The organism is Rhodococcus sp. 7Tela_A2, from assembly GCF_049311045.1.
Lineage (GTDB): Bacteria > Actinomycetota > Actinomycetes > Mycobacteriales > Mycobacteriaceae > Rhodococcus.
Window position 1 is genome coordinate 1 of sequence record NZ_JAXION010000011.1, and the last position, 57,430, is coordinate 57,430.

Below are 57,430 nucleotides of genomic sequence, written 5' to 3' on the forward strand. Positions count from 1 at the left end.
GCGCGCGGGGGGGGCCGGGGCGGGGGGGGGCGCGGGGCCCCGCCCCGCCCGGCCGGCCCGTTTCGCGTGGGACAACCTCAGGACGCGCCCTCGGTGTCGTCGAAGAAGTGCCAGGTTCCGTCTTCGTCGTTCTGGGCCTCCATCCGCCAGCCGAGTTCGCTGTTGTCGGCACGCTTGTCGACGAACCACGCGTGCGCGTCATCGGCACTGGCGATTTCCTTGGTCTCGACGATGTCGCCCTTGGGATCGATCACTCTGTAATTAGCCATGCCCGAGTACTTCCCGGCGGAGCCCCGGCCCTAAACCTCCTTTTCCTCCCCGCTCGCGCCGCCCCGCTCCCGCCGTGTCGCACAGCGGGACCGCGACCCAGGGGTGTAGGGTGGAGAAATCGCACGGCTCGCAGCCTCCGAGCTATCTTCTTCGGACGGGCCTCGATGATCTTCTTCGATCTGCACCCGAGTACCCGCGCATACACCGCGCGACCTCGCTGTTTGCACCTCGTCGCTCCCCTTCGGCCGGAGTTGTCCGCGCCGAACCCGAAAGGACCACCATGAGTAGCTACACCGAAGCCAACAATCCCTTGTTCCTGCAGCCGGTCAACCCGAACGAGCCGGAGCAGGCCGAGCCTGTCGCGCCTGCCGCGCAGGTCGGCCCCTACGACTACAGCTCGATCTTCTCCGGTCGCCCCTGACGGCCTACGGTGTCGCGCACTCCACGAGAGCGCGCGACACCGGTTCGCCGTGCCCGTCGTTCTGATCGGCTGCCGCGGTGAGAACGTCGATGTGGTTGTACCCGGGAAGGGTGATCGCCACAGCGTTCGGATGGTTCGACGCCGGGAGCGTGATTCCACCGCTCCCGCGCAACGTGAGGACCGGGTTCCTCGTCACCCCGTCGCGGTACAGATGATGCGCCGCAAACGACGGGGCCGTACTCTGCGCGAGATCCGACGGTAAGCGCATCGGGAAGTACCACTCGGTGAAATCCAACGGCGGCTCGGACAGGTTGCGCGCCAACTCGTTTATCGATGTCACCTCACCGGCCCGAGAGGTGTACCGGCTTTCCTCCGGCAACGACGCTTCGGTACCCACCTCGTCGTAATCGAGCCACCGGTAGATCAGCTCGGGGTCGCCGTATACCGCCGGCGACGCCTTCGGGGCGTCCCCGAAGGATCCCGATTCGAGTATCTCCGGAGTGGACGGCACCGGGAACACCTTGTCCTGCACCGGCCCTCCGGTCATGAACCCGACACTCGCCTGCAAGAACCCCAGCGGCTGTGAGTTGTCGTCCAGGAGGGCGCCGAGCACCGCTTCATTGGTGGCGTTGAGCGTCCGCACATCGGGTACACCCGTCGCGAACATCTCCGGATCCTTCGCCAGCAACGTACGCAGCGTCCAGTTCACGTTCGCGTTGTCGGGCATCCGCGACACGATGTCGTTGACCCCGTCGGGGTCCAACCGTGCCGCAAGCCCTGCCAGCGCAAGGGTATTCGTGGTTTCGGGGTTGATGACCGCGGGAAGTTGCAGGACCGGACTCGCCGTGGAGGCCGCTCCGAGGAAGATCTCGAGCGGTGCGGCCAATGCTTCGGGTACGTCGGGTTGCTGCCCGGAACTCGGGAACGGCGCGCCCGCACGAATAACGGTATCGAGCGCGAAATAGCCCGAGCACTGGTTGTAGCCGGCGTCGTCGGTGGTGGCAGGGTCGGCGTCGAAATCCCATTCCGCGAAGTAGCCGGTGATGAAACCGCCCATCGAGTGCCCACCGCAGAGCACCTTCTCCTTGCGGACCTTCTGGTCCGGAAACTCGTGTCGCAGAAGGTCGTACTGGTCGCGCAGGGTCTGCTCGAGACCCACATGTGCGAGCCACGCGACATCCGACCCTGTCGCATGTCCTTCGAAGCGTGCGCCGTCGATCTCGGCGTCGCGGAAGTAGTAGTCGGTGGCCGTATCCAGATCGCCCGTCTCGAGCGCGGCGCGCATCCCGACGTGGTCCTCGAGACAGTTGGAGCGCCGGTCGAGGGCCCAGAACTCGACGTGCAGGCCGCGCTCTGAGGCCGCCACCACCGTATTGCGAGCCACACTCTCGAATGCCCCTGCGCCCTCGAAGATTCCGGGCTGTGCGACGAAGATGCGATCGGCATCCCCGGACTCGACGGGGCCGTCGACCGACCGCCACCGCAGATACGACAGTCGGTCGCACTCCGGTGGGTGCGGCCCCACCTCCGGCGGTAACGGCACGGCGATGGACACGACCGACCCCGCAACCTTCTCGGCGAGCGGCGCTGTGGACAGGTACGGAACCTCGGTCCGGTCTCCGGCCTGCGCGTGGGCCACCCCTGGGAGGACCACCATGCCGGCACCGGCAGTCGCCGCGAGCAGCACCGACATCGACGCCCGCGCGACCGCATCCACGATCTTCATGTGTCCCCCCACCGAGTCCCTCGGATCGAACCGCACCGGGTGGCGTATGGCAACCCCGCCGTCCGGAATCTGTCGATTCCACCACGGTGGGTGCGACGGTGACGTGGAATACCGCATTCGGCGGCAGCGATCCGCAGGTTCGGTCAGGCGCGGCGCTCCGGGACGGTCCCGGCCCCCGGCCGGGTGGCTCGTCGGCCGATCCGGACCCCGGCCGGGGTCGAACGATCCCGGAGCGCGCGTCGTGTTACCCGTTCACCTTCGCCGAAGGTCCCTATCGGTAAGGCCGTTCGTCCTCAATCCTGACGACCTTCGGCTCGAATACGTATTGCCGGCCCAGATTTCCCCGCAGGGTGACGGAGGCGGCCGGCTGGGGATATGAGATTCCGGCGTCACTTGCCCGTGTTCGAACGGCCGTGATCACTCGACCCGCGGTTGCGCCGCCTGCGGAGGAAGTTCGACACCGCCAACAACGATTTCGACGTCTTCGTCGGGTGCCCTTTTCGGCGCTGCAGAACACCGGCAACGAGAGACAAACCCCCGGCGACCAGCGGAACTGCCAGCGAGAGCAGCACCCATCGACGGACCGGCTTACTGAGCAGAGCCCACATGTGAAGTCCTTTCACCCATACGCCGCCTCGTCGATCGAGGCGACGGTCGTGCCATCCATGGACGGCCGACGTCTTTCCCTCTTATCTATGCCCAGAGTGCCCTCCACCTATTCCCTCCTGCGGCGATGAAGATCATCCGGCACAACGCAATCGGATTCGGCGTCGCGGCAGGCGAAAGCCCCCTCGAGGGCCCGGCACGGAAAGATCGGCGCCATTTCCGCTCGGGTACGATTCCCCGGGGTTAAAGAGAAGCCCTTGATCGTCAATCGTGTCCGCGGTGTCGAGTGCGAGTTTTCGAACCGGCGGGATCGGGTCTGTTTCAGGAGAAACCCTTCAATGAGAGTTGTTCCCGCGTCGAATGCTCGGCCGGTCTCCCCTCCCCGCGGTCCAGGGGGAATCGGGGCTTCGGATCGCTGTGCGTCGCGTCACCGGTGGTGCCCGCCGAGCACTGTCGGCCGACACCCGTGTTCGTCTGAGCCGGTAGAGATCTCGAGTGCTTCCGAGTGCATGCACCGAGATTCCGGTCGCCCGGTGGTCACCGCATGACGGACCACGACGGGAACGGATCCTCGACCGTCACCCCGGCGTCGAACAACGCCGATCCCGCAACTGTGTTCACTGCCCTGGCCGAGATCCTGTACGGCGGCGCCGACGCTTCCGAGGTGTACTCGGCGATCTGCGTGGCCGCAACCCTGCTCGTGCCCGGCTGTGACCACGCGAGCGTGATGCTGCGCCGCAACGGAGAGTTCGTCCTCGTCGCCGCCAGCGACGATGTCGCTGCGGCCATCGATTCCCACGAGCGGCACCTCGGTGAGGGACCCTGCCTGGACGCGATCGAGGAAGAGGTTCCGCAGATCGAGGCAGATCTGCGGAACGGCTCGTCGTGGCCCGCACTCGCCCGGGCGGTGGTCGAGTCCACGCCCGTGCGCGGAGCAATGGGTTTCCGGTTGCTGATCGACGAACGCAAGGTCGGAGCACTGAATCTGTTCTCGGATACTGCCGGCGCGTTCACTTCCGCGGCCGCGGCCGACCATGCCAGCATGCTGGCGGCGTTCGCCTCGGTCACTGCCACCGCAATCGGGCGCGGCGAAGACATCGACTCGCTGCGTAGCGGTTTGGTGAGCAACCGGGAGATCGGCAAAGCAGTCGGCCTCGTGATGGCGGCCCAGGACCTCACAGCCGACGAGGCGTTCGACCTTCTGCGGCGCACGTCGCAGCAAGTCAATCTCAAGGTTGCCGATCTGGCCCGCACCGTCGTCGAGAATCATTCCGTCGGCAAGGACCGCTGAGCCCCGACGGCGGCGTGAGCTACTGCTCTGAACTCACGCCGCCTGGGTCCGCCACCCGCCCGGGCAGATGTCAAACCTCTCTCTCCGGTACCCCGCCCTCACTGCACGGAAACCCGTCGGATCGACAGCACCGCCATGTCCCCCGGCGGCGCCGGAACCGCGCTAGGAGCGCGCCGCGCCGGGCAGGTCCGCGGGGTGAACGGCTCCCGATGGTCCCAGCTCGGTCTGGGTTTTCGCGCCGACGAGTGTGAAGCACACGCGGGCTCCCTCCGTCCACGTGGTGTCGATCCAGATGTTGCCCCCGTGGTAGTCGACGATCTTTCTGCATACGGCCAGACCGATACCGGTCCCGGTGTAGACGTCCCGGGCATGCAAGCGCTGGAAGATGACGAAGACTTTTTCCGCGAATTCGGCGGGGATACCGATGCCGTTGTCGCTGACGGAGAACTCCCAGCCGGCCGCGTCGTCCTCCGCGTCCACCCTCTCGCACGTGATCCGGACGACGGGAGTCCGGTCGGGATGCCGGAACTTGATCGCATTGGCCAGCAGGTTCTGCCAGAGCATCGTCAGCAGGGTGGGGTCACCGGTCAGCTCGGGCATCTTCTCGGGCCGCTCGATGCGCGCCTGCGCCTCGTCGATCATGATCGCGAGATTGGACTGCGCCTTGTCCAAGGTCTTGTCCAGGTCCACGCGCAGACGCGCGTCGTTGACCCGGCCCACGCGGGAGAACGCCAGCAGGTCGTTGATGAGGACCTGCATACGTTTCGCCCCGTCGACCGCGAAGGCGATGTACTGGGCACCCCGGTCGTCGAGTTTGTCTCCGTAGCGCTTCTCGAGCAACTGGCAGAAGGAGGCAACCTTGCGCAGCGGTTCCTGCAGGTCGTGCGACGCAACGTAGGCGAACTGCTCCAGTTCGGTGTTGGAGCGTCGAAGCTCGTCGGCCTGGGCATCGAGATCGGCGGTCTGACGAGCAAGCTTGTCCTGCTGCCGGCGTGCATCGGTCAATGCCTGGGCGATGTGCCCGCGCATCGCCTCCACGTCCGTCGCAAGGTCCCGGATGTCCTTCGGGCCCTGCGGGTAGATGTGCTGATCGAAGTTCCCGTCACCGGCAACCCGCCGCGTCGCCGCCCGGAGCCGGAGAAGTGGCGTGGCGACCAGGTTGTGCACGAGCACGACCATGAGTGCGCCGGTGAACAGGAAACCGACCACCATCGCCACGAGGACAGAGTTGCGTACGGTGCGGGCTTGCACGAGCCCCTCGTAACCGTCCGCCTGAGCCTGGACGAGGATCGTGTTCTGGTCCTCGAATTGGGAGCGCAGCACGTCGAAGGCGGCACGTCCGCGTTCGATCTCCGCGATATCGGTTCGCTCGGTTCCGCTCGGCGGTGCATCCACGAGCGGCTCTGCGTACTCGGCACGCCATGCCGCCGCATTCGAGGTGATGGTGTCGAGGTTGGCGAGCGCATCGTCGTGGCCGGCCATCAGGGTGCGCAGCCGCTCCACGGAGTTCTGCTCGGCCTCGAGCCCGGTGAGGTACGGCTCGAGAAAGCCCGGGTCTCCGGTGAGGGCATAACCACGCGCCCCGGTCTCCTGGTTGAGCAGAGCAGACTGGAACCGGTACGCCTCGACCTGTGCCGGCTGGATGTCCACGACCAACTGGTCGGTGATCCGGGCGGTCCGGTCGATGAAGTAGGTACCGATAACCGTGCCCACCAGAAGGAACACCGCCAGGGCTGCGAACGCAACCTGGAACCAGCCCTGGACAGTCATCCGGGAACGGATCTGTTCGCTCTTGGGTTCGGGTAACGAAGGATCTCTCATGCTCGCTTAGGTCCTGTTCTTTCCACTTCGCGCCGCACACCGGTCCGATGTCCGCGTGCGTTTCCGATCCGAGCGAGACGGGACGACCCTGCACGCGGCAGGGGTACCGACATCGAGAACACCGCCGTAGCGTACTGGGAGGAATCGGACACGGGTAATCGCACGGCATCGATGGTCTTTTCCTGCCCGTCCGAACGAATTGCAGCCGGACACGCTCGGGTCCCGGGCGGCTCGGGACCGACCCGGCGGGCGTCCGGGCATGAGCGGACGAGCCACAACGGGATCGCGACGAGCGGAGCGTCACCGTGCCCGAATTGCCGCCATCATCATCGAACCGAGGACGCGAGCACGACCACGTGGCATCGTTGAAGAGCGGGTACCTGCATGTTCACCGAGCACCACACCGTAGGCCTGGAGGCCACCATGCTCATTCTCCTCGGACTCGTTCTCCTGCTCGCCGCCGTTGTCGTCGGGGTTGTCGGCGTATTGACCAACGGCGGCGAGGAACACACGATCACCGACGGGTTCTCCGTCTTCGGCTACGAGGTCACCGGCTCCACCGGGACACTGTTCCTCTACGGCATCGTCGTGGGCGCTGTCGGCCTGCTCGGGCTGGCTCTGCTCATGTCCGGGGCGCGGCGATCGTCCCGGCGTACCAGAACTGCCCGCCGCGAGGCGAAGGACGCCCGCAAAGAAGCAGCGAAAGCACAAAAGGACCGGGACCGCATCGCGGAACAGAACAGCACGCTCGTCTCGGATGCGAATACCGCCCGCACCACACCTGCCACCGACACCGCACCCGCTACCGGCACCGCACCTACCACCAGGACACCCACCAGCGGAACGACACCCGGCGGAACGACACCCAGCGGAACGACATCATCTACCGACACGACGTCGCACGGCGCCCATCAACGCGGCGCGCGACACACGGGAGAAGGCCGGCCCTGAACGCGGCTGCGTGGCGAGGGCAACTGCGTCGATCCTGCTGACGTCGTCGGAAGTGCCCCCAGTGGGACTCGAACCCACACTTGGCGGATTTTAAGTCCGCTGCCTCTGCCAATTGGGCTATAGGGGCGTCCGGAACACCCTAGCGCGTGACGGACTGGGCGATCCCGTCCAGGATGTCGTGCTCGCTCACAACGAGTTCGGTGATGCCGGCGCGGCGTCGGAGTTCGTCGGCGAGGACGGTGGTGACGATTGCGCCGCCGCCGATGACGTCCACCCGGCCGGGGTGCATCGGCCCGAGAGCAGCACGTTTCTCGCGGGTCGCGGCGAGCAGGCCGTCGCACACCTGCCGGAGGCGGTCGAACCCGACGGTCGACAGATGCACCCGGTCGGGATCGTAGGTGTCGAGGTCGTTGCCGAGCGCGGCAAGAGTGGTCATGGTGCCCGCGACTCCGACCCAGGTACGGGCGCGCTCGACCGGAACGTGCGCGAGCGCCTCTGCGATCTTTTCCGCGGCGACCTCCCGCGCCTCCGAGACCTGCTCGGCGGTGGGCGGATCGTCGTGCAGACACCTCTCCGTGAGGCGCACGCACCCGATGTCGGTGGAATACGCTGCGTGAACACCGTTCTCGTCGCCCAGCACCACCTCGGTGGAGCCGCCACCCAGATCGACGACGACGAAAGGTCCCCTGGCGGCATCGAGTTCACCGACGGCACCGGCGAAGGACAAACGCGCCTCTTCGTCACCGGTGATGACTTCGGCTTCGGCGCCGGGAATCACGGCTCCGAGCACCTCGCGGGTCATGGAGAAGAAGTCTTCCCGATTCTGCGCGTCGCGTGTCGCCGATGTCGCGACCATCCGCACCCCGGTCGCACCGGTGTCGCGAATGATGCCGGCGTACTCGGTGAGCGCCACGCGGGTTCGCTCGATCGCCTCGGGAGCGAGACGGCCCGTCGCATCGACGCCCTGCCCCAACCGGACGACGCGCATCAGCCGGGTGACATCGGTGAGGGTGCCGTCGTCGGCGATGTCCGCGACGAGCAGGCGAATGGAGTTGGTCCCGCAGTCGATGCCCGCTACGCGAGACACGCTCACTGCGCTTCCCCACGGAGTTCGGCGTAGGTGGGCCAGTCGGCAGGAACAGCGGTGCCGCGCAATCCGGCGTCTGCGGCGAGGGCGACGGATTCGTCGCCGAGCCGGTTGAGACCCGGGCCCTTCGCGAGCGAATGTGCGATCAGAACGTGCAGGCACTTGACCCGATCGGGCATGCCTCCGCCGGTGAAATCGGTACCCAGCGACTCGATGGCGTTACGTTCGGCGAGGTACGACTCGTGGGCACGCCGGTACGAGGACGCGAGTTCGGGATCGGTGCCGAGCCGTTCGGTCATTTCCCGCATCACACCTGCGGACTCCTGCCGGCTCGCTTCCGCGGTGAGGCGGGGATCGGTCAGGTAGTACAGCGTCGGGAACGGTGTGCCGTCCGGCAGCTTCGGCGCGGTTTTGACCACGCCGGGCACGCCGTCGGGGCAACGGTAGGCGATGGCCAGGACGCCGCGGGGTTCGCGCCCGAGCTGTGCTGCGACGGCGTCGAGGTCTTCCTGCGTCACTGAATCGGTCACCCGGGGATATCTCCTGGTTCTGGGGGTGCCACAGGCATCGGCTGCGGCAGTGGTTCGGTTTCGGGTTCGGGAGGCGGTTCGGCCACCGAACGCCACAGGTCGCTGTACCAGGCTCCGGTGGTCGGCGACTCCGGTTCTTCTTCTTCGAGTTCGGGCGGCACGTCGCCGGGCAACTGCACCATGTACGGAATGTCGCCGGGCATCACGAAGCGCAACCGCTCACGTGCCTGCGCCCGGATCCACGCCGGGTCTTCGATGTGCGCCTTCATCTCTTCGAGCGCGGCGATCTCCGTCTCGAGCTGCTCCCGTTCGCGAGCGAGCTGCTCGGCTTCGGAGCGCTGGCTCACGTACGTGCGCAACGGCACCGCGAGCGTCAATGCGAGCGCACACACGACCAGCGCGAGGATGGCCGCGCGCCCCGTGGACAGACCGAGAAAGGTGCGTTCCCGGTGGTCCCGGCGCGCGGCGTGGGGGGGGCCGCACCGCCCGGGGGGGGCCGGGCGCGACCGGAGGCGCCGGAACGCCCGCGGCCGGGCGACGAATGGACGGGGTCCTCGCGTCCGGCCGGACGGGCTCCGGCGCTCTCGGTACCGCTGTCGACCGGAGCGGTAGATCCCGTGGGGCGTGCCCGGCTGGGCCGCCGCGCACTTGCCGCACCTTCGGTGCGGGCTCGACGGGCGCCGGGCCGGGATCTACCGCGCTGGTTCATACCGGATTTCAGCCCTCGAGGTTGAACCGCGGGAAGGCGACTTCGCCCGCGTAACGGGCAGCGTCCCCGAGGGACTCCTCGATGCGCAGCAGCTGGTTGTACTTCGCCACGCGCTCGGACCGTGCCGGTGCACCGGTCTTGATCTGGCCGCTGCCGACCGCAACTGCGAGGTCGGCGATGGTGGTGTCCTCGGTCTCGCCGGAACGGTGGCTCATCATCGTCTTGTACCCGTTGCGGTGCGCGAGATCCACGGCATCGAGAGTCTCGGTGAGAGTGCCGATCTGGTTCACCTTCACGAGCAGCGCGTTGGCGGCACCCTTGACGATGCCTTCTTCGAGCCGCTCGGGGTTGGTGACGAAGAGGTCGTCGCCGACGAGCTGCAGCTTGCCGCCGAGCTTGTCGGTGAGCGCGACCCAGCCGTCCCAGTCGTCCTCGCTGAGCGGATCCTCGACGGAGACGAGCGGGTACGCGGCGAGCAGTTCGGCGTAGAAATCAGCCATCTCGTCGGCGGTGCGGTTCTTGCCCTCGAACGCGTAGCCGGTGCCCTCGGTGTAGAACTCGGTGGCGGCGACGTCCAGTGCCAGAGCGACATCGGTGCCGAGCTTGAGACCGGTCTTCGCGACGGCCTCGCTGATCAGGTCGAGCGCTTCCTTGGTGCCTGCGACGTCCGGCGCGAAACCGCCCTCGTCGCCGAGCCCGGTGGCCAGCCCCCTGCTCTTGAGCACGGACTTGAGCGAGTGGTACACCTCCGCACCCCAGCGCAGCGATTCCTTGAACGTGGGCGCGCCGATCGGAGCGACCATGAACTCCTGGACGTCGACTCCGGTGTCGGCGTGTGCGCCACCGTTGAGGATGTTCATCATCGGCACGGGCAGGATGTGCGCGTTCGGGCCGCCGAGGTAACGGAACAGCTCGAGGCCCGCAGATTCGGCACCGGCCTTGGCAACGGCGAGCGACGCTCCGAGAAGTGCGTTGGCGCCGAGACGACCCTTGTCGGGCGTGCCGTCGGCATCGAGAAGCGCCTGGTCGACGGTGCGCTGTTCGGTTGCGTCGAGTCCGATGATCGCCGGAGCGATCTCTTCGAGGACCGATTCGACGGCCTTCTCGACACCCTTGCCTCCGTAACGGTCGCCACCGTCACGCAGTTCGACGGCTTCGTGCTCACCTGTGGAGGCCCCGGAGGGTACCGCAGCGCGGGCGAAACTTCCGTCCTCGAGCAGCACCTCGACCTCGACCGTCGGGTTGCCCCGGGAGTCGAGGATTTCGCGGGCTCCTACCTGCTCAATGATGGCCACTGGCTGATTCTCCTTCGATGGACTTCACGCTGCGGTGTCTGCACGCTGGGGACAGCCTAACCGGCGCGACCAGGGTGTGAGGCACAGGCGCGCGTCTGGGACGCGGCCGCGACCCGCCTGGACCGTGCTCGACGGTCTGCTACGGACGTACGCCCACACCGTACGCAGCCGCGCGGTCGCGTACGAGCGTCATGTACTCCCCCGAAAGGTTGTAGGCCATCAGAGCCCGCGTCCACCCTTCCGCACTGTCGAGATCGCCGCCGCGCTCGCACAGGTAGCGTCCCGCGCTGAGAGCGGCGTCGTCGATGTTGTCCGGGTCCGCCACGCCGTCCCCGTTGGCGTCCACACCCCACCGCTCCCATGTCTCGGGGATGAACTGCATCGGGCCCATGGCCCGGTCCAGCAGTGGGTCGCCGTCGAGCCTGCCGCCGTCGGTGTCGCGGATTTCGGCGAGGCCGGGGCTTCCGTCGAGCGGCACACCGCGGATCTCGGGTGTCGCGGTGCCGTCGGGGGCGAGGGACGCGCCGCCGTGCCGCCCGTGCCGGCTCTCGACGCTGCCGATCCCGGCGAGGGTCGTCCAGGCCAGGCCGCACTCGGGCCGCGTCGCGGCCAGCACCGCTGCGGCGTGTCCGTACGCTTCGAGCGCCACCACCGGGATGTCGAGCGCGTCGGCCTGCGGTTGCGCCCACTCTCTCAGCAGTCCCGCGGTGCGCCCGGGACCTGCGAAGTCGATGGGCGGAACTTCCGTACCACGCGCGGGCGGCACTCCGTCCGGGACGGCGATCCGGGGCTCCTGCGGCACGGTGAGGCTGACACCCACGGCAAGGAGGACGACCACCCCGAAGATGCCGAAGAGAGCGAACGGCCAGGGGGAACGACGTCGGCGCGGGGCTTGGTACACACCTCCATCCTCCACACGTCGGATCGGACGGCGCGCGATCGGCGCCGTCAGCAGGCGCCGTCCCTGCGCAGGACTGCGCCGACGGTACGACGGAGGATCGACATCCATGGTGAAACTCCGGATCTCCACGTACCGGAGGTCGGCGCGGACGGACTCCTCCCGGGAGAGGTCACTGCGTGATGCGCGGATCGTCGTGCGCCTTGAACAGCACGCCGGCTCCCGCATCGAGTTCGAGAACATCGTGCAGTCGCTGTTCCGCGCCCGGCACCATGCTCCGGAACGTGTACATCGTGAACCGCGCTCCGCGGGTCTGCCGATACAGCACCCGTTCCCGAACGGGTCTGCTCGTCTCGATCCGGTCCCGTGCCGGCTTCCTGTGACGCGCTTTCCTTCGGTGGGCCACTTCGGCCGTAGTCGCCTCGGCCCCGTCGGTGCCCGTCGGAACAACGCGCAACAACAAACCATTTGTTTCCCAGGTCACCGGGCCCGGAACCCACCGCTCCCCCGCCCCGTCGCCCAGGGCAGGTCGATGTACCCGACCCTCACCATGCCCTCCACCACCTCGGACGGCTTCGGAGCGCTGAGCAGAAAGCCTTGTCCCCGTCTGCATCCCAGCTCCAGGAGATAGGGCACCGCCCCCTCCGCCTCGATACCTTCGGCCACGAGGTCCAGACCGAACGACGTCGCGAGCCCGGCGATGGAATTGACGATGACCCGGTCACCTTCGCTGCGATGAAGATTCTGGACGAAGCCCTTGTCGATCTTGAGCGTGTCCACCGGCAGCGACTTGAGGTGACCGAGCGAGCTGTATCCGGTGCCGAAGTCGTCGATCGCGATCCGGACTCCCAGCCGTTCGAGCCGCGAGAGGGTCGCCCTGGTTCGCCGCAGGTCGCCGACCACGACATTCTCGGTGATTTCGAGACAGACCTCGGCACCCCTCAGTCCGTGACGCCGCAGCATCGACGCGACCGACTCGTCGAACCCCACGGTCACCAGCTGGACCGGTGAGACGTTGATGCCCATCACCAGATGGAGACCGGGGATCTTCTTCTTCCACGACGCGAGCTGGGCACACGCCGTATCCATCACCCACCTGCCCAGTTCTGCTGCAAGATTGGTCGATTCGGCGACATCGATGAATTCGGCGGGCGCAAGCGTGCCGAGAACCGGATGGTTCCAGCGCACAAGTGCCTCCACCCCGAGGATCGCTCCCGACCGCAGATCCACCTCCGGTTGATACTCGAGGATCAAATGGTCGTCGTCGATCGAGGCCCGCAGATCGAGTTCGATGCGGGTCCGTCGCTCGCCTTCGTGGTTCATGTCCTCCGTGAAGAAGCCGACGCTGTTGCCGCCCTGCACCTTCACCGCCATCATCGCCTGGTCGGCGCGACCGAGCAGCGCCACCGAGGAGATCTCCCCCGGCTCACCGAGCGCGATGCCGAGACTGACTCCTCGTCCCACCAATTGGCCGTCGAGAGAAACCGATTCACCCACCACCCGCTGGATCTGCGCTGCTCGCTCCCACGCGTCGGCCGGTGTGGCCGGACCTGCCAGGACGACGACGAACTCGTCGCCACCGAGCCGGGCCACCACGTCGACCGGGCGGTTGACCTGCATCAGCCGCTCTCCGATCCTGCACAGGTATGTGTCGGCGGCACGATGCCCGAGGAAATCGTTGAGCGCTTTGAGGCGGTCGAGGTCCAGAAACAGCACCGCCACCGGTCCCGGGTTCCCGGGTCGCAGCCGTTCGTCGAGGTATTCGAGCAACGCCCGTCGACTGGCCAGACCCGTCAACGAGTCGTGATATGCGGCGTAGCGTAGTTCTCCCTCGGCCCGAACACGTGCTTGCACCTGCGCGAACAAGGCCGCGATGAGGCGAAGCGACTCCATCTCGTCTTCGGTCCAGGCGCGGTCCCGCTCCCCCACCAGACCAAGGGTTCCGGTGGTGATGTCTCCCCAGAGCAGTGGCACCGCGGCAATCGATTGTCCCGGCGCCGCCAACACCCGGGGATCCTTCGAGTTTTCGGAGTCGGCCATGATCGGACCCGCATCGCGGAAATGCAGGACCGCGGAAGAGTCCGGACCGGGGCTGTGCGCTTGCGGGGGCCATTCGGCGACGAGCACGGTGGCCGCGAGGTCGTGATCGTTGTACCTGAGGTAGCAGGCGTCGACCTCGAAGTGGTCGGCGAGGAGCTCGAGAACCCGGTCGAACACTTCGCGGTGCGTGGCCACGTCGGCCGGCATGAGAAGTGCCGCCACCCGGGTGACCAGGCTTTCGAGAGTCGAGGACGAGCGGACCACGCCTTCTCCCTTCGATCGCACTCACGCATGAGCTCACAGTGCCGTATCGACAAGCGGGCGAAGGCCCTTCATTCCAGGGAGATATACAGTTCCATTTCGCCGGCCGCGGGAAGATATGCGACCTCCTCGCGGAATGCCCGTGCGATGTCGCCCTCCTTTTCGGCGATATCCACCTGGGTCCACACGTCTTCCCACGGATCCGTGCTCGACCCGTCCGGCGTGAAGCGTGCGGCGTACTTGTCGGTCACGCGGATCAGCGAGTCACCCACCGCAAGACTGCCGATGTCGTCGCAGCGATATCCGGCCACCACCGTCCATCCGACCTCCGGGTGGGAGACGTAGACGACGGTGACGTCGCGTAGACCTCGTTCGCGGAGCCGCTCCAGGGTGAAGGCCAGCAGATCGTCGCCGGGACGACCGGACCCCGGCTCGATCCCGGGCACCACCAGACCACCGACCGCGTATCCGGGCACCTTGACGATGGTGAAGGTCATTGCTGCGCAACCGATGTGGAATCCTCGATCGATATGTACAGCTCGATGCGATAGGAGTGTGGGTAGCACTCGAAATCGCCTGTGAACGCTCGCACGATGTCGCCGCGCCCCTCAGCCCTCCAGATCTGCCGCCACAGTTCACTGAACACGTCGGGAAAGTGACTCCCCACCGCGGAGAACTTCGCATACAGACCGGACGGGAGCCTGGACACGACATGCCCGGGCCGGACCTCCTCGAGTGTCCGGCAGCAGTACCCCACCGTTTGGGTGTAGTACGAACCGATGTCTTCCGCGTGATCGGTATAGGTCGACGCCAGGGGCCCGCCGGCGTCCTGCTTCAACACTGCGGACCAGGCGCGCTCGAGGTGTGGGTCTCTCAGTTTTCCCAACGCGCGGCGCGGACTCCGCACCGGCAAGCCTGCTACCAAAGTTTCTTCACGCTCGACAATGCAGAACGCCATCGGGCAATCCCCCTCCAAGCCACTTACGTAGGCACCCACTCCGCGCTTGCCCGACCCGCACGCGTAATGGGAATTGCTTCGAGACTAAAGGCAACACCCACACCTTTCAAACGATAGCCATAAACAAACCTATGGTATGTTTTAGCTAGGTTTTCAATCTTCCGGTCATTAATTCATCGCCACATACGTTATGCAGGTCGGCGCTGACGCAAAACGAGGAGGACGAAGTCCCATGGAAGAACCCCCGGCGCCCGCCCGGAGCAGGCATGCCCCGGTGCCGTCGGGCGCCGACCCCCGCTGGGCCGGACTCGCGCGGTGACGGGGTGCCGCGCATGCGGTCATCCGGATCTCGATCCCGCCCTCGGCCTCGGCCGCGTGCCACTGCCCGGCCGATTCCCCGTTCGGGAGACTCCCGTTCGCTCCGACGAAGTGCGCAGCCGCCTGGCGATGCTGCTCTGCCGCGCGTGCGGGCTTGCCCAACTGGGCTGTGACGCCGGTCCGGACACACACCGCACTGAGGTCGGACCCGAATACCGCAACGTCGACCACGCTGTCCGGATCATCCGCAAGGCGGGCCTGCTCTCCGGGGGGACCATCTCCGAATTCGGATCACCGAAAGGCGAGCGATGGCTTCCACGCTTGCAGCCCTTCGGTTTTCGATCTCCCCGACACGGTGAGTCCGCGTCGGTCGTGGTGGACTCCTTCGCCCTCGAGCGAGAACTCGATCAGCGCCGCGCACTCCGGGAGCGGGCGGCTGCGCTGACTCCCGACGGCACACTTCTCCTGGAATTCCGTTCGCTGTCCGCGGTCATCGCCCAACGGCGCTGGGATGCCCTGCAGTACGGACGTTTCGTGTACTACACGGTGACGACACTGCGTCGCGCCCTCGAGGATGCAGGACTGCTTCTCTGGAACGCGTGGCCGATCGGACCCACCGCGGACGTGATACTCGCGGCAGCGGTCTGCGAGGGCACCCTGTACCCGGAACCGTTCGTCCGCCGGCGACTCGCCGCCGAACGCGAGGAGGGCATCACCACCGTTCGTACGGTTCGAGTGCTCCAAGCCGCCGCCGACCGTGACGCTGCCGCACTCCACAGCTGGCTCCGGCAGATGGCCCTCCGGCATCGAACCGTAACAGCCTATGGAGCAACGGCTTCGACCGTCACTTTGTTCGCGCGCGCCCACGTGAGCAGGACCCTCGTCTCCGCCGTCGCCGACGGCACACCGGGCCACCACGGCCGCCGGATGCCCGGCACCGACGTACCCATCGTGGCGCCCAATCTGATGGTGTCTGCGGCACCCGACCACATACTGGTGACGGCGCCGCGGGAGCTGGCCGAATTGCGCTCGCGCTACCCGGAACTCGGCGACCGGTGGACGTTGCCGCCCCGCGGGACGGACGAGTTACGCCGGGACCGTTGAGAACTCGCCGGGACGCCGGTCAACCTCTCCAGTGACGCTTCCATGTTTCGGCGTCGTGCGGCCCGGCTCCCGCCGACCGCTCAGCCGTCCGGATCGCATCGGCGAACCGCAGCACGACGCCTCGCAACGCCGCCTCGGTGTCACCCGAATCGTCGATCCGGACCGTTCTCAGCTCGTCGGGTATCAGCTCGTCGGGGAATCCGGCGCGTCGCGCGCGTTCGAGCACCTTGTCGACCAGCGCCAGGCTCGGCTGTGCCATGGCGATCCCGTCGAGGCACGACTCGCGGGCCTTCTCAGCTCTCTTCGCGACCTCCCACGCGGCTTCCTGCTCCGCGACATCCAGCGGCCCGGTATGGCCGTTGGACAAGTGAGGGCTGCGCGCCGCGAGCTTGGCGACGAGCGTCGCGGCGACGTCGTCGACTGTGAAAGCTCCGGACTCCTCGGCGATCCGTGAATGGAAGAGCACCTGCAGCAGCAGGTCGCCGAGTTCCTCCCGTAGGGAATCCGGGTCACCGGACTCGATCGCGTCGAGCACCTCGTAGGTTTCTTCGACGAGATACCGGCGCAGCGACTCGTGGGTCTGGGTGACCTCCCATCCCCCGAACGCCCACAGCCGGTCCATCACCTCCGCTGCTTCGCGCAGCATGTCACCCGGCCCGGTCATCTCCGTACTCACACGCCCACCGATACCGGGGCGCTGATGTCCACCGAGCCCTGGGGCTTTCCGTCCATCGCGAGGAGGAAGTCCGCGATGAACTGGAGCAGTTCGACGTCGCGGACACGATCCGAACCGATACCGCCCGTGCGCGGGATCGGCAACTGCACGGTGCCGCTCGTCGGCCGGTACTGCGCGGACGGGTACAGCCGCTTGAGCCGCATCTGCTTCGAGTCCGGCAATTCGAGCGAACCGATCTTGAGTTGCGAGCCGACCACGGTGACCTCGTCGAGGCCGTACTCCCGGCACAGCAGGCGCAGCTTCGCGACCGACACGAGCCTCCGGACCTCCTCCGGCATCGGGCCGTACCGATCGACGAGTTCGTCGATGACCGTGTCGATGGCGTTGTCGTCGTTCGCGGCAGCGAGTTTCCGGTATGCCTCGAGACGGAGCCGGTCGGAGGTGACGTAATCGGACGGGATGTGCGCGTCGACGGGCAGGTCGATGCGTACCTCCTTGGGCGCTTCGTCCGTCGAGATCGGGCGGCCGTCGGCAGCAGCGCGGAATGCCTCGACAGCCTCACCCACCAGCCGCACGTAGAGATCGAATCCGACCCCCGCGACATGGCCCGATTGTTCGGCGCCGAGCACATTGCCCGCGCCGCGGATTTCGAGGTCCTTCATCGCCACGGCCATGCCCGCACCGAGATCGGAGTTCTGGGAGATCGTCGCGAGCCGGTCGTACGCAGTCTCCGTGAGCGGCTTCTCCTGCGGATAGAGGAAATACGCGTACCCACGTTCGCGCGACCGCCCGACACGACCGCGCAACTGGTGCAGCTGCGACAGCCCGAGCGAATCCGCTCGCTCGACGATGAGTGTGTTGGCGTTCGGGATGTCCAGGCCCGTCTCGACGATCGTCGTGCACACGAGTACGTCGAAGTCACGTTCCCAGAAGCCCTGCACGGTCTTTTCCAGAGTGTCCTCGTTCATCTGCCCGTGCGCGACCGCCACGCGCGCCTCGGGGACGAGATCGCGGATCTTCTTGGCGGCCTTGTCGATCGAGCTGACGCGGTTGTGGACGTAGAACACCTGGCCGTCGCGCAGCAGTTCGCGCCGGATCGCAGCGGCCACCTGCTTGTCGTTGTAGCCGCCCACGTAGGTCAGAATCGGGTGCCGTTCCTCCGGCGGAGTGAGGATCGTCGACATCTCGCGGATGCCGGCCATGCTCATCTCGAGCGTGCGCGGAATCGGCGTGGCGGACATGGTCAGGACGTCGACGTGGGTGCGCAGCGCCTTGATGTGCTCCTTGTGCTCGACGCCGAACCGCTGTTCCTCGTCGACCACGACGAGGCCGAGGTCCTTCCAGCGGATACCCGTCTGCAGCAAGCGATGTGTGCCGACGACGATGTCGACGGTGCCGTCCTCCATGCCCGCGAGGGTCTCGCGGGATTCGGCGGCGTCGGTGAAGCGGCTCAGTCCCTTCACCACGACCGGGAACGCCGCCATCCGCTCGGTGAAGGTCTGCAGATGCTGCTGGGCAAGCAGGGTCGTCGGCACGAGCACCGCGACCTGCTTGCCGTCCTGGACGGCCTTGAACGCAGCCCGGACCGCGATTTCGGTCTTGCCGTACCCCACATCGCCGATGACCACCCGGTCCATCGGTACGGGCTTCTCCATGTCGCTTTTGACCTCGGAGATCACCGTGAGCTGATCCTGGGTCTCGGTGAAGGGGAACGCGTCCTCCATCTCCTTCTGCCAGGGAGTGTCCGGGCCGAAGGCGTGCCCGGGCGAGGCCTGCCGCGCCGCGTACAACCGCACCAGCTCACCCGCGATCTCACGGACAGCCTTGCGCGCCTTACGTTTCGTGTTCGCCCAGTCCGAGCCACCGAGCTTGCTGATCGACGGGAGTTCCCCGCCCACATAGCGCGAGAGCTGATCGAGCGATTCCATCGGCACGAAAAGGCGGTCGCCCGGCTGGCCACGCTTGCTCGGCGCGTACTCGATCACCAGGTACTCGCGACGGGCTCCGCCGATGGTGCGTTCGACCATCTCGACGAACCGGCCGATGCCGTGCTGGTCGTGGACCACGTAGTCGCCCGCGGTCAGCGCCAGAGGATCGACCTGGTTGCGGCGCTTGACCGGCGTCTTACGCGCCTCCGTCACCACCCGGTTGCCGGTGAGGTCGGCCTCGGTCACGAGGACCAGTCCCGGCACCACGTTGTCGCCGTTGCCGGTGAGGACGAGACCCTCGTGCAGCGCACCGCGGAGGACGCCGACCTGTCCCCGCACCGGTTCCGCGCCGGGTTCGAGTTCGGCCGCGGGGACCTCGTTCTCCTTCAGCCGCTCGAGCACGCGTTGACCCGTGCCGGTGCCGGCCACCACGATCGCGGCACGTCCGCCGGTGGTGACGTGGGCGCGCAGGTTCGCGAACAGCATCGACAGCAGTTCCTCGGAACCGCGGATCTCGGGTGCCGACTGCACCGCGAGGACGGTCTCGGTATCCGCACCCGACTCGAGCTGGCTCAGCGACCACCACGGTGTGCCCTGGGCCTGCGCAGCTTCGCGCACCTGTCGCAGGGACCTGTATGCCGACGCCGCGAGGTCGAGTGTGTTCCCGTCGACCCCGTTGATGTTCGACGTGTCCAGCGGCGCGGCCCCGCCGATCGACGCAGCGGTCCACGACGCCTCGAGGAATTCCTGGCCGGTGCGCACCAGGTCGGTTGCGCGGGTGCGCACCTTCTCCGGATCGCACAGCAGGACGTGGGTGCCGCGCGGGACGACGTCGGTGAGCAGCTGGAGTTCTCCCGGCTGCAGCACGGGCAGCAGCGCTTCCATGCCCTCGACCGGGATTCCGCCGGCCATCTTCTCGAACATCTCGGCGAGCGCGGCGTCGGCCGGGTTTTCCGCGGCGAGTTTCGCGGCGCGCTCCTTGACCGCGTCGGTGAGCAGAAGCTCCCGGCACGGCGGTGCGATGAGGGTCGTGATCTCCAGTTCGGGGATGGAACGCTGGTCGGCAACCGAGAACGGCCGCAGTTCCGTGACCTCGTCGCCCCAGAATTCGATGCGCACGGGATGGTCCGCTGTGGGCGGGAACACATCGAGGATGCCACCGCGCACCGCGAATTCTCCGCGCTTGCCCACCATGTCGACGCGTGTGTACGCGAGTTCGGCGAGCCGCGCGACGAGCTCGTCGAAGTCGTGCTCGGAACCGAGACGCAGCGTGATGGGCTCGATTTCTCCGAGTCCGGGCGCCATGGGCTGCACCAGGGAACGCACGGTGGCGACGACGATCCGCAGCTCCGGGCCGAGATCCCGATCGTCCGGGCGCGCGAGCCGACGCAGCACCTCGAGTCGCCGGCCCACCGTGTCGGCGCTCGGCGACAGACGCTCGTGCGGCAGGGTCTCCCAGGACGGGAACTGCGCGACGCTGTCCCCGACCATCTGAGCGAGTTCGGCCGTCAGGTCGTCGGCCTCGCGGCCGGTCGCGGTGACCACGAGTACCGGGGTCTTCTCCGCGAGGGCTGCGGCAACGAAGGGGCGAACCGCGGACGGCGCGACCAGCGACTGCTCGGCAGTGCCGACCAGTTCACCGATCCTCTGGAACTGGGAGTCCGACAGCGCGATCCGCGCCAATCCGGACAAGGGGGTGGCGACCGGGGGCACAGCAGACAAGGAAAGCGCTCCTGAGTTTGAGACGAGAACCTTATCGAGTCTATGCCTCGCGCGGGATCTGCGTCAGGACCGAGCGGGCAACAGGGATCACCCTCGGCACGCTCACGTCGCTGCCGCGTAGCCGCGGAGCAGATCGGCACTGTTGTCGCCCAGCGCCGAACGTGCCCACACTGCGAGCCGCACCAGCAGATCCGCGTCGCTCGGATTCGCCTCGGTTCCCGGCTCGAGCCACCGCCGGCGCACCATCCGCAGCAGCGACCGCTGTGCCCGCGCGGGGTCGGCGTCGAGCGCGAATGTGACGAACGCGTCGCGGGTCCACGCTTCGACGCCGGATCGTTCGAGTGCCCGCGCGGTCACAGCGTCGGCAGTGACCACGGCGTCCGCATGACAGAGCAGCGCCACGGAGGTGACGTGCGTTTCTCTCGGGTCGATCACGTACGGCACTTCACGCAGGACCGGGGTGGGCCAGGTCACCCGCGCGTCCGGGAACGCGCGGTCGAGTTCGGCGAACAGATAGTCGCGGGTAGGTCGGGCGAGGTGTTCCGGCAGCCGGTGATCGGCCTCCGCGATGATGCCGTCGCTCCAATACGGCTGGTACAAACCGTCTTCCGCGAAAGCGAGTGCGACATCCCGGACCCGCGCGTTCGCCAGGACCGTCGCGTCGAGGACGACTCGGATCGGCACCGCTCTCCCTTCGTCGGGCGTCAGAACTTCTCGTACATGCCTTCGCGGCGGGTGAGATCGGCGAGGTTGTCGAGCACCTCGGTGCGGATCCTGGTGTGGCGTTCGCCGAGCGCGAGGACCTCGGTCCGGGGCACCCGGCGATGCAGGCCGTGGAATTCCGCGGGTAGCGCGCCGGTGTCCACCAAACGGGCGGCGTAGCGCCGCGAGCATCCGAGGACGTCGGCGACCTGCGCGATGGTCAGTAATGCGGGCACCAGCCCGATCATGACGGCAGTGTCCGGGCCGAGCTCGTCGAGCAGACGTGCCAGTTCTCCCGGCGCCTGGCGCGCATCGAACGGTCCGAACGTCACGGCGGCGATGCTGTCAGCACGACGGAGGGAATGCAACGACCATCCGGGCCGGCCGGAGCCGTGGACGCACTGCGGCCATCGCGTTCAGGACTGCAACCGCAGTCTGCGGGCCGCGAACTGGCGGAAGTACTCGAGTTTGCTCGGCGGAACCACCGACGGCAGCAGCAGGCTCCACATCGCCTCGATCCGCTCGGTCAGATGCTTGGTGCCGCTCATCGCCGCTCCCACGGTGCGCGCACCGATACCGGCTTCCATCAGCAGCAACGCGAACGCGTCGGTGTCGACGTGCTCGGCCAGGTCGCCTTCGTCGCCTGCGCGCCTGGTGAGTTCCTTCAACTCTTCGAGCCAGACGTCGAAGGGGCGTTCTTCCGCACCGCGGTAGTCGCCGATTTCGACGAGCAGGCGGAACATCGCGCGGACCACCGGATCGGTTTCGGCGAGGTCGACGTTCAGCACCGACAGTTCGATGGCTGCTTCCAGCGCCGGCGCGCGCCGGTCGGTCTTCCCGGCAGTTTCCGCGGCCATCCGGGCGTACCCGGCGTCGATCACGCCGCGTGCGAGTTCTTCCTTGGAACCGAAGTGGAAGTACAGGGCGCCTTTGGTGACACCCGCCTCTTCGATGATCTCGTTCAGGCTCGCGTTGGCGTAGCCTTCCCGCACGAATACCTCGGCGGCTCCTCGTAGTACCGCCTCGCGCGTCACTTCAGCGCGTACCTGCCGTCCCACAGAGACCCCGATTCTTCGTTCGCCACTGGGCGTCGGTCGTGCACTCCTGTGAAGACCACCGTAACACCGATTATCCTGTTCCCGATGCGTTGCACCGCCTCGAAACAGAACGACTACGTGCCGAGATGCTTGTTTCCGAGCGCCGGGTCTGCTTCGAGCCGGGTCAGCCCGTTCCAGCACAGGTTGACGAGGTGCGCTGCGACAACTTCCTTCGACGGCGTCCGTTCGTCCAGCCACCAGGTCGCCGTCGTGGCGACCATCCCGACCAGTGCCTGCGCGTACAGAGGCGCGAGTTCCGGATTGAGTCCTCTCCGGGAGAAGTCGCCGGCGAGCAACTGGCCGACCTGGCGCATCGCCTCGTTGAGGAGACTCGAGTAGGTGCCTTCCTCCGCGGCGACCGGCGAGTCACGCACGAGGATGCGGAACCCGTCGGTGCGCTCCTCGATATAGGTGAGGAGCGCGAGGGCAGCACGCTCGACCCGCACTCGTGAGCGGTTCCGGGTCAGGCTCTCGGTCACCATCGACATCAGCACCGTCATCTCGCGGTCCACCACCACCGCGTAGAGCCCTTCCTTACCTCCGAAGTGCTCGTACACGACAGGCTTGGACACCTGGGCCCGCTGCGCGATCTCTTCGATCGACGCGCCGTCGTAACCACGCTCGGCGAACAAAGCGCGTCCGATCTCGATGAGTTGCTCGCGCCGCTGCGTTCCGGTCATCCGGATCCGGGGCGCGCGCTCGGTGCTTTTCCGACTGGCCTGCTCCGTACGGTCCTGCGACGATCGTGACACGGTTCGTCCTTTCCGACGCACCACGTCGGGGCATCACTCGGGGTCGGTCGCCGCCCAGACTATCGACAACGAGCAGATCACCCCCCACGTTCGACGCCGCGCGCCTCCCGTGCGAGGATCAGGGACGCATGCCCGGAGTGCGCCGCGCGCCGGGGGTGTGGCAGTCCGCCGTGGTGTAATCGGCAGCACCTCTGATTTTGGTTCAGATAGTTCAGGTTCGAGTCCTGGCGGCGGAGCGGGGACCGTTTTCGGGGAGCCGTCGCGCTCCCGTGCGCACGCGGCAATTCCGTGCGTATGCAGACCTTGTCGAGGGAGCTACATGCAGGTGCAGACCGCGATCATTGTCCTGGCAGCCGGAGCAGGAACCCGGATGCGGTCGAAGACCCCGAAGGTTCTGCACAGTCTCGGCGGGCGCTCGATGCTCGCTCATTCCCTTCGGGCGGCGAGCGCACTGGAGCCCGGACACCTCGTCACCGTGATCGGGCACGAACGCGACCGGGTCGGCGCCGCGGTGGCCGAGTTCGCCGAGGACACGGGTCACGAGGTGCGCATCGCGGTGCAGGAAGAGCAGCGCGGAACCGGCCATGCCGTCGCATGCGGACTCGCCGAACTGCCCTCCGACTTCGCCGGAACAGTGCTGGTCACCGCCGCCGACGTACCTCTGCTCTCGCCCGAGACGCTGCGCGAGTTGCTCGAGACGCACACGGAACCGGATTCCGCCGCGGTCACGGTCCTCACGACTACGGTGCCCGACCCCACCGGCTACGGACGCATCGTGCGGACCACCGACGGTGACGTCGCGGCGATCGTCGAAGAGAAAGACGCCACCCTCCGCCAGCGGGCCATCGTCGAGGTGAACACCGGCGTGTACGCGTTCGACGCGGCCCGTCTGCGGTCGGCGCTCGGCAGTCTCGACACCGACAACGCCCAGGGCGAGCTGTACCTCACCGACGTCGTCGAGATCGCACACCGCGAGGGTCTCGCGGTCCGCGGACTGCACACCGAGGACTCGGTCCAGGTCGCCGGAGTGAACGACCGGGTCCAGCTCGCAGCGCTGACCGCCGAGCTGAACCGCCGGGTGCTGACGCAGTGGATGCGCGACGGCGTGACCGTCGTCGATCCGGCGTCCACCTGGGTCGACATCGACGTCGTACTCGGCACGGATGTCACCCTCCATCCCGGTGTCCAGCTGCACGGCCGCACCGTGGTCGCCGAGGACGCGGTCATCGGACCGGACACGACACTGACCGACGTGCAGGTAGGTGCCGGCGCGTCTGTCATCCGTACCCACGGGACCGGCTCGGTGATCGGCGCCGGGGCGACCGTGGGACCGTTCACCTACCTGCGTCCGGGCACCGAACTGGGCGCGAACGGCAAGCTCGGCGCATTCGTCGAGACGAAGAACGCCCAGATCGGTTCCCATTCCAAGGTGCCGCACCTGACGTACGTCGGGGATGCGGAGATCGGCGAGCACTCCAACATCGGCGCGTCGAGTGTGTTCGTCAACTACGACGGCGTCGAGAAGTACCGCACCGTGGTCGGATCCCATGTACGGACCGGCTCGGACACTATGTTCGTGGCCCCGGTGACGGTGGGTGACGGTGCCTACACCGGTGCCGGAACGGTGCTCCGCCGCGACGTCCCACCGGGGGCGCTGGCGGTGTCGGGCGCGCCACAGCGCAATATTGACGGGTGGGTCCAGCGAAACCGCGCCGGAACCGCCGCTGCCGAGGCAGCATCGAGAGCACAGCAGCAGCACGACCACGATCGGCAAAAGGACGGCCAGGACCAGTGACCAATTGGATCGACAACCAGAAGAACTTGATGCTCTTCGCCGGCCGGGCGCATCCCGAGTTGGCCGAGCAGGTCGCCAAGGAACTGGGTGTACCTCTCACCCCGCAGACGGCACGTGACTTCGCCAACGGCGAGATCTTCGTCCGGTTCGACGAGTCGGTGCGAGGCTCGGACGCGTTCGTGCTCCAGAGCCACCCGTTCCCGCTCAATCAGTGGGTCATGGAACAGCTCATCATGATCGACGCCCTCAAGCGCGGTTCCGCCAAGCGCATCACCGCGATCCTGCCCTTCTACCCGTATGCGCGGCAGGACAAGAAGCACCGCGGACGTGAGCCCATCTCGGCTCGCCTGATCGCGGATCTGCTCAAGACCGCGGGTGCGGACCGCATCATCACCGTCGACCTGCACACCGACCAGATCCAGGGCTTCTTCGACGGCCCCGTCGATCACATGCATGCGCAGGGCCAGCTGGCGGAGTACATCCGCGGCAAGTACGGCGTCGACAACATCGCGGTCGTCTCCCCCGACTCCGGTCGCGTCCGGGTCGCCGAGAAGTGGGCCGACACCCTCGGCGGCGCACCGCTCGCGTTCATCCACAAGACCCGCGACCCGCTCGTCCCGAACCAGGTCAAGTCGAACCGTGTGGTCGGTGACGTGGAGGGTCGTACCTGCATCCTGATCGACGACATGATCGACACCGGTGGCACCATCGCCGGAGCGGTTCGCGTCCTCAAGGAGGCCGGTGCCGGCGACGTCATCATCGCCGCGACCCACGGTGTGCTCTCCGACCCGGCCGCCGAGCGCCTCGCGGCGTGCGGTGCCAAGGAAGTCATCGTCACCAACACGCTGCCCATCCCGCCGGAGAAGCAGTTCGACTCGCTGACCGTGCTGACGATCGCGCCGCTGCTGGCACAGACCATCCGCGAGGTGTTCGAGAACGGTTCGGTGACTTCGCTGTTCAACGGCGTCGCCTAGAAACTGCACCACGAGGTGGTGACTCCCGGGCCGCACGGACCGAAAGGCGCTCCTCGATGTTCACCGGTTTCCCGACCGCGGCTCTCGACTTCTACGAGGATCTCGAGGCCGACAACAGCAAACCGTTCTGGGCCGCGCACAAGGCCGTCTACGACGACTGCGTGCGCGGCCCGATGCTTGCTCTGCTCGCCGATCTCGAGCAGGAATTCGGGCCGGGCAAGGTGTTCCGGCCGTACCGGGACGTCCGGTTCAGCAACGACAAGACCCCGTACAAGACCCATCAGGGTGGCTTCGTCGCGACCGGTCCGAGTGTCGGCTACTACGTCCAGATCGACGCGGCGGGCCTGACGGTGGCCGGTGGGTTCTATTCGGGGACGCCCGCACAGGTCGCGGCGTACCGCGCAGCCGTCGACGACGAACGACGTGGAACCGAACTCGGCAAGATTCTCCGGCGACTGCGGCGCGGCGGGTACGAGATCGGTGGTTCGACGTTGACGACGCGACCGCGCGGTGTCGACCCCGACCATCCGCGTCTCGACCTGCTGCGGCACCGGTCACTGAACGCCGGTCGCAGCGACGTCTCTCCTCCGTGGATCGACAGCACGCGCACCCTCGACGAGGTCCGCAACTCCTGGCGCGCGTTCCGGCCGTTGGTGGAGTGGCTGACCTCGGCGACCGCTTCGTGACCTGCAGACCACCCGGTATGGAATTGCAGTGTGCCGCAATGGTTTGCCTCTAAACCTGGAGCGTGATGATCTTCGTCACTTCCGGTCGGCTCCGTCGCAGGTCACGCCGGACCGGGGTGCCGCACCGGTGGGGCCCTGACCTAAAGTTGCTCCTCGTGATCGACGCGCAGACTCTCGAGGCCCCCACCGAAAACGCGACAATCCGAACCTCGCGACGGTGGTCTCCCGGGGCGTGCGTCTGGTGTGGCGGCACCGATTCGGTCGAGGAATACCGCAACGAACCCCGATGCGCGACTTGCCGACACCACGAAGCGGTGATCGAGGAAGCCCGTCGTTTCATGGGCATGTACGGTCTGCGTCCTATCGGAGGAACGCTCCAGTCGGATGACGACGAGGAATACGAGCATCGCGTCGGTGCCCGCGATTCCCGTCGCGTACTCAACGAGATCCGGCTCGAACACCAGCCCGATCCCGAGCTTGTCAGGAAGGCGCTGCGCCCACGTGCGGCCGCCGTCGTCGCCGAGGGCAAGCCTGCCACCAAGCGCGCCTCCGCTTCCTCGTCGTCCTCTTCCACCGCCGGCAGCGCCCGTCCCTCGTCGTCGTCGGCGAAGGCCCCGGCACCGGTGAAAAGCGGTGCGGTCGATATCGACGAGATTCAGACTCGCGCTCTCGCGTTGCTCGACCAGCTCACGTCGATCGACGCGCAACTCGCGCGCGTCGCCGAGCAGAGCGGTCTCGCCGCCCGAGCACGTCGCAGTGATCTCGAGAAGCAGAAAGCCACCGTCCTGCGCACTCTCGCCGCGCTGGAGAAGGCTCGCCTGAGCGCGACGTCGAAGTAACCCGAGTGCAGACAGGAAGCCATCCGCCCGTCTGCGCGTTACCCTTCGACCGATGAATTCTGTCCTCGGTCTCGTCACCGGCCTGGTCGTTCTCGTGGTCGGGGCCGAGGTGCTGGTGCGCGGTGGTTCGCGACTCGCAGCCCGGCTCGGCATCACTCCGATCGTGATCGGGGTGACTGTCGTGGCCCTCGGCACGAGCGCACCCGAACTCGCGGTGGGAATCGAATCCGCCGCAACGGGAAACGCGGGTCTCGCGCTCGGCACCATCGTCGGCACCAACATCGTCAACCTGCTGCTGATCTTGGGACTCAGTGCGCTCGTCCGCACGATCCACCTGGGCACACAGACGCTCCGCATCGACCTTCCTGCCATCACCGCGGCCGCGCTCCTGTTGTGGGCGACGTCCGCGGACGGCCTGATCTCACCGCTCGAAGGTGCCGGTCTCATCGCGTTCGGACTGCTGTATACCGTTCTCGTTATCCGCGCCGGCCGAGCCGAAGCCGCCGCCGTCCGTCTGGAATACGCCGACGAGTTCTCCCCCGACCCCGTCCCCTGGCGACTCGGCGCGACCCTCACCGAGGTGGCGATGCTGCTCGGCGGGATCGCTATCGTCGTACTCGGTGCGGACATCCTCGTCGACGCCGCGGTCGCGTCCGCGCAGGCCCTCGGCGTCTCGGACACGGTGATCGGGTTGACCGTCGTCGCGATCGGTACGTCCGCACCGGAACTGGTGACCACGATCGTGTCCACGATTCGCAACGAGCGCGACATCGCGATCGGCAACCTTCTCGGTTCCAGCGTCTACAACATCGTGTTCATCCTGGGCGCGACCGTGCTGGCGACCCCCGGGGGGGTGACGGTGCCCGACGAGATCGTCCGAGTCGACCTGCCGCTGATGGCTGCGGTCGCATTTCTGTGCATCCCTGCGTTTCTCACGGGCCGGCGGCTGTCGCGCGCCGAGGGTGCGCTGTTCATCGCGACCTACGGCGTCTATCTCACGTTCCTGCTCACGACCCGCACGTGACCGGTCACGTCAGCGCGAGGTCGGCGAGTTCCGCTACCAACGGCGCCAGACGACTGCAGTCGGTGCCGGCACTGGACACGGCGACCGTCGGTACGGTGCGCCCGCCCGTGCGCGCGGCCACCCGGTCGGTGTCGACGGCGTCCTCCACCGGTGTGGCTGCCGTGCACAGGTCGCCGTCGCGCCGGAGGACGATGCTGCGGCCCGCCACGGATGTCCCCTCGCGGTCCGGGCCCGCAACCGGTGCCCCCTCGGGTTCGAGCCCGAACCGCACGCTCCAGGTCTGGGCACCACCGCCGGGCAACAGCACCGAGTAGTCGCAGCGGTACGGGTCGGCGTCCACCGACCACTGGATGAGATTCTCGGGTGCGAACAATCCGACGACCTCGCACGGGTCGGCAGCGGCGAGACGGATCCTTCCCGGACCTCTCGTGGGGCGGGCCGGGAGTGCCCGGAGTCCGTCGACGGCAACATCGTGTGTCTCGTCGGCCGCCTCGCACGCGGTGCCGGTCTCCGGAACGACACCGGGCCGGAAGTGCTCGACCACGTGCACCGCCGCGGTCCGCACCGGCGGATCACCGTCGACGAAGGCGGTGACGGGCAGGTCGAGCGCGAACCACCGGGTGCACTCGGCGGTGGAGTCACCGACAACTCGAAGACGCTCGATCTCGGCGCCGCCGAATCGGACGGCCCGATCCTCCTCACCACGGGGCGGCGCCGACAGATCCAGGGTGATCGACAGATCGCGTTGCCGGTCCCCCGGCCGGCGCACGACGGCGGTGCACGTATCGAAACCTTTCTCCGGCCCGAACCTGCGTAGTTCGCCGTATTTCCCGACAACGGCTTCGGGCATCAGCGCACACGGGTCCAGGCGACGGAGGCGCTCGGCGAGTTCGAGCGCCACCTTGTCCGCGGCGGAGACCGGCTGGCTGTAGGTGTTGGGTTCGATGCGATCCGGCTCGCGGGGAGGTGGCACCGGAGAGGTACCGGCAACCACGGTCGCGCACGCCGCGAGCACGAAACACAGCACGGACGCGACGGTGACGGCAACCGCCGTCGTCGCTCTCCGACGATGCACCTCACCCTGCACACCGGCCCCCGAACCCCGCACGAATGGTCCGCGGATCATCCCACGACATCTCCTATCGGCGCCCCGCAACGGCGACCTGCACGAGACGGGGCATGGGAGACGTGCCCGCGCGCTGGGTGTCTCACGCCGTTTCCCGGCCTGCCGCTCGGGTACTCGGTGAGTCCTCCGATCCGTTCCTACGAGGAGTGCGCATGAAGTTCGGGTACAAACTCGCCGCCGAAGCCTTCGGTCCCGCCGAACTGGTACGGCAAGCAGTCTCCGCGGAAGCCGCGGGCTTCGATTTCGTCGAGATCAGCGACCACTACCATCCGTGGCTCGACGTGCAGGGGCATTCGCCGTTCGCCTGGTCGGTGCTCGGCGCGATCGCAGCACGCACCGACACCGTCGGGCTCGCCACCGGCGTGACGTGCCCGACCATCCGGTACCACCCGGCGATCATCGCGCAGGCCGCCGCGACGGTCTCCCTGTTGTCCGACGGCCGGTTCAGTCTCGGCGTGGGTTCGGGTGAACGTCTCAACGAGCATGTCGTGGGCCTGGAGTACCCGTCCATCCGGCATCGTCAGGTGATGTTCCGGGAGTCGCTGGAGATCATCCGGCTGCTGTGGTCGGGCGGCTATCACAGCTACGACGGTGAGTACCTCCAGCTCGACGAGGCACGCGTCTTCGACCTCCCGGAGGTGTTGCCCGACATCGTCGTCGCCGCGGGCGGACCCGACGCTGCACGCCTGGCCGCCGAGCACGGGGACGGGCTCTTCACGACCGAACCGTCGTCCGAGCTGGTCGAGACGTATCGGAGCGCCGGCGGAACCGGGCCACGATACGCGGAGATGTCGGTGGCGTGGGCACCGAATGCGGACGACGCCGCGGATGCGGCGCTGCGCACCAACCGGTGGGGTGTCACAGGATGGAAGGTGATGAGCGAACTTCCCAATCCGGTGAACTTCGCCGCGGCGACCGAGACGGTGCGGCGCGAAGACATGCTCGAGAACTTCGTGTGCGGCAGTGAGCCCGAGGCCTTCCTCGACCTCGCACGCACTCATGCCGACGCCGGCTACGACCATCTCGTGTTCATGAATGCCGGACCCGACCCCGACGGCTTCCTCTCGTTTTTCCGCACCGAACTCCTCGAATCGCTGCGCGCCCTCCCGGCATCCGGCTGATCGTCACGATTCACCGGGTCTTCACCACATCCGACCAGGTAGTCTTTTACCGATCAGGCCTGTCGGGGGTCTCGTTCGCAGCCTCGGCATCCAGCTGGGCAATCGTCGAAGGAGCTTGCGTGAGTATCCCCGCCGCCGGTCGCGTCGGCGTACCACAGTGGCGTGGTCTCACCTGTGCTCTCGCACGACCCCGGTTGTTCGCCGCACTGGACCGCGGTTCACCTCTGACGGTGCTCGATGCGCCTCCCGGTTTCGGCAAGCGCACCCTCGTCGCATCCTGGCTGCACGGTGGCGGCGCCGAGGGCCGGACGGTGGTGTGGGTCCCTCCCGACCACGCGAACCCTGGGCACCACGCGACATGGACGGCTGTCCTCGAGACTCTGCGGGCACACGGCGACGATGCGTTCCCGCACGCCTCCGGTCCGGACGAGCCGGGAGCCGACCCGTTCACCAGGGTCGTGCACGCGTTCCGGTCGTGTGAGGGGCCGGCTCTCCTGGTCCTTGCCGGCGTCTTCGATCCCGCGACCACGCTGCCCTGCGTCTACGAACTGCTGAACCGGTGTCCCTCCCTCGACGTCATCGTGTGTTCGCCGGGGACCACGGACACCGACCTCTCCGGCGCCACCGAGCAGGGGATCGACTGCACCTACATTCCCACCGAGCAGATGGCGTTCACGCCGGCCGAGACGGCGACGTTGTTCCACACGGCGGGTGTGCCGCGGACCGACGCCGAGTGCCATGCCCTCAACCGCGCGTTGGGCGGCGTCCCCGCACATCTCGCCGCGTCCGTCACCCTCGTCCGCTCCGCACCCGGGCGACTGGTCGACCCCGACGGCTCACCGGACCCGCGTCTTGCCCACATGGTGAAGCGCTACGCCGCGGCGCGTCTCTCCGAATTGGACGACGAGTCACGCGCTTTCGCGCTGACGATCGCGGCAGCGCGCAGCACCGACGCGACGACCGCCGTCGAACTCACCCGGCATCCGGATCCCACGACGGTGCTGAACCTCATGACGATGCGGGGACTGCTCGTCGCGTCCCGGCCCAGAGGTGTCTGGCGGTGGACCGAGGCGGTCCGCTCCGCAGTCCTCGAGATTTCTCGCGCTTCACGACCGGGACACGTCGACGCACTGCTGGTGGAGTTGGCCAGGCGGCATCGAGGCGACGAGAATCCGGTCGAGGCTGCTGTCTACGCCGTCGAAGCCGAGGACTGGGAGATCGCGAAGGAGATCGTCTTCTCGTCATGGGTCACCATGGTGGACAAGCACTTCGGTTCGCTCGTGAGAATCCTGCGCCGCCTTCCGGTGAAGACACTCGACGAATACCCGTCGATTCTCGCGGGACGGGCGCTGTTCAGTCAGATGCTCGACGAGCACGCCATCCTGCACACCTCGCTACCCTCCGCCCCCGCCGATCTCCGTGAACTCGGCAGGACGAAGGACGCTCCCCATGCGTTGTTCGTCGCGACGGTGCAGACGCTGGCGCTGCGTGTCGGTGGCCGGGTCGAGGATGCAGCGACGCGGACACTGAACCTCGAGCCGCTGGTGGCGTCCATCCTCGAGCATCAGCCCGACTCCATCGCACAGCACCTTCCGGTACTTCGCCTGCAGTGGGCCATCACGCTTCAGCTCGCGGGAATGCTGGACCGGTCGACCACCGCATTCCGCCGCGCCTACCGAGGCGCGCACGCGTCGGGAATCACCTTTGCGGTCCAGAACGCGGCGGGCAGTTCGGCATTGAACTGGGCAGTGACGGGCGATAACCCGCGTGCTCGCGAATGGCTCGATATCGAGCAGCGCGCCGAACCCACCGAGGGGCACTGGGGGCCGGTAGTCCGCATGGGCGGCCGGGCGGCGACGGCATTGCTCCATCTCGACTCGCTGGATCTGGAGGCCGCGACCCACGCGCTCGATGTGCTCGGGACCCCCGGTGAGTCCGAAGAACTGTGGGCTTTCGTCGCGTACTGCCGGGCGTACCACTCTCTCGCCGGGGGCAATCCGTACGACGGACTGACCGGTGTGCACCAGCTGATCACGTCGCATCGCGACCGCCACAGGTCCGGCTCATTCTCCCGGGTGCTCCTCGGCGCGGCGGAAGTGGATCTGCAACTGGCTCTGGGTAACGGCAACCTCGCCCTCGCGCGCGCCGGAGAGGACTCCGCGGGCCACCCCGTGCTGATCGTCCCGTGCGCGCGGGCGGAACTTCTGACCGGCCATCCCGATGCAGCGCTGACGAAACTCCGCCACGTGCCGTGGCCGGAATGCGGTTTTCCTCGCGCACATCTCGAAGCACTGCTCATCGCAGCGGCGTGCCACCTCCACCTGGAGGATCATGCGGGCGCCGTGCGCGACTGGCAGCGCGCCTGCACTCTTGCACCGACTCTCGGGAACCGGCGCGCGTTCACTACGGTGCCGGCGCGCACCGTGGCCCGGTTGGAGGAGCTGAGCGGCATCGCGGTACCCGGAGGGCCGGTCGACGCGGTGTTTGCGGAAACGGTGCCGCGCGCGGAATTGTCGCCGCGCGAAACCGACGTCCTGGTCCTCCTCGCGCGGGGCTCGACGCACGCCGAGATCGCCAGGGAGTTGTTCGTCTCCGCCAATACGGTCAAGACCCAGCTGCGCACCGCCTACCGCAAGCTCGGGGCACACTCGCGCACCGAAGCTATCGGGCGCGCCCGCGAACTCCGGTTGCTGCCCCTCGACCGGGAGTCGTGACCGCGGAATCGGCTCCGGTCCGGTTTCCGTTCCCGGCGACCCGCATGTCGACTATCCACACCGCGGCGGTACACAGCGACAGGCCGACACCGAGCAGGAACACCGCCGTCCACCCGCCGAACGACCAGGCTGCGGCCCCCAGCGCCGATCCCGACGCCGCGCCGACGAAGTAGGTCGTCATGTACACCGAGTTGAGCCGCGAGCGCGCATCGGGATCGAGCGCGTAGACGATGTTCTGGTTGGTGATGTGCACCATGCTCACGGCAAGATCGATCGTGACCATTCCGACCACGAACCACACCAGCGATACCGCGCCCGCCGCAAGTGCCGCCCACGACATGACGAGGACCGCAATCCCGGCCGCGGTCGTCAGAGCGCCGAGGCCCCGGTCGACGAGCCGCCCGACCACGGAGGCTGCGACAGCGCCGACCACCCCGGCAAGTCCGACGAGACCGATCTCGAGTTCTCCGAGCCCGTGCTCCGGACCGGACAACAGGAACGCCATCGTCGAGAACATCGCGCTGATGGACGCGAAGCTGAGCCCACCCATCAGGGCACGGGTGCGCAGCCGTGGGTGCTCGAACACCAGCGTGCCGAGCGACCGCAGTGTCGCACCGTAGCCCTGGCGTGCCGTCGGCGTCGTCGCCGGCAGGACGCGCCACAGAGCGAGCGCGACGACCGCGGTGAGGACTGCGCCGATGCGGTACACGGTGGACCAGCCGCCGACTTCGGCGAGCATCCCTGCGACACTCCGCGCGAGCAGGATGCCCACCAGCAGGCCGCTCATCACGGTGCCCACCGCAGCGCCGCGCTTCTCGGGGGTCGCGAGGGTGGCCGCGAACGGCACGAGCACCTGCGCGGCGACGGAGAACAGCCCCGCCATGGCGGTCCCCACCATGAGCACACCGATGCCGGGTGCGAAACCGCTGATCCCCTGGCCGGCCGCGGCCGCGAGCATGAGCGTCACGGCGAGCCGCCGCTGGGGAAACACGTCCCCGAGAGGTACCAGGAAGATCAGCCCCAGTGCGTAGGCGACCTGCGCGACGGTGACCGTCGCGGCCGCCGCCGAGTGCGACGTGCCCAGCGCGGTCGCAATCGACTCGAGCAGAGGCTGGTTGAAGTAGTTGCCGCCTACGCACAACCCCGTCGCCACCGCCATGAGCAACAGCACGGGGGTGGTCAGCACGGGACGGGACTCCGAGGGCATACCCACCACAATCCCTCTCGCCGCGCGTGGCTGTCCAACCGATCAGCGGCGGGCGGCGCCCAGCACGACGAACCGGCCGTCACGGTCGATCCATTCGCGGTGCACCACGAAGCCGGCGCGGTCGAGTTCCGCCCCGAGCCCGTCCAGCCGGAACTTCGCGGAGATCTCGGTGCGGATCTGCTCACCCTTGTCCAGCGACACCTCGAGATCGAGTCCCGGCACCGACACCGTCATCGGCTCCGTCGCCTCGAGCCGCATCTCGATCCATTCGTTGTCCGGGTCCCACACGGCACGATGGACGAAGCGATCCGGGTCGAAATCGGCGCCCAGACGGTTGTTGAGCACTCGCAGTACGTTCCGGTCGAACTCCGCGGTGACTCCGGCAGCATCGTCGTAGGCCGGGATGAGCACCTCGGGATCCACCACGAGCCCCGCTCCGAGCAGAAGCCACTCGTCGCGGTCGAGGATCGACGCGAGTCCGGAGAGGAACGCGGCCCGTTCCTCGGGCACCAGGTTGCCGATCGTGCCCCCGAGGAAAGCCACCATCCGGCGTCCTCCCGAGGGAAGATGCTCGAGCGATTCGGTGAAGTCACCCACCACGCCGTGTACCGACAGCCGTGGGTACTCCACCGACAGCTGTGCCACCGCGGTGCGCAGAGCCGGCTCGGAGACGTCCTGCGGTACGTAGGTGTGGAGGTACGGTTCGAGCGCATCGAGCAGCACACGGGTCTTCTCCGAAGAGCCCGACCCCAGTTCGACGAGCATCTCCGGCCGCGCCGAGTCGGCGATCTCCCCCGCGAATTGCCGCAGCAAACCGAATTCGGTGCGGGTCGGGTAGTACTCGGGCAGCCGCGTGATCTCTTCGAAGAGTGTGCTGCCGCGCGCGTCGTACAGCCACGTGGGCGAGAGATATTTCGGGGTCGACGTCAACCCTCGGTAGGCATCGGCGCGGAGCTTCTCGTCGAATTGTTCGGGTTCGAGATAGACGTCGACTGTCATGGAGCCTTGACCTCCAGCGGGGAGACGATAAGTTTTCCGGGTATCGCATGGACGAGATGCCGGTCGGGCACCGGCTGCCAGCGCAGGTCGTCGTCGTACGGTTCCGAGGCGACGATGGCGACGTCTTCGTCCACAAGGGTCCACAACGAGTGGTACCACGCCGTCGCCCACATCTCGGACCCGTTGCACAACAACAGGTTCAGCCGGGATTCGGGAGCGGCACCGATGATGTCGCGCACCAGGGACATCAGAGCGACATCGGGTGTCCCCGACCGAAGCCGGTGGCGCAACAACATCCACAGGGCCGCGGAGTCGGTCGGCGCGTCGAGTTGCAGCAAGTCTTCGACGGGCAGCGTGGACGCGAGAGAGGCGAGGGATCCGGGCCATCCTCGGACCACCCCGTTGAGGCTGAACCCCCAGCGCGCTTCACCGAACGGCGCCGCCGCGGAACGTTCCACCGGCATACCTTCGGTGGCCGATCGCAGCGCGACCATCAGGGCTCCGCCGCGTATTCCCGACAGCCCCTCTCCCACAAAGGGATCCGACCAGATCGGTGAGGCCGACCGGTACCGGCCGAAAGTTCCGTCGTCACGCCACCAGCCCACTCCGAAACCGTCGGCGTTGATGGTGCCGCCCCCACGCATGTCGCGGGGCGCGAACGACTGGCGAATCAAGGAGTGCGGGCCGCGATGGACCAGCTCGGCAGCTCCCGTGGCCGGTCCGAGATAGCCCAGGTGCCTACACATCCGGCTCCCCGGCACCGGCCGGGTCGTATGCGAGGCGGAAACCCGCGAAGATCTGGCGGCGGACCGGAAGATCCCAGTTGCGGAAGGTTCCCCGGCACGCGACCGAGTCGGTTCCGAACGAACCGCCGCGCAGTACCCGATAGTCGTTCCCGAAGAACACTTCCGAGTACTCCCGGTACGGGAACGCCCGGAAGCCCGGGTACGGCTCGAACGGTGAGGAGGTCCACTCCCACACGTCCCCGATGAGCTGGTGGACGCCGAGCGGTGACGCCCCCGCCGGATATGCCCCCACCACGGCCGGGCCGAGGTGACACTGTCCGAGGTTCGCATGCTGGGGGCCGGGCTCCTCGTCGCCCCACGGGTACGCGCGGCTGCGACCCGTGGCGGGATCCCACCGCGCTGCCTTCTCCCACTCGAACTCGGTCGGCAGGCGGCCACCCGCCCAGCGGCCGAACGCCTCGGCTTCGTAGAAGCACACGTGCACCACCGGTTCGTCCGGGTGCAGTTCCACGATCCGTCCGAACGACCGCCGTGCACGCCGGCCCGCAGGATCGTGGGTCCAGAACCGGGGCGCCTCGAGCTCGGCGTCACAGCGGTGTCTCCATCCCGGCTCGGACCAGAATTCGGGTCGCCGGTACCCGCCGTCCTCGACGAATTCGAGGTAACGCCGGTTCGACACCGGCACGGTGTCGATCGAGAACGCGGGCACGTGGACGCGCTGCGCGGGCTGTTCGTTGTCCAGCGCCCACGGATCGCTCGACGTCCCGATCTCGACCTCGCCGGCGGGCACGAGCACCCGGCTCTGCTCCGGCGGCGTTCCCCGCCGAGGCGCCTCCGGGGCGTCGAGCAGCGGTGGCCCCTCGCGTAACTGATGCGTGGCGAGCATCGTCTCGCCGTGTTGCTGCTCGTGCTGCGCGACCATGGCGAAAACGAACCCGTCACGCGTGAGTTCGGAATCGAAACTCCCCTGGTCCAGGGCATCCCAGCTGGCGGCACGGACCTCGTCGACGTAACGACGCGCCTCGTCCGGGCCGAGCAGCGGCAACTCGGGCCGTGTCGCGCGGGGATGCAGGAACGCGTCGTACAGGTCGTCGATGCCGCTTCGTAGCGGCGGCCGGCCCCCGACCTTCCGCACGAGCCACTGCTCTTCCTGGTTGGCGATGTGCACGAGATCCCAGACCAGCGGGCTCATCAACGGCGAGTGCTGCGCGGTGAGCTCGGAGTCGGGGAGATCGGTCAGCGATCTCGTCCGAGCGCGCGCACGCTCCAGGTGCTGACGGAGCCGGGTACGCGCGGCCGTCACCGCCCGGTCACCTCCGGCGCACGTCCCCGCAGACATCGGGCAGCGGCGGCGTCGAGAGCGCTGGTGAAACGCATGTCGCGCGAGGATTCCGCGGCGAGCGAGAGCAATCCTGCTGCGGCGGCGCGCAATTCGACCGCCCCGAGCCCGACTCGTGCCGCCTCGCTCCACATCTCCCGAACAGGAGCTGCGACCGCAGTGGCTTCCTGCGTCACCGCCGGTGTACTGAGCAGCGCCTCGATGGCGGCCACCGGTACCTGCCACAGGTCACCGGGCTGGGCATCGATGTATCGCACCTCGAGGTGTCCGCGTGGCCGCACCGGAGGGAACAGCGTCGTCATGTGGTAATCGAGATCGCCGACGGTGGGGCGGCGGCCGATCTCGGCGTCGAGACTCCCGTCGAGCCAGTCGGCGAACGTTGCGCCCGGTGGAGCATGCCACTCCGGTTCGCCGGAACGCACGCACGTCAACGGCGCATCGATCACCCACGCCGGATAGCCGGCCGGGTCGGGCACATCGGTGAGTTCGGGGTCGAGTGCCAGCCACGCACGCATCCGTTGCGACACCCACTCACCGTCCGGAGCGCCCCGCATGCTCGGCGAGCACGCGAAGGCGGCGATCATCGCCGGGCCCATGGCATGCAGCAGCTTCCAGCGGCGGTCGATCTCGTCGTCGTTCTCGCCGGCATCGACACTGACCTGCACAGCGGCGGTGTTGTTCATCATGAGCCGGCCCATAGGCCCGATCCGGTCGTAGCGCATTTCCATCGCCCCGTACCGGGGAGTGTGGAGCAGCCGCTGAGGGGGCCGGATCGCGTCGGAGGCGCCGTCGAGCATCGTCACCGAACGACGCGCGAGCAGCGCGCGGAGCATCCTCGCGTCGGCGCTGAGCCGATCGCATACCTGACGCGCGGAGGTGCAGGGCGCACTCGACAGTTCCACCTGACCACCGGGCTCGAGGCTCACCACACTGCCCGACGGCAGCGGTCTCTCCGACGACGGCGGCAGGACCGTCCGGGGCGCATGTGAGCCGAGCGCATCGACGAGGGAGGACAGTTGCGGGCGCGCGGCCGTGATGTCGGCACGCGCCGTGAGCCACTCGAGTTCGACGCCGATCAGGCGTGGTGGACCGGCACGGAAGCTCACGTCCCGGACGTGCTTTTCGGCAGCTCCGCGTGTCCCGAGTCCCGCCCGAGCGTGCGATACCGGAAAATTGATCGACATCACCACTCGATTCACCCCCCACGGCTGCCTGACAAGGTCTGCGAACGAGACTAACGCGCGTGGGCACGCAACGCGGGGAGATCGCCTCCGCGCGGCAGGCAACCCGGTGGGATTCCGGTGCGGCGGGATACTGTCCGAGACGACCACGCCGACGTGCGGGAGGGGATGTGCCGATGCTGGATCTCGAGCAGGCGCGCCGGGACACACCCGGATGCTTCGAACGCGTGTTCCTCGACAGCGCCGGTTCGTCGCTTCCACCCACCCCGGTGGTCGACACTGTGGTGTCGCACCTGCGGCGGGAAGCCGAGGTGGGCGGATACGTCGCGGCGAACGAGCGGCGCGGCGATCTCGACGCGGTGAAGACCTCGCTCGGCCGTCTGCTCGGCGCGCCGGCGGAATCCATCGCACTGTCGGACAGCGCGTCGCGTGCGTGGACATCGTTCTTCTACGCGGTGCCGTTGCGGCCCGGCGACAGAATCCTCCTCTCCCGGGCCGAATACGCCGCGAATGCGGTTGCGGCACTGCAGCGTGCACGAACGACCGGGGCTCACGTGGAGGTGGTTCCGTCCGATCCGTCCGGACGCATCGACCTCGATGCGCTGACCGGGATGCTCGACGAGCGTGTCCGGCTGGTGTCCGTCGTACACGCTCCCACCAACGGAGGGCTGGTCAATCCCGTGCGGGAGGTGGCCGATGCCGCCCACGCGGTGGGCGCACTCGTACTGCTCGACGCGTGCCAATCCGTCGGCCACTTGCGGGTCGACATTCCCGAACTCGACGTCGACGCGCTCTCCGGAACCGGCCGCAAGTGGCTACGGGGGCCTCGCGGCACGGGCTTCCTCTATGTCCGGCCGCGCCTGGTCACCCAACTCGAACCCGCGATGATCGATCTGCACAGTGCGGTGTGGACGGCGCCGGATCGCTTCGACTACGCGCCGGACGCCACCCGGTTCGAGATGTGGGAAGCCGACGTCGCCGCACGACTGGGGCTGGGCGCGGCCGTCGATTATCTGCTCGGTCTCGGGGTCGACGAGGTGGTCGACGCGCTCGGTTATCGCGCCCAGCACCTGCGCGACGGTCTCGATCGAATCCCCGGCGCGACCGTGCGAGATCTCGGTGACCGGCGCAGCGGAATCGTCTCGTTCACGCTGGACGGCTGGGAACCGGACGCGGTGCGGGACGCTCTGGCGCAACGGTCGGTGACGGTGACGGTGAGCCACCGCAGTTCGACGCTGCTCGACATGTCGGCCCGCCGTCTCGAGGCAGTCGTGCGGGCCTCCCCGCACTACTTCGTCTCTCCGGCAGACGTGGACCGGTTCCTGTCGGCCGTCCGCGACCTCGCGGCGCGCTAAACGGTCTCCACCTGCGCGGGTTCGCGTCCGAGGTGCCGATCCGGTAGAGTGGATCGAGTTGTCTCGGCGAGGGTGGACCGCATCTGTCGGATCACCGTGATCGACGCGGCCGCGGCTTTGATGAGCACCTGCTCCTGTCGCGCGTGCCGGCCCACTTGCCGAGAACACCCGACCACGAAGTGCCATCAGCGTAGGAGCCGTTACATCATGTCCGACGAGAACAATCTCGTAGCCAGCGTCCGCACCGAGTTCGGCAAGGGCGCCGCGCGCCGTGCCCGCCGCGACGGTCAGGTCCCCGCCGTGCTGTACGGCCACAACACCGACCCGCAGCACCTCGCGCTCCCCTCGCGTGAGTTCGCCGCCGTCCTGCGTGCCCACGGCACCAACGCCATCCTGACCCTGGACATCGACGGCACCGAGCAGCTCGCGCTGACGAAGTCCGTCGTCGTCCACCCGATCCGCCGCTACATCGAGCACGCCGACCTCCTCGTCGTGAAGCGCGGCGAGAAGGTCACCGTCGAGGTGCCCGTCGTGCTCGAGGGCGAGCCCGCCAGCGGCACGCTGGTCGTCAACGAGGTCAGCACCATCAAGATCGAAGCCGACGCGATGAAGCTCCCCGAGGAGATCAAGGTCTCCATCGAGGGCGTCGAGGCCGGTACCCAGATCCTCGCCGGCGGCATCGAGCTGCCGTCGGGCTCGAGCCTGCAGGACGATGCCGATCTGCTGATCGTGAACATCGTCGAGGCTCCGTCCGCCGATGAGCTCGAGGGCGAAGAGGGTGCCGACGAGGCTCCCGCCGCCGAAGAAGCAGCAGAAGAAGAGGCCTGAGTCTTCACCGGCTCCCTGTGAAGTCACTCGTGGGGGGGGGGGGGCGGCGGGGGGGGGGGGCGCCCCGGGGTGGTAGATGCACGGAAGGAACTGCACGTGAGCGAGGACACCGCGCTCGTCGTCGGGCTGGGAAATCCCGGGCCGAAGTACGAAAACACCCGGCACAACATCGGTTTCATGGTGGCCGACGTGCTGGCAGGCCGGGTCGGTGGCAAGTTCGGTGCTCACAAGCGCAGCAATTCCGACATCGTGCAGGCACGGCTCGACGGTCGTCAGGTGATCATCGCCAAGCCCCGCACGTACATGAACCTCTCCGGGGGCCCGGTCGCGAGCCTCGCCAAGTTCTTCTCGGTCGACCCGTCGAACATCGTGGTGATCCACGACGAACTCGATCTGGACTTCGAGACGATCCGTCTCAAGCAGGGCGGCGGTGAGAACGGGCACAACGGCCTCCGGTCGACGTCCTCGGCACTGGGCACCAAGGAGTACGTGCGCGTCCGGATGGGCATCGGGCGCCCTCCCGGCCGGCAGGACCCCGCCGACTACGTGCTCAAGCCGTTCTCCACCACGGAACGCAAAGAGCTCCCGGTGTGGTGTGAAGAAGGCGCCGACGCCGTGGAACTCGTGCTGCGACTGGGGCTCGAAGGCGCCCAGAACCGCGTGCACTGATACAGAACCGTCGGACGGGCGCAGTCGAATCCGCCCGAAACGACCCTACGAGTTGCCGAGTAACATGGACGAGTTGCCGGCGACAGCCGCACCAGTCCCGCTTCGAGAGGTTTCCGCGTTGAGCACCCCGCACGCTTCGGCCGTCAGCGAATCCACCGGAGTCCCGAAGCCCGGATCCGGTAAGGAAGTACGGGCCGAGGCCCAGCGCCGCCGTACCTTCGCCGTCATCTCCCACCCCGACGCCGGTAAGTCCACGCTCACCGAGGCCCTCGCTCTGCACGCGAAGGTGATCTCCGAGGCGGGCGCCGTGCACGGAAAGGCCGGCCGCAAATCGACCGTCTCCGACTGGATGGAGATGGAGAAGGCGCGCGGCATCTCCGTCAGCTCGACGGCACTGCAGTTCAACTACACCTCCTCCGAGTCGGCTCGCGGCGACGACGGAAGCGAGACGGTCAACGTCATCAACCTCGTCGATACGCCCGGTCACTCCGACTTCTCGGAGGACACCTATCGCGTGCTCACGGCTGTCGACGCGGCCGTGATGCTCATCGACGCCGCGAAGGGCCTCGAGCCGCAGACCCTCAAACTGTTCCAGGTGTGCCGTCACCGCGGCATCCCGGTGATCACCGTCATCAACAAGTGGGACCGGCCCGGTCGCGCACCGCTCGAACTGCTCGACGAGATCGACGAGCGCATCGGCCTGACCCCCACTCCCCTGTTCTGGCCGGTCGGGATCGCCGGTGATTTCCGCGGCCTGCTGCGTCGCGGCGAGGACGGCACCGCAACCGAGTACATCAAGTTCACCCGCACCGCGGGTGGCGCGAAGATCGCACCCGAAGAGCACCTGTCGGTGGACCAGGCGTCCGACCGCGAGGGCGATATCTGGACCGAAGCCGCCGAGGAGTCCGAACTTCTCTCGGCAAGCGGTCAGGACCACGACCAGGAGATGTTCCTCGCCGGACAGACTTCCCCGGTGATCTTCGCGTCGGCCATGCTCAACTTCGGTGTCCGGCAGATTCTCGACACGCTGGTGTCGCTGGCACCGCCGCCGCGCGCCCGGATCGACATCGAGGGCAACCCGCGCAACGTCGACGATCCGTTCAGCGCGGTGGTGTTCAAGGTTCAGGCCGGTATGGACACCGCACACCGCGACCGGCTCGCCTTCATGCGGATCGTCTCCGGTGTCTTCGAACGCGGCATGGTGGTCACGCACGCCCAGACCGGGAAGCCGTTCGCCACGAAGTACGCGCTCACCGTCTTCGGGCGTGAACGGACCACGGTGGAGAACGCCTACCCCGGGGACGTGGTGGGTCTGGTCAACGCGACCGCACTCGCACCGGGCCACACGCTGTACGTGGACAAGAAGGTGGAGTTCCCGCCGATTCCGTCGTTCGCCCCCGAGCACTTCGCGATCCTGCGCGCCGAGAGCGCGTCGAAGTACAAGCAGTTCCGCAAGGCGGTCGATCAACTCGACTCCGAAGGTGTCGTGCAGATTCTGCGCAACGACATCCGCGGTGACGCCTCGCCGGTCATGGCGGCAGTCGGTCCGATGCAGTTCGAGGTCGTCGCGGCGCGGATGAAGGCCGAATACAACGTGGACCCGAAGATCGAGCCGCTGGGATACGCGCTCGCGCGACGGACCGACACCGCATCGGAAGACGAGCTCAACCGTCAGCGCGGGGTCGAGGTGTTCACACGGTCCGACGGTGTGCTGCTCGCACTCGTGAGCGACAAGTGGCGTCTGCAGTACATCGAGAAGGAACACCCGGACCTCACGCTCGAACCGCTCGTCGCCGCTACCGACTGACGGAATCCCGGCGGACGCACCCGGTGGGTGCAACCTGCGGACTTTACTGATACTTTCCCTTCCGTCGATCCGACGTATCGGGTGGAATCAGGAGCAACGATGAGCGACGACGCACCGGCCTCGGCTGGGGACGGACTGCCGTCCGGTAGGCCGGGGGACGCAACCGCACGGTCCGGAGGACCGAAACGGTCGGGAACCTTCGTCTACCCGTTGCCGAGCACCCCTCTGCCCAGCAGCACTCCGCTCACCGGCACGGTCCGGCCGGACTCGGCCGGGAAGTCCGCTCCGGGTGTGTCCGGAGCGAACACCGAGAGCGAGCGCGCGATCGACCGCGACCCGGCCGGCGGGGTGGACGCCGGCATCTTCGACGAAGGGACGACCCTGGTGAGCAGCACCAGCACGAACGGCACGGTCAACGGTGCGGGAACCGCAACCGACGGTGCCCGCACCACCACCGCGACGTCCTCCGTCACCGCGCCGACTCCGTCCCGGCGGAACTCGATGGGTGTGGCCTCGGTCCGGATCGCAGCCCGGCTCGCCCAGAACGAACTGGGAACCTCCGGTGGCCAGGGCGACCCGATCTCGGACAACGACGAACTGCTCACCCTGCTCGGCGAGTACCTCGTCGCCGGCGGACTCGAGAAGCCCGAACTCCACGTGACCCTCGGCGGTCAGACCATCGTGGTGGACCTGCAGACTCCGCAACGTCACGCCCGCTGACCGGATCCCCGGCGGCGCGGCACGACGCGCGCGCTGCCGGAACGCCGGTCAGTTGTCCAGCAACGCTACGATCGACGCCTGATCGACGTCCCCGAGCGTGGCAGGCGACCACTGCGGATTGCGATCCTTGTCGACGAGCACGGAGCGAACTCCCTCGGCGAAGTCGGGTGTGAGGGCGATCCGCACCGCGACCCCGAGTTCACGGGTGAAGCACTCCTCCAAGGTGCTTTCGGCACCTCGCCGTAACAGTTCCGCGGTGACCCAGACGCTCGTCGGCGACAGCGCCGTCAGCGCGTCGCGTGTCTTCTCCGCCCAGGCGGTGTCGATATCGGGGTCGTCGGAGAGACGGGCCAGCATGTCCAGCACGGTCCCGTCACCGAAGACCGCCTCGATGTCGGTGAAACGCCGCGCCAGATCCGATTCGGGGGCCGGTTCGACGTACTCGTCGAGCGCGTCCTGCCAGTGCCCCGCCCTGATCCGGTCGGCCAGTTCGCCGATGCGTGCGCTCGGCACATAGTGCGTCGCGAGTCCGACCGCGAGTGCGTCGCCCGCGTCGATCCGCGCGCCGGTGGTGCCCAGGTACATGCCGACGGCGTCGCAACGCGCCGTGGTTCCGCGCAGCCGGGGAAGGAAGTGGCTCGAACCGACGTCGGGAATGAAACCGATCGCCGTCTCCGGCATGGCGAAGGTCGACTTCTCGGTCGCGATGCGCACTGCTCCGTGCACCGAGATCCCCAGTCCCCCACCCATCGTCACGCCGTCGAGCAGCGCCAGGTAGGGCTTGGGGTAGGTCGCGACGAGCCGGTCGAGCCGGTATTCGTCCGAGAAGTAGCCGCGGACGGTGTCGGCGTCGCCCTGCACCGCCGCCTCCCGCACCGGCTTGATGTCACCCCCCGCACAGAACGCGCGATCGGACAGGCTGGTGACCAGGACGGCCGTGATCTCTGGATCGTCGCGCCATGCCTCCAGCGGGGCGTACATGTCGCGGATCATCGACCGGTCGAGCGCGTTGAGTGCAACCGCCCGGTCGAGCTGCACCTCGCCGACACCATTGGCGACGCGTGTGCGGATGAAGGAGTCGTTCACGGGCCGGAGCCTACCGGTCGTCCGCCCGTAGTGCGGTATGCCCGGGCCGGTTCCCGCCCTACGGAAACAGCTGTTCGTGCGTCCACGTCGTACCGTCCCGGCGGTAGCGCAGCCGCCGGTGCCGGCGGCCCGGGTCGGCCTGCCAGAACTCGACGGTGGTGGCCTCGAGACACCACGCTCTCCAGTGGGGCGACACCCACGCCGGATCGGCGTCCAGCGCCTCGAGCCGCTCACTCACCACACGGTCGTAGTCACGCGGGTCGTCGAGGATCTCACTCTGCAGACCGGTCGACGCGACCGCACGGGCCAGCGGCGACCGTTCGACGAAGTCGCGGCCACACACTTCGGAGCCGCCGGAACGCACCGGCCCCCGCACCCTGATCTGACGGCCGTGCTCACGCCAGTAGAACGTCAGTGCCGCAGCGGCCGTCGCGCCCAGGTGGCGTCCCTTCGGGGACCGGTTGTCGCCCGAGAACCACCAGCCGTCCGCGGTGACATCCTTGAGCAGCAGGGTCCGGGCATCGGGCACCCCGTCCTCGTCGACGGTCGACAGCGTCGTCGCATGCGGCTCTGCGATGCCGGCGTCCACGGCGTCCGTCAGCCACTGCAGGAACAGATCCTGGGGTCGCGAGGTCACCGGACGCTCCGGCGGTGGCTGCGTGGCGAACACCGGGATCGCCCTGACCCAGGCGCGTACGTCGGGGTACTTCTCGAGGTGCGGGATCTCGGCCACCCGGGAAGCGTAACGGCCCGAGGTCGGATAACGGCCCGAGTCACGGGGCGACGAGGTCAGTCCTCTCCTGTGCTCGCGTCGCCGGTGAGCGGACCCACCAGCATCCATCGGTGACCGAACGGATCGAGCAGGGTCGCGTTGCGATGACCGTGGCTTTCGTTGATCCAGCGTTCCACCGACCCTCCGGCGGTGCGGGCGCGGGCGAGAACGGCGTCCGCGTCGCCGACCGGAAGCATCAAGCTCACCGAGGTGGCGCCGGACTGGGGCGCGGTCAGTCCCATCTCGGGAAACTCCTCGGCGAGGTACACCATCCCCGTCGGAAGGCTCAGTTCGGCGTGACCGATCCGCCCGTCCTCCATCACCACCGGGTCGCCGACGAGCGAGGCGCCGAAAACACCGGTGTACCAGTCGATCGCGTCACGCGCTCGGGAGACGGTGAGGTACGGGAGAGCGCCGGCGGCGGGAAAGTCGTCGTCAGGGTTGGTCGGCATCTCCGGATGATCTCCCTTTTCCGATGTGTTCGTCATGACCCCAGTCTTCGCGCCGGCGGCTCACTCGTCTTGGACGATTGGGAACACTTCCCAGACCGCTCACGAGGCGCGGGGCTGATTTGTCAGCATCGCCCACCGGTTGGTGGTCAGCCGGAAGTTCGGGAGGTCGGACAAGAAAGTCACCGTCTCCCAGTTACGTTCGTAACCGGTGTGGCAGATGCGCCAGTTCCCGTCGTCGCCCAGGATGTAGCGATCGAAGTAGTGCGCCGACCCCCGCATCATCATTCCGTCTTCGGGCACCATGATGGTGTCGGCCAGAAGCCACACGCCCGTTGCGGTGGTCCCGTCGGGTCCGATCTCGATCTCGGGATGACTGCAGTGATGTTCGGTGACCATGCGGGTACCGAGCGTGTTCTCGAGGAAACCCAGAAAGGCGTCACGCGACTCGAAACTGAGATGCTCGCCGTACACCGCGGTGGCGTCGGGCATCAGGGTGGCGGACAGTTCGGTCCACGATTTGGTATCCAGCGCTCGCAGGTAGCGGTATTTCAAGCGCTCGATCGCCGCCACCGCCGCCAGATCCATCACGGGCCTCCCGTCACCATGTACCTGCAGGTACCGCTCCAAGGTTAGTCCGGAATTGTTTCGGCGGGCGTGCAATTCGGAGACTCGGAGACCGGCTCGATTGCGGTTCGGTCACAGCGCCGGGCCCGGATCACGGCGGAGGACGAAGCCCGCGAACGGTGGTCTCGACGACCAGCTCGGCGTACGCGTCGTCCTCCGCCGGCTCGGGTGTCGTCAGGGCGAACAGCGCGTGACTCAGGACGGCACCGGTCACCAATTCGAGAAGCAATGTCGCCGACGTGTCCGCCGGCAGATCGCCGCGCTCGACGGCCCGGTGCACGATGGTGCGCGCCGCGAGCAGACGGCTCTTGTTGAGGGTGTGGGTCAGGCGCGCGAGCAACTCGGGATTGACCCGGGCGTCGAGCGCGACGCGAAGACTGACCAGCCCGGGCGTCGTGCGATACCCCTGCAGCAATTGGCGGGCGAGCTCGACGAGATCCGAGCGGAGATCCCCGGTGTCGATGGGCACCGGGAGGGGGCTGCGTGCCTCGAGCGCCTGGACGAGCAAATCGTCCTTGCTCTCCCAGCGGCGGTACAGCGCGGCTCTGCCCACTCGTGCCCGCCTGCCCACGGCATCGAGGGTGAAGCCGCGCCAGCTCGTCTCCGAGTACACCTCGAGTACCGCGTCGAACACCCGGTCCTCGAGGTCGGCGGCGCGGGGCCGCCCGCGGCGGCGCGGGGCTGCTACATCTGTCACCACCCGAGTGTGCCAGACCTGGTCCACATATACAGACTGAAACAGTCCGTATTAGGCTGTGGACGTCCCTCCCCGACGAAGTACTCGAAGGAACGCCATGACAGACCCCACCCGGGTTCCCGTCGTGATCGGCGTCGGCGACCTGCGCTCCGGCCGCGCCGGTTCGCCCGCCGACCCACGCGAACCGCTCGACCTCATTCATGAGGCCACCGCGTCCGCGTTGACCGACACCGGTGTCGATCGCGACGCTCTCGTCTCGCGCATCGACACCATCCGGGCCATCAAGACGGCAAGCTGGTCCTACGACGATCTGCCCGGCCTTCTCGGCGAGCGACTCGGCGCGCGAGCCGTCCACACGTCGACGACTCCCATCGGTGGGCACTGGCCGGCGGCACTGCTCGACCGCATCGCGCACGACATCGCGCACGGCACGAGCGGTGTCGCGTTGCTCGTCGGCGGCGAAGCCCAGGCCTCGGTGACCAACGCCTTCAAGCAGGGCACCGATCCGGCATCGCTCGGCTGGACGACCGCGCCCGGCGGCCCGCCCGCGTTCGATCCCGACGACCTCGGCAGTCCCGCCATGCAGCGGGCCGGAATGATCGCTCCCACCCGGGTCTACCCGCTTTTCGAGAACCGGCTCAGCCACGAATTGGGACACACGCGCGAGCAGTCGATCGACTGGTCCGCCGAGCTGTACGCGGCGTTCTCGGAGATCGCCGGCAACAACCCGGCTGCGTGGAACCCGACCCTGCGCACCGCCGACGACATCCGCACCGCCGGACCCGGCAACCGCATGGTCACCGACCCGTACCCGCTGCTGTGCAACGCGATGCCGTTCGTCGACCAGGCAGCCGCCGTGGTCGTCACCTCGCTCGCGACGGCCCGGGAACTCGGCGTCGCCGACGACCATCTGCTCTACGTGTGGGGTGGCGCCGGAGCCACGGAGACCCCGGACGTCCTCGCCCGGGCAGAACTCGGCCGCTCCGCCGCGCTCGCGGATGCCCTGCGCCGCACCCTCGAGGCCACCGACCTTCGGCCCGCCGACTTCGACATCGTCGACGCGTACAGCTGCTTCCCGGTGGTACCCAAACTGCTCGTCGAGCACCTGGGTCTCCCGCGCGACACGGTGCCGTCGGTGACCGGTGGCCACTCGTTCTTCGGTGGACCGCTCAACAGCTACACGCTGCACTCGGTGGTCGCGGTCGCGCAGCGGCTCCGCCGAGACGGCGAACTCGCCCTCGTGCACGGCAACGGCGGCTACCTGACGTACCAGCACGTCGTGGTGCTCGGATGCGCGCCGCACACCGACGGCTACGTCGGAAATCCCGAGCACGTGCAGATACCGCCGTCCGCACCCGACGCCGCACAGGACTACTCCGGTGAGGTCGAGATCGTGACCGCCACCGCGGAATACGGCCGCGACGGCGCGCCGTCCGTCGGATTCCTCGTCGGCACCACGACCGACGGCCGGCGGGTATCGGGACACACCGACGCGGAAGGGGCGCGGATTCTTTCGGCAGGCGCGGACCTCATCGGCACCGTCGTCCACGTCACCGACCAGGGCGGGCAACTCACCGTGGCCCGCATCGACACCCCTTCCTCCGAGGAGCACCCGCAGTGACCGAACCGATCGTTCTCGTCGAGCAGCGCGACCACACGCTGATCGTCACCATCAACCGCCCCAAGGCCGCGAACAGCATCAACGCCGACGTGCACCGGGCGCTCGGAGAAGCATGGGAGCGGGCCGCCGACGACCGCACCGTGCGCGCCGTCGTGCTGACCGGTGCGGGTGACGCCGTGTTCTGCGGCGGCGCCGACCTCAAGGCACTCGGCACCGCCGGGCCCGACGGAGTCACCCCGCCCGAGACCGCACACTGGGGATTCGCCGGTGTCGTCAAGCACCACATCGCGAAGCCGATCATCGCCGCTGTCAACGGCACCGCGCTCGGCGGCGGCACCGAACTCGCCCTCGCCAGCGATCTCGTGGTCGCCTCCGACACAGCCGAATTCGGTCTCCCCGAGGTGCACCGCGGGCTCATCGCCGGCGCGGGCGGCGTGTTCCGCATCGGACAGGCGATCCCGCGGGCGATCGCGATGGAACTCGTCCTCACCGGGAAGCCGATGCCGGCCGCCGACGCGCTGCGCTGGGGCCTCGTCAACCGGGTCGTGCCGCAAGCCGACGTGCTGACCACCGCGCTGGATCTCGCCGCACAGATCGCGGCGGGGGCACCGCTGGCCGTACAGGCGAGCAAGACGGTCGCACGCGGCATCGTCGACGGTCATGTCTCCGCGGAAGACCATTCGTGGGACCTGACCGAAAAGGCCCTCGCACGGCTCACCACCAGCGCCGACACCCTCGAAGGCGTCATGGCCTTCATGCAGAAGCGTGAACCCGTCTGGAAGGGCGAATGACGATGACCACCACCGAAGCGCTGCGCTGGGACACCGACGAGCAGAAGGCACTGCGGCAACTCGCCGCCGACTTCACCCGCAAGGAGATCCTCCCCCATCTCGACACGTGGGAGCGTGAGGGTTCCATCCCGCGCGAACTCCATCGCAAGGCCGCGGACGCCGGACTTCTCGGGGCCTCCGTCGCCGAAGAGCACGGCGGTTCCGGTGGCAACGCCCTCGACATGCTCACGATTCTCGAGCAGATCATCCTCTCGGGCGGATCGTCGGGCCTGATCTCCGCGCTGTTCAGCCACGGAATCGCGACCCCGCACATCATCGCCTCCGGCAACACCGACCTCATCGACCGGTACGCGCGGCCCGCGCTCGAAGGCAGGATGATCGGGTCGCTCGCCATCACCGAGCCCAGCGGTGGTTCCGATGTCGCGAACATCCGCACCACCGCTCGCCGCGAGGGCGACGAGTACGTCATCAACGGCGCCAAGCTGTACATCACCTCGGGCACCCGCGCGGACTTCGTCACCACCGCGGTCCGCACCGGCGACGCAGGCGCCGGCGGTATCTCGTTGATCGTCGTTCCCACCGACACACCGGGTTTCACGGTCTCGCGCAAGCTCGACAAGATGGGCTGGCTGTGCTCGGACACCGCCGAACTGTTCTACGACGACGTGCGTGTCCCCGTCTCGAACCTCATCGGTGCGGAGAACTCCGCCTTCGGCCAGATCGCCCAGCAGTTCCAGGGCGAGCGGCTGTCGCTGGCCTTCCAGGCCGTCGCCACCGCGCAGCGTTGCTTCGATCTCACCGTCGACTGGGTCAAGTCCCGCGAGACCATGGGACGGCCGCTGTCGAAGCGGCAGGTCGTGCGGCATCGCCTCGCAGAACTCGCCACCGAGATCACTGCGGCACAGACATTCTGCCGCTCGGTCGCGGAACGCTGGGCCAACGGCGAGGGCATGCTGCTCGAAACGTCCATGGCGAAGAACAACGCCGTGAAGGTGTGCGACACCGCCGTGATGGAGGCGGTTCAGCTCGCCGGCGGCATCGGCCTGATGCGCGAGAGCGAGGTCGAGCGCCACTTCCGCGACGCGCGCGTCCTCGGAATCGGTGGCGGCACAACCGAGATCATGAACGAGATCATCAGCAAGCTGCTGGGCTTGTAACCCTGCGGATGTGAACCGATATGCCGGCGGCCGAGGACTTCGGCCGTCGGCATATCGCTGTCAACGCAACGTCCGGCGGTGTCCCGCACGGCCACGGTGCCGCAGAACTTCGAGTCCCGCCACCGCTGCCGCCGCGACGACCACGTGCATCGTCACCAGCGCGGCAGTGCTCGCGGTGTCGAAATCGCCACGACGGTCCCCTGGATCGTGGCGAGGGGCAGCAGTGCCCCCACGACCTGCGCGATCCGCAGGAACCCGCTCCACCACAGACTCAGCAGTGCCGCGAGGGCAAGTCCGGCCGCGAGCGGGCCCGCGGTCATGAGCACGACACCACCGGGCGCCGCCGAAGCCACGGTCCCGGCGTCGGTGTGCTCGAACGAACCGCCCGCGGCGAGTCCGACGAGCCACACGACGAGATTGACCACGAGCGCAAGCAGCACGGTCGCCACCACGACGACGAGCCTGTCCGGAACGCGCACAGCGGCGGAGACAGAAGACGATCGAGAAGTTTCGGACGCAGTCATGAATCCTCCTGAAGGGTGCTGTCATTCGACGACACCCATCGTCCGACCTCGAGTCGGCTCGAGGTCAAGACCTCGACCGCGCCCGGTGACGGTGGAGGTCAGCCCACGTCTTCGGCGAGCTCCATCCACTGCTCCTCCGCGGCTTCCTTCTCCGCGACCACCTCACGAAGCTCGGCATCGAGCTTCTGCAGCTTGTCGGGATCGGTAGCGGCCTCGGCCAGACGGACGTGCAGCTTCGCCTCGCGCTCGTCGAGCTTGGCGATCGCCCGTTCGAGGCGCGAGAGTTCCTTGCGAGCCGCCCGCTCGGCTGCCCCGTCGCGCTTCGCCGGCGTCGCTCCCCCGGTGTCACCCGGCTTGGAGACGGTCGACGCCACTGACACCACGCCCTCGTCGCCCATGGCCGCGCGCCGGCGGAGATATTCCTCGATGCCGCCGGGAAGGTTGGTCAGCTTGCCGTCACCGAAGAGCGCCCACGTCGAATCACAGATGCGCTCGATCAGGAACCGGTCGTGGCTGATGACGACGAGCGTGCCGGCCCAGCCGTCGAGCAGGTCCTCGAGCTGCTGCAGCGTATCGATGTCGAGATCGTTGGTGGGCTCGTCGAGCAGGAGAACGTTGGGCTCGGCCATGAGTACCCGCGTGAGCTGCAGTCGGCGTCGCTCACCTCCGGACAGGTCGCCCACCGGTGTGCGCTGCCGTGCCGGTGTGAAGCCCAGACGCTCCGCGAGCTGGCCGGCCGAGACCTCCTTGTCGCCCAGCATGATCCGCTCGGCCACATCCTTGACCGCGTCGAGTACCCGCATGTCGGTGGGAAGGTCGTCGAGTTCCTGCCGCAGCCAGCCGATTTCGACCGTCTGCCCCTGGATACGCCGGCCCGACGACGGTTCGAGTTCCCCGGCGAGGGTGCGCAGCAGGGTCGTCTTGCCCGACCCGTTGACGCCGACGAGACCGATCCGCTCCCCCGGTCCGAGCCGCCACGTCAGGTCGTGCACGAGTTCGCGGCCGTCCGGGGTCGTCAGGGTCGCGTTCTCGAGTTCGATGACGACGCGGCCCAGCCGACGCTTGGCGAACGAGGCCAGCGCCACCGAGTCGCGCGGCGGCGGCACGTTCGCGATCAGCGCCTCCGCCGACTCGATGCGGTAGCGCGGCTTCGACGTACGGGCCGGTGCCCCGCGACGCAACCACGCCAGTTCCTTGCGTGCGAGGTTCTGGCGCCGTTCCTCCATGGCGTCGGCCTGGCGCGACCGCTCGGCCCGCGCGAAGATCCAGTCGTTGTAGCCACCCTCGTAGGTTTCGACCTTGCCGCCCACGACCTCCCAGGTCCGGGTGGCCACGGTGTCGAGGAACCAGCGATCGTGGGTGACGACGACGAGGGCACTTCGCCGGGAGATCAGATGCTCGGCGAGCCACTGGACACCCTCGACGTCGAGGTGGTTGGTGGGCTCGTCGAGCACGAGCAGATCGAGATCCTGAACGAGGGCGGCCGCGAGCGCGACCCGGCGGCGCTCGCCACCCGACAGCCCGTCCACGACGGCGTCCAAGCCGAGCTTGTCGATGCCGATCCCGGTCAGCACGGACCGGATCCGCGAGTTGCCGGCCCACTCGTGGTCTGCGACGCCGAGCGGTCCGAGAACCACTTCCGCGACCGTCGATCCGGGGGGCAGCACACCGCGCTGCGTCACCACGGCCATGCGGAGTCCGCCGACCCGGCTCACGCGGCCGGAATCGGGCTCCTCCACGCCGGCGAGGACCTCGAGCATGGTGGTCTTTCCGCCGCCGTTGAGACCGACCACGCCGATGCGCTCGCCCTCCTGCACGCCCAGAGACACCGATTCGAGCAGCGGCTTGACGCCGAAGGACTTCGAGACCTGTTCGAGATTGATCAGATTCGCCACGTGGAGCATTGCCTTCCGGAGTGTTCAGTTCAGTGATGTGCGATATCGGTGTCGAGCACGACGCGGGCGCCCGGCACCGGGCCGGTTGCGAGGCGCACCGTGCGGCACACGCCCGCCCCCGCCAGTTCGGCGCTCACGGTGACCGCGGCGTGATGGTCGGCGACGAGGAACGCGCACGTGGGGCCCGAGCCGGACACCAGCCCGGCAAGAGCACCGGCGTCGACCCCGGCCCGCAGGGTGCGACGGAGTTTGGGGTCGAGCGACAATGCCGCGGCCTGCAGGTCGTTACCGAGCAACGGTGCGAGTTCGTGCGGGTCGCCGGACGCGAGCGCCGACAGTACGTCGTCGGAGTCCCCGACGCGCGCCGGATCGCCGCCCGCGCGCAGGCTGTCGAGCTCGCGGAAGACCACCGGCGTGGACAGGCCGCCCTTGGCCAGCGCCAGGACCCAGTGGAATGTTCCCCGCGTGAGCACCGGCACGAGCTGTTCGCCGCGCCCGGTGCCGAGTGCGGTGCCGCCGTGCAGGCAGAACGGCACGTCGCTGCCGAGCTGGGCGGCGAGCCCGTCGAGATCGTCGCGTGACGCGCCGAGCCCCCACAGGGCGTCGAGTGCGACGAGGGTCGCAGCCGCGTCTGCGCTGCCGCCCGCCATCCCGCCGGCGACCGGAATGCCTTTGGCGATGGTGATCGCCACCTCGGGCGCACGCCCGGCGCGTTCGGCGATCAGCTCTGCGGCGCGCCACGCAAGGTTGGTCGAGTCGGTGGGCACCGCCCCGGCGTCGGCGCCCGAGACGTGCACGCTGAGCCGGTCCGAACCCACCACCGAGACTTCGTCGTACAGCGACAGTGCCTGGAAGACGGTGTGCAGATCGTGGTAGCCGTCCGGGCGCAGATCGCCCACCGCCAGATGCAGATTGACCTTGGACGGGGCCCGCACGGTGACGGGAGCGGGAACGACGGAAAGCACGAGTACACAGCTTACCCGCGCGACGGCAAGGCCCCGGACCACGCGTGCGGTACCACACTCCGACTCTCAGATGCCGAGGACCACTTTCGCGATCATGAAGTACACGAGCAGACCCGTGGCGTCAACGAACGTCGTGATGAACGGGTTGGAGAACACCGCAGGATCGGCACGGACCGCGCGCGCCAGCATGGGCATCACTCCACCCACCGACGCGGCCATGGTGCAGATACTGAGCAGGGTCAGCCCGATCACCAGACCCAGCGACGGCTCGTAGAGCACGGTGACCAGGACGAAGCCCACCGTCCCGAGTAGCAAACCGAGCGACAAGCCCACACACAGTTCGCGAACGAACACCTTTCCCAGATCGCGCGGAGTCACGTCGTTGAGCGCGAGCGCACGCGTCACGGTGGTCGCCGCCTGGTTCCCCGTGTTGCCGCCCGTGCCGATGAGGAGGGGGATGAACAACGCCAGCGCGACCATCTGCCCTAGCGTGGCCTCGAAGACCTCCAGAACCTGCACGGTCAGCGATGCACCGATCGCCAGGACGAGGAGCCACACCACCCGGGAGCGCACGATATTGAACACCGGAGTGGCCAGATACGGCTGGCGCAGCGGTTCGGTACCGCTGATGCGCGCCTGGTCTTCGCTGTCGGAGTCTTCGAGGATCCGCAGCGCGTCGTCGAACGTAAAGATTCCGACGAGCCGGGTCTCGCTGTCGACCACGGGCAGCGCGAGCCGCTTGAGGTCGGCGCAGCGCCGCGCAGCCTGTTCGCTGTCCTCGGTGGCATAGGCCCAGTCCGGCCGGCCCGCGATATCGGCGATCACGGCGTCGCGCGGCGCCTTGAGAAGGTCGCGCAAGCTCACCACTCCGACCAGGACCCGCGCCCGGTCGGTCACGGGCAGGGTGTAGATGGTCTCCGCGTCGTCCATCCGCTGTTCGAGTTTGTCCAGCGTCTCGGCGACGGTGAGATCGGGATGGGTGACGATGTACTCCGGGCTCATCCGCCGCCCGATAGATCCGCGCGGGTAACCGAGGATCTCGGCGGTGAGATCGCGCTGGTCGGGCGGCAGACCCTGGAGCAGCTTTCCCGCCACTGTCGCGGGCAGTTCGTCGAGCAGGCCCACCCGGTCGTCGGGCTCGAGTTCGGCGAACAGTGCCGCGACGTCGTCGTCCTGGAGCGCACCGACGAGGCTGCCCTGCAGCGCGGGGTCCAGGCCCTCGAAAACCGTCATGGCGCGATCCTTGGAGAGCAGCCGGTACACGATCGCGCGCTGCGTCGGGTCGAGTCGTTCCAGAATCTCCACGACCTGCCCGGTGGTCAGTTCACCGAGCACCGCGGTCAGTGCCGGCAGATCGGTGCGCGAAAGTGCCGTCTCCACCGCTCTGATCGACGACTCGCCACCTGCCACCCGGGACTCACTCACCGTTGCACCCTATCGAAGGAGCACGGATCCGTTTCTTCAACGAGGACAGCTTCGGTCCGCAATACGTGGGATCGTCGAGCCATGCGCGAAACCTCGGCCCGGTTGCTGCGATTGCTGTCGCTCCTGCAGATGCGACGGGAGTGGTCCGGCGCCGAACTCGCCGATCGACTCCGCATCACCACACGAACCGTCCGGCGGGACGTCGAGAAACTGCGGGAACTCGGCTACCCGGTGGACGCGACGGTGGGGGTCGGAGGCGGTTACCGGCTGGGAGCGGGTGCCGAGATGCCGCCACTGCTGCTCGACGACGACGAGGTCGTCGCTGTCGCGCTCGCGTTGCGATCGGGCGCGTCACATGCGGTCACCGGGATCGGCGACGCCGAAATCCGGGCGCTCGTGAAACTGCGCCAGGTCATGCCGTCGCGTCTGCGGTATCGCCTCGAGGCTCTGCAGGTCGACGTGGTCGACCACGGCCCTGCCGAGTCGGCGGTGGACGCGGGACTGCTGTCGAGCGTGGCGTCGGTGTGCCACACCCACGAGAGACTGCGATTCGACTACCGCACGCACGACGGAATCTCGTCGCGGCGCGAGGTCGAACCTCACCGCGTGGTGCGCTCGGGACTGCGGTGGTATCTCGTCGGATGGGATCTCTCGCGGGACGGGTGGCGTTCGTTCCGCGTGGATCGGATGGAACCGAAAACTCCCACCGGTCCCCGTTTCACGCCTCGGGATCTACCACCCGGTGGCGCAACGGGATTCGTCTCCCGAGGGATCGTCAGCGGCACCTCGTCCGTCACAGCACGAGTGCTCATCCACGCGTCGTTCGGAACGGTCGCACCGATGATCGACGAGCGCTGGGGCACCGTCGAACCCGTGGACGACGATCACTGCGCCGTCGGTTTCGACGGAAGCTCGCTGGACTCGATCGCGGAGTGGCTCGCGGCATTCGATCTGGACTTCACCGTGCTCGACCCGCCGGAACTGCGGGAGGCGTGCGGCCGGGTCGCCCGGCATCACGCCGCGCTCGCCGAGCGGTATCTACGCGCGTGCGCCGATACGAGCCGAAACCCGTTGGGCCCATGACAAAAACGGCTGGGGGGCCGCCCCCCCCCCCGGGGGCGGCCCCCC

52 protein-coding genes and 2 tRNA genes are annotated in these 57,430 nt (G+C 67.8%); 21 read left to right on the plus strand and 33 right to left on the minus strand.

Annotated features, from left to right (window positions below; genetic code table 11):
* Nucleotides 1-77 precede the first annotated feature (77 nt).
* Entirely contained in the window at nucleotides 78-269 is a 192-nt protein-coding gene (locus TVH25_RS03695; RefSeq protein ID WP_169621526.1) for a hypothetical protein, read from the minus strand.
* A 281-nt stretch (nucleotides 270-550) separates the two neighbouring features.
* On the opposite strand from TVH25_RS03695, the gene TVH25_RS03700 reads away from it, so the two are divergent.
* Complete coding sequence (locus TVH25_RS03700) at nucleotides 551-691, plus strand: hypothetical protein (RefSeq protein ID WP_169652516.1); 141 nt, start codon at nucleotides 551-553, stop codon at nucleotides 689-691.
* A 4-nt stretch (nucleotides 692-695) separates the two neighbouring features.
* Here TVH25_RS03700 and TVH25_RS03705 read toward each other — a convergent pair whose 3' ends face one another.
* On the minus strand, nucleotides 696-2,417 hold the full coding sequence (locus TVH25_RS03705; protein WP_422423387.1) for a hypothetical protein: 1,722 nt from the start codon (nucleotides 2,415-2,417) through the stop codon (nucleotides 696-698).
* A 1,150-nt stretch (nucleotides 2,418-3,567) separates the two neighbouring features.
* Here TVH25_RS03705 and TVH25_RS03710 point away from each other — a divergent pair.
* Nucleotides 3,568-4,314: a GAF and ANTAR domain-containing protein gene (locus tag TVH25_RS03710; protein WP_296551023.1), complete on the plus strand. Its 747-nt coding sequence runs from the start codon at nucleotides 3,568-3,570 to the stop codon at nucleotides 4,312-4,314.
* Nucleotides 4,315-4,476: 162 nt separating this feature from the next.
* Here TVH25_RS03710 and TVH25_RS03715 read toward each other — a convergent pair whose 3' ends face one another.
* A complete protein-coding gene (locus tag TVH25_RS03715) occupies nucleotides 4,477-6,135 on the minus strand; it encodes a sensor histidine kinase (protein WP_296551022.1) in 1,659 nt (552 codons plus the stop codon).
* A 384-nt stretch (nucleotides 6,136-6,519) separates the two neighbouring features.
* On the opposite strand from TVH25_RS03715, the gene TVH25_RS03720 reads away from it, so the two are divergent.
* Nucleotides 6,520-7,086, plus strand: a complete 567-nt coding sequence (locus TVH25_RS03720; protein ID WP_422423388.1) for a hypothetical protein — start codon at nucleotides 6,520-6,522, stop codon at nucleotides 7,084-7,086.
* Nucleotides 7,087-7,139: 53 nt separating this feature from the next.
* On the opposite strand, the gene TVH25_RS03725 is transcribed toward TVH25_RS03720, so the two are convergent.
* From TVH25_RS03725 to TVH25_RS03765, 9 genes are all read right to left on the minus strand, one after another.
* Nucleotides 7,140-7,213 (minus strand) — tRNA-Leu (locus tag TVH25_RS03725).
* A 12-nt stretch (nucleotides 7,214-7,225) separates the two neighbouring features.
* Nucleotides 7,226-8,173, minus strand: a complete 948-nt coding sequence (locus TVH25_RS03730) for an exopolyphosphatase (RefSeq protein ID WP_422423406.1) — start codon at nucleotides 8,171-8,173, stop codon at nucleotides 7,226-7,228.
* Nucleotides 8,174-8,175: 2 nt separating this feature from the next.
* Entirely contained in the window at nucleotides 8,176-8,703 is a 528-nt protein-coding gene (locus TVH25_RS03735) for a DUF501 domain-containing protein (protein ID WP_169621523.1), read from the minus strand.
* Nucleotides 8,700-9,095 (minus strand): FtsB family cell division protein, encoded by a 396-nt coding sequence (locus TVH25_RS03740; RefSeq protein ID WP_422423389.1) that lies wholly within the window; start codon nucleotides 9,093-9,095, stop codon nucleotides 8,700-8,702. The genes TVH25_RS03735 and TVH25_RS03740 overlap by 4 nt, the downstream gene beginning before the upstream one ends.
* Nucleotides 9,096-9,420: 325 nt before the next feature.
* On the minus strand, nucleotides 9,421-10,707 hold the full coding sequence (eno, locus tag TVH25_RS03745) for a phosphopyruvate hydratase (protein WP_169621521.1): 1,287 nt from the start codon (nucleotides 10,705-10,707) through the stop codon (nucleotides 9,421-9,423).
* Between the two features lie 139 nt (nucleotides 10,708-10,846).
* Entirely contained in the window at nucleotides 10,847-11,608 is a 762-nt protein-coding gene (locus TVH25_RS03750; RefSeq protein WP_169652518.1) for a lytic murein transglycosylase, read from the minus strand.
* A gap of 477 nt (nucleotides 11,609-12,085) precedes the next feature.
* Nucleotides 12,086-13,852, minus strand: coding sequence for a putative bifunctional diguanylate cyclase/phosphodiesterase (locus TVH25_RS03755; RefSeq protein ID WP_422423407.1), 1,767 nt, complete (start codon nucleotides 13,850-13,852; stop codon nucleotides 12,086-12,088).
* 125 nt (nucleotides 13,853-13,977) lie between these two features.
* Nucleotides 13,978-14,403, minus strand: a complete 426-nt coding sequence (locus TVH25_RS03760) for a hypothetical protein (protein ID WP_169621519.1) — start codon at nucleotides 14,401-14,403, stop codon at nucleotides 13,978-13,980.
* Entirely contained in the window at nucleotides 14,400-14,864 is a 465-nt protein-coding gene (locus TVH25_RS03765; protein WP_422423390.1) for a GyrI-like domain-containing protein, read from the minus strand. The genes TVH25_RS03760 and TVH25_RS03765 overlap by 4 nt, the downstream gene beginning before the upstream one ends.
* A 315-nt stretch (nucleotides 14,865-15,179) precedes the next feature.
* On the opposite strand from TVH25_RS03765, the gene TVH25_RS03770 reads away from it, so the two are divergent.
* Complete coding sequence (locus TVH25_RS03770; protein WP_422423391.1) at nucleotides 15,180-16,286, plus strand: transferase; 1,107 nt, start codon at nucleotides 15,180-15,182, stop codon at nucleotides 16,284-16,286.
* A 19-nt stretch (nucleotides 16,287-16,305) separates the two neighbouring features.
* Here TVH25_RS03770 and TVH25_RS03775 read toward each other — a convergent pair whose 3' ends face one another.
* The 6 genes from TVH25_RS03775 to TVH25_RS03800 form a co-directional block, all read right to left on the minus strand.
* On the minus strand, nucleotides 16,306-16,950 hold the full coding sequence (locus TVH25_RS03775; RefSeq protein ID WP_169621703.1) for a MazG family protein: 645 nt from the start codon (nucleotides 16,948-16,950) through the stop codon (nucleotides 16,306-16,308).
* Nucleotides 16,951-16,958: 8 nt separating this feature from the next.
* A complete protein-coding gene (gene mfd, locus TVH25_RS03780; RefSeq protein WP_169621517.1) occupies nucleotides 16,959-20,612 on the minus strand; it encodes a transcription-repair coupling factor in 3,654 nt (1,217 codons plus the stop codon).
* Nucleotides 20,613-20,714: 102 nt separating this feature from the next.
* Nucleotides 20,715-21,296: a PIN domain-containing protein gene (locus TVH25_RS03785; RefSeq protein ID WP_169621516.1), complete on the minus strand. Its 582-nt coding sequence runs from the start codon at nucleotides 21,294-21,296 to the stop codon at nucleotides 20,715-20,717.
* Between the two features lie 20 nt (nucleotides 21,297-21,316).
* The gene (locus TVH25_RS03790) at nucleotides 21,317-21,646 is read right to left on the minus strand and encodes a helix-turn-helix domain-containing protein (protein ID WP_422423392.1); all 330 of its coding nucleotides are present in this window, start codon (nucleotides 21,644-21,646) and stop codon (nucleotides 21,317-21,319) included.
* An 84-nt stretch (nucleotides 21,647-21,730) separates the two neighbouring features.
* Nucleotides 21,731-22,372 carry a ScbR family autoregulator-binding transcription factor gene (locus TVH25_RS03795; RefSeq protein ID WP_422423393.1) on the minus strand — a complete coding sequence of 214 codons (642 nt, stop codon included), beginning with the start codon at nucleotides 22,370-22,372 and terminating at the stop codon, nucleotides 21,731-21,733.
* A 113-nt stretch (nucleotides 22,373-22,485) separates the two neighbouring features.
* Nucleotides 22,486-23,091 carry a TetR/AcrR family transcriptional regulator gene (locus TVH25_RS03800; protein WP_296551017.1) on the minus strand — a complete coding sequence of 202 codons (606 nt, stop codon included), beginning with the start codon at nucleotides 23,089-23,091 and terminating at the stop codon, nucleotides 22,486-22,488.
* A 236-nt stretch (nucleotides 23,092-23,327) separates the two neighbouring features.
* Here TVH25_RS03800 and TVH25_RS03805 point away from each other — a divergent pair.
* The 6 genes from TVH25_RS03805 (at nucleotide 23,328) to TVH25_RS03830 (ending at nucleotide 28,481) form a co-directional block, all read left to right on the plus strand.
* Nucleotides 23,328-23,399: transfer RNA gene (locus TVH25_RS03805), tRNA-Gln, on the plus strand.
* 83 nt (nucleotides 23,400-23,482) lie between these two features.
* The gene (glmU, locus tag TVH25_RS03810; protein ID WP_169621512.1) at nucleotides 23,483-24,958 is read left to right on the plus strand and encodes a bifunctional UDP-N-acetylglucosamine diphosphorylase/glucosamine-1-phosphate N-acetyltransferase GlmU; all 1,476 of its coding nucleotides are present in this window, start codon (nucleotides 23,483-23,485) and stop codon (nucleotides 24,956-24,958) included.
* Nucleotides 24,955-25,932: a ribose-phosphate diphosphokinase gene (locus TVH25_RS03815; RefSeq protein WP_169621511.1), complete on the plus strand. Its 978-nt coding sequence runs from the start codon at nucleotides 24,955-24,957 to the stop codon at nucleotides 25,930-25,932. The genes glmU and TVH25_RS03815 overlap by 4 nt, the downstream gene beginning before the upstream one ends.
* A 56-nt stretch (nucleotides 25,933-25,988) precedes the next feature.
* Nucleotides 25,989-26,618 (plus strand): DUF2461 domain-containing protein, encoded by a 630-nt coding sequence (locus TVH25_RS03820; RefSeq protein WP_422423394.1) that lies wholly within the window; start codon nucleotides 25,989-25,991, stop codon nucleotides 26,616-26,618.
* 155 nt (nucleotides 26,619-26,773) lie between these two features.
* Nucleotides 26,774-27,457: a hypothetical protein gene (locus TVH25_RS03825; protein WP_169621509.1), complete on the plus strand. Its 684-nt coding sequence runs from the start codon at nucleotides 26,774-26,776 to the stop codon at nucleotides 27,455-27,457.
* Nucleotides 27,458-27,509: 52 nt separating this feature from the next.
* The gene (locus tag TVH25_RS03830) at nucleotides 27,510-28,481 is read left to right on the plus strand and encodes a calcium/sodium antiporter (RefSeq protein WP_169621508.1); all 972 of its coding nucleotides are present in this window, start codon (nucleotides 27,510-27,512) and stop codon (nucleotides 28,479-28,481) included.
* A gap of 4 nt (nucleotides 28,482-28,485) precedes the next feature.
* Here TVH25_RS03830 and TVH25_RS03835 read toward each other — a convergent pair whose 3' ends face one another.
* Complete coding sequence (locus tag TVH25_RS03835; protein ID WP_169621507.1) at nucleotides 28,486-29,607, minus strand: hypothetical protein; 1,122 nt, start codon at nucleotides 29,605-29,607, stop codon at nucleotides 28,486-28,488.
* 152 nt (nucleotides 29,608-29,759) lie between these two features.
* Here TVH25_RS03835 and TVH25_RS03840 point away from each other — a divergent pair, with 152 nt between their 5' ends.
* Both TVH25_RS03840 and TVH25_RS03845 read left to right on the plus strand, forming a co-directional pair.
* Nucleotides 29,760-30,728 carry a TIGR03557 family F420-dependent LLM class oxidoreductase gene (locus tag TVH25_RS03840; RefSeq protein ID WP_422423395.1) on the plus strand — a complete coding sequence of 323 codons (969 nt, stop codon included), beginning with the start codon at nucleotides 29,760-29,762 and terminating at the stop codon, nucleotides 30,726-30,728.
* Nucleotides 30,729-30,847: 119 nt separating this feature from the next.
* On the plus strand, nucleotides 30,848-33,442 hold the full coding sequence (locus TVH25_RS03845; RefSeq protein ID WP_422423396.1) for a LuxR C-terminal-related transcriptional regulator: 2,595 nt from the start codon (nucleotides 30,848-30,850) through the stop codon (nucleotides 33,440-33,442).
* On the opposite strand, the gene TVH25_RS03850 is transcribed toward TVH25_RS03845, so the two are convergent.
* From TVH25_RS03850 to egtA, 5 genes are read right to left on the minus strand one after another with little or no spacing between them, the layout of a single operon-like run.
* Nucleotides 33,390-34,649, minus strand: coding sequence for an MFS transporter (locus TVH25_RS03850; RefSeq protein ID WP_296551011.1), 1,260 nt, complete (start codon nucleotides 34,647-34,649; stop codon nucleotides 33,390-33,392). The genes TVH25_RS03845 and TVH25_RS03850 overlap by 53 nt on opposite strands.
* Before the next feature lie 42 nt (nucleotides 34,650-34,691).
* A complete protein-coding gene (gene egtD, locus TVH25_RS03855) occupies nucleotides 34,692-35,648 on the minus strand; it encodes an L-histidine N(alpha)-methyltransferase (RefSeq protein ID WP_169621503.1) in 957 nt (318 codons plus the stop codon).
* Nucleotides 35,645-36,394, minus strand: coding sequence for an ergothioneine biosynthesis protein EgtC (gene egtC, locus TVH25_RS03860; protein ID WP_422423397.1), 750 nt, complete (start codon nucleotides 36,392-36,394; stop codon nucleotides 35,645-35,647). Before egtC ends, egtD begins: the two co-directional genes overlap by 4 nt.
* Nucleotides 36,387-37,697, minus strand: a complete 1,311-nt coding sequence (gene egtB / locus TVH25_RS03865) for an ergothioneine biosynthesis protein EgtB (RefSeq protein ID WP_296551009.1) — start codon at nucleotides 37,695-37,697, stop codon at nucleotides 36,387-36,389. Before egtB ends, egtC begins: the two co-directional genes overlap by 8 nt.
* On the minus strand, nucleotides 37,694-38,917 hold the full coding sequence (gene egtA / locus TVH25_RS03870; protein ID WP_169621500.1) for an ergothioneine biosynthesis glutamate--cysteine ligase EgtA: 1,224 nt from the start codon (nucleotides 38,915-38,917) through the stop codon (nucleotides 37,694-37,696). Before egtA ends, egtB begins: the two co-directional genes overlap by 4 nt.
* A gap of 173 nt (nucleotides 38,918-39,090) precedes the next feature.
* On the opposite strand from egtA, the gene TVH25_RS03875 reads away from it, so the two are divergent.
* The 5 genes from TVH25_RS03875 (at nucleotide 39,091) to TVH25_RS03895 (ending at nucleotide 44,293) form a co-directional block, all read left to right on the plus strand.
* Nucleotides 39,091-40,269, plus strand: coding sequence for an aminotransferase class V-fold PLP-dependent enzyme (locus TVH25_RS03875; protein WP_422423398.1), 1,179 nt, complete (start codon nucleotides 39,091-39,093; stop codon nucleotides 40,267-40,269).
* 207 nt (nucleotides 40,270-40,476) lie between these two features.
* Nucleotides 40,477-41,097: a 50S ribosomal protein L25/general stress protein Ctc gene (locus TVH25_RS03880; protein WP_169621499.1), complete on the plus strand. Its 621-nt coding sequence runs from the start codon at nucleotides 40,477-40,479 to the stop codon at nucleotides 41,095-41,097.
* Nucleotides 41,098-41,193: 96 nt separating this feature from the next.
* The gene (gene pth / locus TVH25_RS03885) at nucleotides 41,194-41,766 is read left to right on the plus strand and encodes an aminoacyl-tRNA hydrolase (RefSeq protein ID WP_422423399.1); all 573 of its coding nucleotides are present in this window, start codon (nucleotides 41,194-41,196) and stop codon (nucleotides 41,764-41,766) included.
* A gap of 118 nt (nucleotides 41,767-41,884) precedes the next feature.
* Entirely contained in the window at nucleotides 41,885-43,573 is a 1,689-nt protein-coding gene (locus tag TVH25_RS03890; protein WP_169621497.1) for a peptide chain release factor 3, read from the plus strand.
* 99 nt (nucleotides 43,574-43,672) lie between these two features.
* The gene (locus TVH25_RS03895) at nucleotides 43,673-44,293 is read left to right on the plus strand and encodes a hypothetical protein (RefSeq protein WP_169621496.1); all 621 of its coding nucleotides are present in this window, start codon (nucleotides 43,673-43,675) and stop codon (nucleotides 44,291-44,293) included.
* Between the two features lie 48 nt (nucleotides 44,294-44,341).
* Here the strand turns inward: TVH25_RS03895 and TVH25_RS03900 are convergent, their stop codons facing one another.
* The 5 genes from TVH25_RS03900 to TVH25_RS03920 form a co-directional block, all read right to left on the minus strand.
* Nucleotides 44,342-45,379 carry an enoyl-CoA hydratase/isomerase family protein gene (locus tag TVH25_RS03900; protein WP_169652532.1) on the minus strand — a complete coding sequence of 346 codons (1,038 nt, stop codon included), beginning with the start codon at nucleotides 45,377-45,379 and terminating at the stop codon, nucleotides 44,342-44,344.
* 58 nt (nucleotides 45,380-45,437) lie between these two features.
* Complete coding sequence (locus TVH25_RS03905; RefSeq protein WP_422423400.1) at nucleotides 45,438-46,112, minus strand: pyridoxine/pyridoxamine 5'-phosphate oxidase; 675 nt, start codon at nucleotides 46,110-46,112, stop codon at nucleotides 45,438-45,440.
* Between the two features lie 56 nt (nucleotides 46,113-46,168).
* Nucleotides 46,169-46,639 carry a VOC family protein gene (locus TVH25_RS03910; RefSeq protein ID WP_422423401.1) on the minus strand — a complete coding sequence of 157 codons (471 nt, stop codon included), beginning with the start codon at nucleotides 46,637-46,639 and terminating at the stop codon, nucleotides 46,169-46,171.
* Between the two features lie 63 nt (nucleotides 46,640-46,702).
* Entirely contained in the window at nucleotides 46,703-47,188 is a 486-nt protein-coding gene (locus TVH25_RS03915) for a nuclear transport factor 2 family protein (protein ID WP_296551006.1), read from the minus strand.
* A 130-nt stretch (nucleotides 47,189-47,318) separates the two neighbouring features.
* The gene (locus tag TVH25_RS03920; RefSeq protein ID WP_422423402.1) at nucleotides 47,319-47,924 is read right to left on the minus strand and encodes a TetR/AcrR family transcriptional regulator; all 606 of its coding nucleotides are present in this window, start codon (nucleotides 47,922-47,924) and stop codon (nucleotides 47,319-47,321) included.
* Between the two features lie 97 nt (nucleotides 47,925-48,021).
* On the opposite strand from TVH25_RS03920, the gene TVH25_RS03925 reads away from it, so the two are divergent.
* Genes TVH25_RS03925 through TVH25_RS03935 form a run of 3 tightly spaced genes read left to right on the plus strand, consistent with a single transcriptional unit; the run spans nucleotide 48,022 to nucleotide 51,493 of the window.
* Nucleotides 48,022-49,545 (plus strand): acetyl-CoA acetyltransferase, encoded by a 1,524-nt coding sequence (locus TVH25_RS03925; protein ID WP_422423403.1) that lies wholly within the window; start codon nucleotides 48,022-48,024, stop codon nucleotides 49,543-49,545.
* Entirely contained in the window at nucleotides 49,542-50,336 is a 795-nt protein-coding gene (locus tag TVH25_RS03930) for an enoyl-CoA hydratase-related protein (protein WP_169621490.1), read from the plus strand. The genes TVH25_RS03925 and TVH25_RS03930 overlap by 4 nt, the downstream gene beginning before the upstream one ends.
* Nucleotides 50,337-50,338: 2 nt before the next feature.
* The gene (locus tag TVH25_RS03935; protein WP_169621489.1) at nucleotides 50,339-51,493 is read left to right on the plus strand and encodes an acyl-CoA dehydrogenase family protein; all 1,155 of its coding nucleotides are present in this window, start codon (nucleotides 50,339-50,341) and stop codon (nucleotides 51,491-51,493) included.
* 152 nt (nucleotides 51,494-51,645) lie between these two features.
* Here the strand turns inward: TVH25_RS03935 and TVH25_RS03940 are convergent, their stop codons facing one another.
* The 4 genes from TVH25_RS03940 to mgtE form a co-directional block, all read right to left on the minus strand.
* Nucleotides 51,646-52,017 carry a DUF6069 family protein gene (locus TVH25_RS03940; protein ID WP_422423404.1) on the minus strand — a complete coding sequence of 124 codons (372 nt, stop codon included), beginning with the start codon at nucleotides 52,015-52,017 and terminating at the stop codon, nucleotides 51,646-51,648.
* Nucleotides 52,018-52,115: 98 nt separating this feature from the next.
* The gene (locus TVH25_RS03945) at nucleotides 52,116-53,912 is read right to left on the minus strand and encodes an ATP-binding cassette domain-containing protein (RefSeq protein WP_169621487.1); all 1,797 of its coding nucleotides are present in this window, start codon (nucleotides 53,910-53,912) and stop codon (nucleotides 52,116-52,118) included.
* Between the two features lie 29 nt (nucleotides 53,913-53,941).
* Nucleotides 53,942-54,877: a 4-(cytidine 5'-diphospho)-2-C-methyl-D-erythritol kinase gene (locus TVH25_RS03950; RefSeq protein ID WP_169621486.1), complete on the minus strand. Its 936-nt coding sequence runs from the start codon at nucleotides 54,875-54,877 to the stop codon at nucleotides 53,942-53,944.
* 66 nt (nucleotides 54,878-54,943) lie between these two features.
* On the minus strand, nucleotides 54,944-56,302 hold the full coding sequence (mgtE, locus tag TVH25_RS03955) for a magnesium transporter (protein ID WP_169621485.1): 1,359 nt from the start codon (nucleotides 56,300-56,302) through the stop codon (nucleotides 54,944-54,946).
* Between the two features lie 81 nt (nucleotides 56,303-56,383).
* Here mgtE and TVH25_RS03960 point away from each other — a divergent pair, with 81 nt between their 5' ends.
* Nucleotides 56,384-57,385, plus strand: coding sequence for a helix-turn-helix transcriptional regulator (locus TVH25_RS03960; protein WP_169652536.1), 1,002 nt, complete (start codon nucleotides 56,384-56,386; stop codon nucleotides 57,383-57,385).
* The last annotated feature ends 45 nt before the right edge of the window (nucleotides 57,386-57,430 follow it).

What these genes read in the sequence shown, in the direction of transcription:
- TVH25_RS03695 (WP_169621526.1), bottom strand. Translation starts at nt 269, where the DNA reads ATGGCTAATTACAGAGTGATCGATCCCAAGGGCGACATCGTCGAGACC.
- TVH25_RS03700 (WP_169652516.1), top strand. Translation starts at nt 551, where the DNA reads ATGAGTAGCTACACCGAAGCCAACAATCCCTTGTTCCTGCAGCCGGTC.
- TVH25_RS03705 (WP_422423387.1), bottom strand. Translation starts at nt 2,417, where the DNA reads ATGAAGATCGTGGATGCGGTCGCGCGGGCGTCGATGTCGGTGCTGCTC.
- TVH25_RS03710 (WP_296551023.1), top strand. Translation starts at nt 3,568, where the DNA reads ATGACGGACCACGACGGGAACGGATCCTCGACCGTCACCCCGGCGTCG.
- TVH25_RS03715 (WP_296551022.1), bottom strand. Translation starts at nt 6,135, where the DNA reads ATGAGAGATCCTTCGTTACCCGAACCCAAGAGCGAACAGATCCGTTCC.
- TVH25_RS03720 (WP_422423388.1), top strand. Translation starts at nt 6,520, where the DNA reads ATGTTCACCGAGCACCACACCGTAGGCCTGGAGGCCACCATGCTCATT.
- TVH25_RS03755 (WP_422423407.1), bottom strand. Translation starts at nt 13,852, where the DNA reads ATGCCGGCCGACGTGGCCACGCACCGCGAAGTGTTCGACCGGGTTCTC.
- TVH25_RS03760 (WP_169621519.1), bottom strand. Translation starts at nt 14,403, where the DNA reads ATGACCTTCACCATCGTCAAGGTGCCCGGATACGCGGTCGGTGGTCTG.
- TVH25_RS03765 (WP_422423390.1), bottom strand. Translation starts at nt 14,864, where the DNA reads ATGGCGTTCTGCATTGTCGAGCGTGAAGAAACTTTGGTAGCAGGCTTG.
- TVH25_RS03775 (WP_169621703.1), bottom strand. Translation starts at nt 16,950, where the DNA reads ATGACCGGGCCGGGTGACATGCTGCGCGAAGCAGCGGAGGTGATGGAC.
- TVH25_RS03800 (WP_296551017.1), bottom strand. Translation starts at nt 23,091, where the DNA reads ATGACCGGAACGCAGCGGCGCGAGCAACTCATCGAGATCGGACGCGCT.
- glmU (WP_169621512.1), top strand. Translation starts at nt 23,483, where the DNA reads ATGCAGGTGCAGACCGCGATCATTGTCCTGGCAGCCGGAGCAGGAACC.
- TVH25_RS03820 (WP_422423394.1), top strand. Translation starts at nt 25,989, where the DNA reads ATGTTCACCGGTTTCCCGACCGCGGCTCTCGACTTCTACGAGGATCTC.
- TVH25_RS03830 (WP_169621508.1), top strand. Translation starts at nt 27,510, where the DNA reads ATGAATTCTGTCCTCGGTCTCGTCACCGGCCTGGTCGTTCTCGTGGTC.
- TVH25_RS03835 (WP_169621507.1), bottom strand. Translation starts at nt 29,607, where the DNA reads ATGATCCGCGGACCATTCGTGCGGGGTTCGGGGGCCGGTGTGCAGGGT.
- TVH25_RS03840 (WP_422423395.1), top strand. Translation starts at nt 29,760, where the DNA reads ATGAAGTTCGGGTACAAACTCGCCGCCGAAGCCTTCGGTCCCGCCGAA.
- TVH25_RS03850 (WP_296551011.1), bottom strand. Translation starts at nt 34,649, where the DNA reads ATGCCCTCGGAGTCCCGTCCCGTGCTGACCACCCCCGTGCTGTTGCTC.
- egtD (WP_169621503.1), bottom strand. Translation starts at nt 35,648, where the DNA reads ATGACAGTCGACGTCTATCTCGAACCCGAACAATTCGACGAGAAGCTC.
- egtC (WP_422423397.1), bottom strand. Translation starts at nt 36,394, where the DNA reads ATGTGTAGGCACCTGGGCTATCTCGGACCGGCCACGGGAGCTGCCGAG.
- egtA (WP_169621500.1), bottom strand. Translation starts at nt 38,917, where the DNA reads ATGTCGATCAATTTTCCGGTATCGCACGCTCGGGCGGGACTCGGGACA.
- TVH25_RS03875 (WP_422423398.1), top strand. Translation starts at nt 39,091, where the DNA reads ATGCTGGATCTCGAGCAGGCGCGCCGGGACACACCCGGATGCTTCGAA.
- TVH25_RS03880 (WP_169621499.1), top strand. Translation starts at nt 40,477, where the DNA reads ATGTCCGACGAGAACAATCTCGTAGCCAGCGTCCGCACCGAGTTCGGC.
- TVH25_RS03895 (WP_169621496.1), top strand. Translation starts at nt 43,673, where the DNA reads ATGAGCGACGACGCACCGGCCTCGGCTGGGGACGGACTGCCGTCCGGT.
- TVH25_RS03910 (WP_422423401.1), bottom strand. Translation starts at nt 46,639, where the DNA reads ATGACGAACACATCGGAAAAGGGAGATCATCCGGAGATGCCGACCAAC.
- TVH25_RS03915 (WP_296551006.1), bottom strand. Translation starts at nt 47,188, where the DNA reads ATGGATCTGGCGGCGGTGGCGGCGATCGAGCGCTTGAAATACCGCTAC.
- TVH25_RS03925 (WP_422423403.1), top strand. Translation starts at nt 48,022, where the DNA reads ATGACAGACCCCACCCGGGTTCCCGTCGTGATCGGCGTCGGCGACCTG.
- TVH25_RS03935 (WP_169621489.1), top strand. Translation starts at nt 50,339, where the DNA reads ATGACCACCACCGAAGCGCTGCGCTGGGACACCGACGAGCAGAAGGCA.
- TVH25_RS03940 (WP_422423404.1), bottom strand. Translation starts at nt 52,017, where the DNA reads ATGACTGCGTCCGAAACTTCTCGATCGTCTTCTGTCTCCGCCGCTGTG.
- TVH25_RS03960 (WP_169652536.1), top strand. Translation starts at nt 56,384, where the DNA reads ATGCGCGAAACCTCGGCCCGGTTGCTGCGATTGCTGTCGCTCCTGCAG.